Raw genomic sequence first — 55013 nt, 5'->3', positions numbered from 1 at the left:
GGGTCATACACTCGCGTTGAGCGGAACAACCAGGCGGAATAGGCCCGGTCGTTCACAGCGTCCTCGCTGTGTGTGCCCACCCGATCCAAACGGACCCGGCAGGACTTTTAAAGGAACCTCATCCATCGAGATGGACGGGGTGTCAACATATCTGGCGTTGACTTTTGGCACGCTGTTGAGTTCTCAAGGAACGGACGCTTCCTTTGTACTCACCCTCTCGGGCTTTCCTCCGGGCGCTTCCCTTCGTTGTTTCCAACCTTACCAGATCCGTTTTCCGTTCCGTTTCCGGTTCGGATTCCGTTTCCGGCCCCCTGTTGGAGCGGGGTTTTGTTTCGCGCCTTCCGGCGTGATCACTACTTTAGCGGATTTCCCCGGCGACTCCTAATCGAAGTCCCAGGCCATCCCGTTCCGTATTTCGGCATGCCGAAATACATCCCGTTCAGGGGCCGTGCAGTGGTGATGTGCCGCCGGTGCGGCTCGAATGGCTGTCCCGGAAGCCTTGCGGCGCCGTGACAACTCGGAGAACACTACGCATCGGCCAGACCCGTGTCAACTCGCCTCCGGCGGGCTTCCGTAGGGCCGTTCAGTCGAGATCGTTCAGTCGAGGTCGTTCAATCGCCCGCCGGCATCCGGCTGGGCCTCTTCCACACGACGGAGCAGCCTGGTCAGCATCGCTCCGAGCTGTCCGCGCTCCTCACTGGAGAGGTCCTGGAGGAGGTCCTCCTCGAAGACCGTGGCCATGCGCAGCCCCTCCAACCACTTCGCTCGCCCCTCCTCCGTGACGCCGACGATGACGCGCACCCGGTTGTTCTCGTCGCGCTCACGGGTGACGAGGCCCTCGGCGACCATGCGGTCGATGCGGTGGGTCATGGCGGCGGGGGTGAGGCCGAGGCGCTTGGCGAGGTCGCCGGGGCCCAGGCGATAGGGGGCGCCGGCGAGGACGAGGGCCTTGAGGACCTCCCATTCGCCGTTGCTGATGCCGAGCTCGGCGGTCTGGCGCCCGTAGGCGACGTGCATGCGCCGGTTGAGGCGGCTGAGCGCCGAGACCACGCGTTCGACCTGGGGATCCAGGCCCTGGAACTCGCGCTGGTAGGCGGCGATCTGTTCGTCGAGGCTCGGCTCGGCCGGCTCGGGGGTGTCAGCCATGAGCGGCAGTATGACAGAAAAAGATTCGCCCTAAAGCCCTTCGTCATGTACTGTTTAGCTTCGAAGTTTAGGGTTGAAGTCTTCAAGGTTGAGGGGTGAGTGTGACCACCGCGATGGGCGCAGCACTGCGCCGGATCCAGTTGGGCAACGCGTTGAGCGCGTTCGGCAGCGGCTTCACGGTTCCGTTCCTGTTCATCTATGTGTCTCAGGTGCGGGATCTCGGCGCGAGCACGGCGGGGATCGTGCTGGCGACGTTTGCCGTGGCCGCGCTCGTCGTGCTGCCCTTCACCGGCCGGTTCATCGACCGGCGGGGTCCGCTGCCTGTTGCCATCGCCGGTACGGTCTCGGCCGCCGTCGGTTCGATGGGGCTGGGGCTGGCGGACAGCCAGTCGCTCGTCGTGACCGCGGCTGCGGCCATGGGTGCGGGTATAGCGGTCATCCAGCCGTCCCTCGCGACGATGATCGTGTGGTGCTCGACGCCGGCCACCCGGTCGCGCGCGTTCGCGATGCAGTTCTTCCTCAACAACCTCGGGCTGGGTGTCGGCGGTCTGCTCGGCGGCCAGCTGGTGGACACCTCGGACCCGTCCAGCTTCGTGCGGCTCTTCGCGATCGAGTCGGTGATGTTCCTGGTGCTGGGCGCGACGGTGGCGACCGTCCGGCTGCCGCGGGCGCCGAAGGTCGAGGACGCGGTGCCGACGGACCCCGCGGCTGCGCGTGGCTGGCGCACGCTGCTCAGTGACCGGGCCATGGTGCAGCTGTGTGTGCTGGGCTTCGTGATGTTCTTCGCCTGCTACGGACAGTTCGAGTCGGGTCTGGCCGCGTTCGCCGTGGAGGTCACCGGGATTTCGCCCGCGATGCTCGGCATCGCCCTGGCGGCGAACACCGCGGCGATCGTTCTCGCCCAGTTCGTCGTGCTGAAGCTCGTTGAGCGGCGTCGCCGGAGCCGGGTGATTGCGCTGGTCGGCCTCATATGGACGGTCGCGTGGGTCGCTGCCGGGGTGTCCGGTCTTGTGCCGGGGGCGCACGGCGTGGCGACTGCGCTGCTGATCTCCACCTATGCGCTCTTCGGTATCGGTGAGTCGATGCTGTCGCCGACGATGGCCCCGCTGGTGGCGGACCTGGCCCCGGCGCGGCTCGTGGGTCAGTACAACTCGGCCTTCGCCCTGGTGAAGCAGCTGGCGCTGGCCGTGGGCCCGGCGGCGGGCGGCATGATGGCGGGCGCGGGGATGTACGTCGCGTACATCGTCCTGCTGATCGTCTGCTCGCTCGGCATTTCCGCGCTGGCGCTGCGGCTGGGCCGCCGGCTCACCCCGGCGCAGGACAATCCGCTCGTCGCCCACGCGCGCCGTACGGCGGCGGCCCCCAAGGCGGCCACTGTCGCCGAGGACGCCGGCGAGCGCGTGCCCGTAGCGGCCTGAGCCGGGCAGCGAGGGTCTACGGGGACCGGTGGGACGGAGATGACCGGGACGTGGATAAGAGGACGTAGGTAGAGGACGTAGATAAAGGGACGTAGATAAGGGGACGGGCGAGGGCCCGGGCCGGAAGCCGTGCGCTTCCGTGTCCGGGTCCTTTGTCATGTGTGCCCCTATGCATGGCCTGCCGGCAGGGCGAACTCGCACCACACCGCCTTGCCGCCGCCCGGTGTGCGGCGTGAGCCCCAGGAGGAGGCGATGGTGGCGATGATCGAGATGCCGCGGCCGGCCTCGTCGGCGGGTTCGGCGCGGCGGCGGCGCGGAAGGTGGTCGTCCCCGTCGGTGACCTCGATGATCAGGCGCCGGTCGGTGCGGCGCAGGCGCAGGCGCATGGGGGGTGTGCCGTGCTGGAGCGAGTTGGCCACGAGCTCGCTCGTGGCGAGGACGCCCAGGTCACGGAGGTCGGTGGGGAAGCGCCAGCTGGCGAGGACGCCGGAGGCGAAGGCGCGGGCGCGGGGGGCGGCCTCCACTCCGCCGAGGAGCTCCAGCGCGGCGTTGTGGAAGAGCTCGGCGTCGTGTCCGGTGCGGGCGGGGTGCTGGAGGACGAGGAGGGCGACGTCGTCGTCGTGCTCCTGGGTCACGCCGAGGGCGCGGATGAGGCGGTCGCACATGACCTGCGGCGAGCCGGTCGCGCCGGCGAAGGCCCGCTCCAGGGCGGCGACGCCTTCGTCGATGTCCTCGTCGCGCCGCTCGACGAGGCCGTCCGTGTAGAGGACGGCGCTGGAGCCGGGGCCGAGGGGCATGGTGCCGGAGGTGTGCAGCCAGCCGCCCGTGCCGAGCGGGGGGCCGGTGGGCTCGGCGGCGCGGCGGACGGTGCCGTCGGGGTCGCGGACGAGGATCGGCAGGTGGCCGGCCGAGGCGTAGACGAGGCGGCCCTCGTTGGGGTCGTGGACGGCATAGACACAGGTGGCGATCTGGGTGGCGTCGATTTCTGCGGCGAGGCCGTCGAGGAGCTGCAGGACCTCGTGGGGCGGCAGGTCGAGGCGGGCGTAGGCCCGTACGGCCGTCCGCAGCTGGCCCATGACGGCTGCCGCGCGCACGCCGCGGCCCATGACGTCGCCGATGACGAGCGCGGTGCGGCCGGCGCCGAGGGTGATGACGTCGTACCAGTCGCCGCCGACGGCGGTGTCCTTGCCGCCGGGCTGGTAGGTGGCGGCGACGCGGAGGTCGTCGGGTTGTTCGAGCTCTTGGGGGAGCAGGCTGCGCTGGAGGGTCACGGCGGCTTCGCGCTGGCGGCGCTCGCTGGCGCGCAGGCGCTCGGCCGCTTCGACCTGATCGGTGACGTCGGCGGCGAAGACGAGGACGCCGCGCTGGGCGCCCGTTGCTTCCCCTACGTCGATCGGGGAGCAGGTGAAGGTGTAGTAGCCGTGGCGCACGTGGCCCGCGTCGGCTGGGGCGAGGGTGGCGGCCGTGACTGCGGCCGGGGCCGGTGCCGGTGCGGTCGTGGCGGAGCGTTCCGTGGCTGCGGGGACGGTCACGCGTCGGGATTTGACCGTGCGGGGCTTGCCGCTGCGCAGGACCTGGTCCATGAGGGGGAGCAGGCCGAGCGCTTCGAGCTCGGGCAGGGCGGTGCGGGCGGGGGCGCCGGGCGGGCGGGGGCCGAAGAGGGCGGCGTAGGCGTCGTTGACGTACGCGATGCGGTGATCGGGTCCGTAGACGACGGCGGCGAGGGCCGGGACCTTGCCGAGGACGTCGTGGACGGAGAGCCCGTCGAGGCTGGGGACGGGGACCGGCTCGGCGTCAGCGAGCGGGGGGCTCTCGGCGCGCGCGGCGGGCACGGCTCCGGGGCCGATGCCGGAGGCTGTCCCGGAAGGGGTCCCGGAGGCGGCGCCGGCGGCGGCCGCGGTTGCGGGCTGAGGTGGTGGGGGCGTGCTGCGGCCGGCGCGCGCCGCTGCTCGGCGCTGCGTGCCGGGGAGCCGGGCGCTCCAGCGGGTGAAGTTCACTGAGGATTACCTCGCGGAGTCGTTCCGGATCAGCTCGGCGGTGTGGGGTGGCTGAGCGGCGCGCCCGGTGGGGGGACGCGGTTGGCGGTGCGGGGGCCCGCCCCCGAGGGAATGCAGCAAACGTCCGAATCCTCATGATTGTTACTCTTCGCAGATACCGGCCCACTCATGGTCACACGACCAGTGTGGCCGACCGGACTGACATCCGTCAGACGCCGTGTCCGATGCAGGGGTGACGGAGTCCGGTTCACCCCTGCGACCTGCTTCAACTGGCTTCCGGGTGGCGTCCTGTGCCTGCTGCGAGTTCGAATTCGGCCCGCGGGTTCTCCAGCGAGCCGAGGGAGACGATCTCGCGTTTGAACAGGCCGGCAAGCGTCCACTCGGCCAGGACGCGCGCCTTCCGGTTGAAGGTGGGCACCCGGCTCAGGTGGTAGGCGCGGTGCATGAACCAGGCGGGATAGCCCTTGAGCCTCTTGCCGTAGAGGTAGGCGACGCCCTTGTGGAGGCCGAGCGAGGCCACTGAGCCGACGTACTTGTGCCGGTAGTCCTGGAGGCTGCTGCCGCGCAGCGCGGCGAGGACGTTCCCGGCGAGGACCCTGGCCTGGCGCACGGCGTGCTGGGCGTTGGGGGCGCAGAGCGTGCCGGACGCGGCGGCCGTGAGGTCCGGGACGGCGGCGGCGTCCCCGGCCGCCCAGGCGTGTCCGACGCCGTCGACCTGCAGTGCGGCGGTGCACTTGAGCCGGCCGCGTTCGTCGAGGGGCAGGTCGGTGGCGGCGAGGAGGGGATGCGGTTTGACCCCGGCGGTCCATACGAGGGTGCGGGTCGGGAAGCGCGCGCCGTCGCTCAGCACGGCCACGCGGTTTTCGCAGGAGTCGAGGCGCGTTTCGAGACGGACGTCGATATTGCGGCCGCGCAGCTCGCGGATCGCGTACTGCCCCATTTCCTCGCCGACTTCGGGGAGGATGCGCCCGCTCGCCTCCACAAGAATGAATTTCAGATCTTCGGGCTCAATGTTGTGGTAGTAGCGGGAGGCATAGCGCGCCATGTCCTCCAGCTCGCCGAGCGCCTCGACGCCCGCGTAGCCCCCGCCCACGAAGACGAAGGTCAGGGCGGCGTCACGGACTTCGGGATCGCGGGTGGAGGAGGCGATGTCCATCTGTTCGAGGACGTGGTTGCGCAGGCCGATGGCCTCCTCGACCGTCTTGAAGCCGATGCCGTAGTCGGCGAGGCCGGGGACGGGAAGGGTGCGGGAGACCGAGCCGGGGGCGAGCACCAGCTCGTCGTAGTGCACCGCGATGGGGCCGGCGCCCTCCTCCTCGGTGGCCAGGGTCTTGACCATGACGGTGCGCTTGGCATGGTCGATGGAGGCGGCCTCGCCGGTGAGCACCTGGCAGTCCCCCAGGGCGCGGCGCAGCGGCACGACGACATGGCGAGGGGAGATGGAGCCGGCGGCGGCCTCGGGGAGGAACGGCTGGTAGGTCATGTACGGCTCGGGGGAGACGACGAGGACCTCGGCCTCGCCGCGCCTGAGCTTCCGCTGGAGGTGCAGGGCCGTGTACATCCCGACGTAGCCGCCACCGACGATGAGGATGCGCACCGGGGTTTTCGGGGCCGGGGCTGGGGCCGGGGCCTTGGGGGCGGGGGCCGTCTCCTCCTGGGGCGATCGTTCCTCCTGGTGGGGCCGGTCGTGTGGCGGACGGTCCCGGTGCTCTTCCCCCGTTGACCGGGCCTGCTGTGCCCCGGGCGCCTCCTTCTTCACCCGCGCCTCGTGTTCCTCCTGCCCTTCCCGCGGCGGTCGGTTCACCAATGCCCCTTCCTCCTCGCTGTTGTCCGCGCATCGTCCTCGCGTTGTGGCACAGCTCCTTCCCATGACGCATCGCCATCAATGGTTTGTCCACAGGCCGAGCGAAATGTATGACCGGCAACGGAGCTGATCCGTCCGTGCCACGGGCTCCGTTGCAAAGGGAAGGTGTGCAGGTCAGCAGGGATGCGAAGGGGTGGTGCGGTAGTGCAGAATCAGAGGGGATCAGGCCCGTACTCCAATCGAGGGTGGCCTGTGGGGAACTACCCCCTTCTTTCTTGACCTGGGCTCAACTATGTTCGTACTCCGTCGGGGTGTCGTGACGTGCCCCGGCAGTCAGGGCGGGGAGTCTCCGGGGGGAGACGTCATAACCGGGGGAACGTATGCACATTCAGGGCTCTCATTGGTCTGCCGCTGTCGCGACGACGGCCGACGGCACGAGTGGCCGTAATACGCCGTTGCGTGTGGATGCTCAGCGCAATCTCGAACATGTGCTGCGGGCGGCTCGCGAGGTCTTCGGCGAGCTGGGGTACGGGGCGCCGATGGAGGACGTGGCGCGCCGGGCCCGGGTGGGTGTGGGGACGGTCTACCGCCGCTTCCCCAGCAAGGACGTGCTGGTCCGGCGCATAGCCGAGGAAGAGACGGCACGGCTGACCGAGCAGGCGCGGACGGCACTGGGCCAGGAGGACGAGCCGTGGTCGGCGCTGTCCCGGTTCCTGCGCACGTCGGTCGCGTCCGGCGCGGGCCGGCTGCTGCCGCCGCAGGTGCTGCGGGTCGGCGTCGAGGTCGAGCCGGAGGAGCACCGGGTCCAGGCCCAGGTGCCGGACCGGGCGCGGGTGCCGCAGCAGCGGCAGCCCGGGGTCACCGGCGGTCAGCTGCACGAGCTGCGTCTGGTCGAGCAGCGGCCGACGATGGTCGACGACCGGGACGACGCGGGCGCAGCGGCGCTGCTGGAGGTCGTGGGCCGGCTGGTGGACCGGGCCCGTTCGGCGGGTGAGCTGCGCGCGGACGTGACGGTCGCCGATGTGCTGCTGGTGATAGCGACGGCGGCGCCGTCGCTGCCGGACGCGGCGCAGCAGGCGGCCGCCTCCTCGCGGCTGCTGGACATCCTGCTGGAAGGGCTCCGTTCGCGGCCTCTGGCCTAGGGAGTCGCCCGGCAGGGCCTGGGTCCGACGGCCCCGAAGGGGGCGGGCGTTCGGTAAGTCTCATCCTTTCGGGTGACCACTCGTGCTCCGGCTTGCGAACGGAACCCGGACGAGTGGTTGCGGTTCCCGGAACGATCCTGGCGCGTTTCTCTGTGCGACGCTGGCCGGTATTCGAGTGTGCCGGCGTGTACGGGGAGCCTGCGCTATGGGCGTTGACGGGCGCGAAGAACCGCGCGGGAGCGATGGGACGGACGAGCCTCCGCCGTTGCACAAGGTGCCCGGCCAGGGAGGGCCACCCGGCCTTCCCATCGGTCCGGCTGCCGGTGTGCCGGCGGGGCCGCCTGACGGCCCGTCGGCGGATGGCTTCGGTCCTGACCGGGGCGCCGATTCCGGTGCTGAGTCCGGTCTCGGATTCGGCGCCGGGTTCGGTGCCGGACTCGGTACTGGATTCGGCGCTGGACTCGGTGCTGACGTCAGCGCCGGCTCGTCGGCCGACTCCGATCCGCTGGAGCTGTGGAGCGGCGCCTTCGGTACGGGGGTGCCGCAGCAGCGGGACGGCGGCTGGCTGGGAGGCGATCCCGGAACGGATTCGGCGACGGGCACGGGAACGGCCGGGGCTTCCGACGGCTCCGACCCCTGTACCGGCGGCGGTACGTCGACCGATGATGCGGGCGTGCAGGACGACGAGGATGTGCCTCCGTCCGACCTCGAACTGGTCACCCGGCTGCGCGGCGGCGACAGCAGTGACGCCTACGAAGAGCTGTACCGGCGCCATGCCGACGCGGTCCGCCGGTACGCCCGGACGTGCTGCCGTGACGATCACACCGCCGAGGACCTGACCAACGAGGTCTTCACCAGCACACTGCAGGCGGTGCGGCGCGGTGCCGGTCCGGACTCCGCGGTGCGGGCGTATTTCCTGACCACCGTGCGGCGGGTCGCCGCGGCCTGGGGGAAGACCGCCAAGCGGGAGCAGCTGGTCGAGGACTTCGCGGTCTTCGCGACCGCGTCCGCCACCCCGTCCGTGGCGGCGGACGACGACACGCTCGGTCTGGGTGCGGACGTACGGGCCATGCAGGAGGCCGAGGAGTCGCTGGCGGTGCAGGCGTTCCGCAGCCTGCCCGAGCGGTGGCAGACGGTGTTGTGGCACACGACGGTGGAGGAGGAGTCGCCGAGCGAGGTCGCGCCGCTGCTGGGGTTGAGCGCCAATGCCACGGCGGTGCTGGCGCACCGGGCGCGCGAAGGACTGAAGCAGGCGTACCTGCAGGCGCATGTGAGCAGCTCGCTGACGTCCGGTGGTGACTGCGCGCGGTATGCGGACCGGCTGGGCGCGTATGCGCGGGGCAGGCTGCGCACACGGGCCGAGCGCGGGATGCGCAAGCACCTGGAGGAATGTGCGAGGTGTCGTTCGGCGGCGCTGGAGGTCGCCGACGTCAACGAGCGGCTGCGCGTGCTGCTGCCGGTCGCGGTCATCGGCTGGTTCGCCGCGGGCTGGTCGGTCAAGGCCGTGGCAGGACTCGCGGCAGGCGCAGGCACGGCGGCCGGCGCGGGCGCGGCGGTAGGTGGGGGTTCGGGGGGAGGGGGGGTGGGGGCCCCCGGGACCGCTGCCACGTCCGCGGGCTCCGGCAGCAGCGCCACGTCCGGCTCGGCCGGCCTCGGTGGGGAAGGGCTGGGGGTGCCGGCGAAGATCGGGCTGGCGGCGGGGGCGCTGGCCGCCGCGGGGGCTGTCGTCGCCTATGCCCTGGCGGCCGGTGCACCGGCGCCCGCGGAGAGACCCCGGGCGGCCAGGACCGCCGTGACCCCGGTCGTACCGGCACCGCCCGCCAAGCCGAAGCCGAGCCTGACCGCCTCCCCCGCCCCGACCCTGCCGCCGTCCCTCAGGGCCAAAGCGGCAGCCGCCACACCCGCGCCGGAGAAGACGAGCCCGAGCGCATCGCCCCTCTCGCCGTCCCCGACGCCCGAGGCGTCCAGGTCCCCGGCCTCGGCCCCGGGCACCACCGTTCCCCTGCCCGCACCGAGCCCCGCCCCCGTCACCTTCCGGCCCGAGCCCACTCCCCCACCCCGGCCCGCGGCCCGGCCGTCGGCCGTCTTCCCGCTCAACGAGCTGGAGTACGGCGGTGTCGGCGACGGCAAGGAACCGGAGGTGCGCCTCGGCCCGAGCAGCTGGCTGTGGCAGCGCTACGGCATGCGGGTCGGCGGCACGGCGTACCGCCATGGCGTCAGCGTGCACGCCTCGTCGTCGGTGACGATCGACCTGAACCGTTCCTGCACGTCCTACGACGCGCTCGTGGGTGTGGACGACATGACGCTCGGCCTCGGCACCGTCACCTTCTCCGTCTTCGCGGACGGCACCCGGCTGTGGAGCTCCGGCCCGGTGCGGGCCGGGGTTCCGGCGGTCGCCGTGCATGCGCCACTGGCAGGGCACAGGACCTTGCGGCTGGCCGTGGAGCCCGTCTCCCCCGCCGACCGGGTGGCGGTCGCGGACTGGGCGATGGCGCGGATCAGGTGCGACGCCGGCAACAGGCCGCCTGTAGCGGGTCCGTAGGTACTGCCGTTGCGCCGGGTTTCAGGCCCCCGGGCCCTGCAGGCGCGCGCCGGCGCTCTCCCGGGCTCACCGGTTCACAGGCTCGGCCAGGCCGCTGCCACGCCGCCGGCCACGGCCTGCTGACGCGGGGCGGCCGTGCCCGTCCAGCAGGTGCCGCGTCGTGCCAGCAGGCGGCGCAGCCAGATCTCCGTCGCGACGAGCTCGGCGAGCCCGTCCAGGGGCAGGTGTGCGCCTTCGGCGGCCGCCCGCAGCGCGTCCCTGACGATCCCCGCCTCGACGAGGCCGGCTTCGGCGAGGAGCGGCGCGTCGAAGAGGGCCGTCAGTTGGCCCGTGGCCGCCCTGAGTCCGGCCCGGGCCTCGGCGGCGTGCGAGGCGTGGGAGGTGGCGCCCCAGCCGGGCGGGAGGTCGTGGATGCCCGCGCCGGCGAGGACGGCGCGGAGTACGGAGGCACGCGCTCCCGGTTGGACGCGGAGGGTTTCGGGAAGGGCGCGGCAGGCCCGTACGACCTGGTTGTCGAGGAACGGGGCGTGCAGGCGCTGGCCGCGCACCTCCGCCGCCTGTTCGAAGACGCGGTGGTCCGCGGCGTGCCAGCTCAGCGCTCCGGCGGCGCGCCGTTCGCCCGGGCGGCGCAGTGCTCCCGTGGGGCGGACGGCCGCGCCCTGGAGGCGAACCGATACTTCGGCGAGGGCCTCGCCGGTGAGCCAGCGTGCGGCGGGGCCGGGCCGGCACCACGTGAGCGCTGCCAGCGAGGCGTCGACGGCGCCGGCCTCGGCTGCGCCGCGGCCGGGTCCGAGCAGCTTCGCCGCCATGTCCTCCAGGCCCTCCCGGTAGGTCGTACGGGCCAGCCGGCGTGCGGCCCGGTAGACGGTGAAGGGGACGAACAGCGAATGCGCGGAGGGGCCGTCCGCCCGCGCGAGCGCGGAGACGGGCCGCAGGAGGTAGCGGCGCCGACGGTCCATCAGCAGGTCGGCGAGACGGGCGGGATGGGCGTCGAGGACCTGGCGTGCGCCGTGCCCGACGAGGTGGTCGGCGCTGCCGGCGGCGAGGCGGCGGCGGTGCCGGGCGGCGGAGACGATGGCGGGGCCGGGTTCGTCGGTGAGCGGCCCGTTGTCGAGGCCGGCGTAGAGCAGGGCCTCGGTTCCGGCGGCGACGATGACGTGGTGGAGCCGGGGGCCGGCGGCGATGGCCCGGGCCCGTTCGAGTTCGGCGTCGCGGGCGTGGCCGGGGTCGGCGGCGAGGTCGTTGAAGGTGACGGCGAGCAGTCGTTCCCCGGCGCCCGTGCCGAGCCCGTAGGGGGTGCCGGGCAGGCCCGGCAGGCCGGCGGCGAGCAGGGTGAGCGTGCCGGAGGCGCTGCCTCCGGAGAGGTCGGCCCCCACGCCGGGTGCCGGCCCGGCCCACGGACGGGAAGGGGCGCCGCCGGGGACGGGGGGCGCGGCGTGGTGGGCGGATACGTGGCGGGGGGCGGCGAGGCGGGTGCGTACCGCTTCGACCAGGGCATCCCGGACGCCTTCCAGGGCCTGGCGGGCGTCGGCCTGGGGGGCGGCCACGGCGAGGGAGGCCATGGGTTCGTAGCCGGTGATGTCACGGGCGCCGTCGCGCAGCACGAGGGCGTGGCCGGGAGGCACGCGGCGTACGTCCTTGTAGGGGGTGCCGTCGGCGAGCGCTTCGGGGGAGTCGGGGCAGGCGAGCAGGGCGGCGAGGTAGCCGATGTCGAGCTGGGCCTCGACGAGGTCGGCGAGCGGTAGGGCAGCGGTGGCGTAGGCGGTGCCGCCGGACCAGGCGGTGTGGAAGACGGGCCGGGCGCCGGCGAGGTCTCCTGCGATGGTCACGCGGCGGCCGACCTGGGCGACGGCGGTGTAGCTGCCCGGCCATGCGGTGAGGTGGCGCAGTGCTCCGCCGCGTGCCGCGAGGAGGCCGGTGCGCAGGGCGTCGTCGCTCGCTCCGCAGCGGCCGAGGACGGCGAGGCGGGTGGCGGGGTCGGCGTGGACGACGCGTACTTCGTCGGGCCGCCAGTCGCCGACGGCCCACAGGGGGGCGGGTTCGCCCCACAGGAGGCGGGCGCCGACGGGCTGGACGGTGGGGCGCTCGGGGCTTTGCGGGTCGGGTGTGCCCGGTGGGCCCGGAGGGCTGTCCCGTCCGGTCGCTCGGTCGGGCCCGGCGGCGGTGCAGCTCCATCCCACCAACCAGCGCATCGCCGCCTCCACAGGCTGTGGACAACCAACAGGTAGCAGTCATCATGCACAGCGATCCGACCGTTGCGACATCCGGCGGGCAGCACATGATTGCCGCACAGTGCCGGCCAACTCATCGGACAACGACGGATGGTGGCGGTTCGTCACGATACCTGCCGGTGACGGCTTCCGTTGCCGGCGCCTCGGCCGGGTGCGGCCGTCGGCGTACCCTACGGCCGGATCCGGCCAAAATGCGGGCGCCCGCCGATGAGGGAGTCCGGGGGGATCGAAAGGACTGCTTCGACTGAAGAACGCGTCCCACCCGCCCCCGCAATGTCACAGTCCGGGAGGCGCGAGCCACCTCCCGGACCGTTCCGCCGCCCGCGGGGAATGAGGCGGCGGCTTCCCCCAGCCCACTGGATCCAGTACAGCGGGCCAACCCACGCCCCTCCATGGAACCTCCGCCGCGTTGGCGCGGACAGAGCGCACGATGGGCGCACGGCCACACTCAACCGGAGCACGTGCCCCTCAATGCACGCACATACGGACCAGAATCTCGCCATCCGGGACATCGCCTCTTAACGGTCGGGATGCGGCGAACTACGCTGGGTTTACGAATGCCTCGTGCCTATGCCGGGGCGCGCGTCGCGTTGTCGAGGGGTGCGCATGTCCAGGGAGCCACGCGGGCCGAACGAGAAGCTGGGCACTGTCCTCGCCCTCGCAGGGATCAGCAACGCCGGTCTCGCGCGCAGGGTCAACGACCTCGGTGCGCAGCGCGGATTGACCCTTCGCTACGACAAGACGTCGGTCGCGCGGTGGGTGTCCAAGGGCATGGTGCCGCAGGGCGCCGCTCCCCATCTGATCGCCGCCGCCATAGCGGCCAAGCTGGGCCGGCCGGTGCCCTTGCACGAGATCGGGCTGGCGGACGCCGACCCGGCACCGGAGGTGGGGCTCTCCTTTCCGCGCGATGTCGGCCAGGCGGTGCGGTCCGCGACGGAGCTCTACCGGCTGGATCTCGCCGGTAGGCGGGGCGGCGGGGGCATCTGGCAGAGCCTGGCCGGATCCTTTTCCGTCAGCGCTTACTCCACTCCTGCTTCCCGTTGGCTGATAACTCCCGCCGACAGCTCTGTGGCGCGCGATCCGCAGCAGGCGGCGGGCGAGGCCCTCTCCAGGCCCGCCGCGGGCGCCGGGACCGCCGGCGGCCCTGCGGCCGGGGCAGCCGGGGCGGCGGGCGCGGCCAGTGCCAACGGGGCGGGGGCGGAGGGCGGTTTACCGCAGCGCGTCGGCCACAGCGACGTGACGAAGCTGCGGGAGGCCGCGGACGACGCCCGCCGCTGGGACTCCAAGTACGGGGGCGGGGACTGGCGTTCGTCCATGGTGCCCGAGTGCCTGCGCGTCGACGCGGCGCCGCTGCTCCTGGGCTCGTACAGCGACGAGGTGGGCCGCGCGTTGTTCGGTGCCACGGCCGAACTGACGCGGCTGGCCGGGTGGATGGCCTTCGACACGGGCCAGCAGGAGGCCGCGCAGCGCTACTACATCCAGGCGCTGCGGCTGGCCCGGGCAGCGGCGGACGTTCCGCTGGGCGGGTACGTCCTGGCGTCGATGAGCCTGCAGGCGACCTACCGCGGCTGTGCGGACGAGGGCGTGGACCTGGCGCAGGCCGCCCTGGAGCGCAACCGGGGGCTGGCGACGGCCCGCACGATGAGCTTCTTCCGCCTGGTCGAGGCGCGGGCGCTGGCGAAGGCGGGGGACGCTCCCGCCTGCGGGGCGGCGCTGAAGGCCGCCGAGGGCTGGCTGGAGCGTGCGCGGCCGGGGGACGCGGACCCGTCGTGGCTGGATTTCTACTCGCAGGAGCGGTTCGCGGCCGACGCGGCCGAGTGCTACCGCGACCTGCGGATGCCACGGCAGGTACAGCGCTTCACGGAGCAGGCCCTGGCGCGGCCGACGGAGGAGTTCGTACGCTCGCACGGACTGCGGCTGGTGGTGTCCGCGGTGGCCGAGCTGGAGTCGGGGAACCTGGACGCGGCATGCGCGGCGGGCGCCCGGGCGGTGGAGGTCGCGGGCCGGATCTCCTCGGCCCGTACGACCGAGTACGTGCGTGATCTCCTGCACCGGCTGGAGCCGTACGGGAACGAGCCCCGGGTCGTGGAGCTGCGCGAGCGGGCACGTCCGCTGCTGGTCGCCCCGGCGTGAGGGGCCTGCTCGCCTTGGCGTGAGCCTGCCCGCCTGGGCGTGAGGGGCCTGCTCGCCTTGGCGCGAGGGGGCCCTGCCCGCGGGCGTGCCGGTATGCCCGGTCCTCTCGTGTCCGGCCCCGACATCACTGCGTCGCCGCGGAACTCATCGCGCTGATCAGGCGTGATCTCATCAGGCAGCCAGTTGTCAGTGGTTCGGGTCATGATGGGATCCGTGGGTGAGGCGCCGAGGGTGAGCCCGCCGCGGGCGGGGCGCGGCTGCGCGGGCGCGGGGAGGTGACGTGTTGACGACGTACGACTGCGATGTGCTGGTGGTCGGGGGCGGGATCGTGGGCCTGTCGACGGCGTACGCCCTGACGCGTGCCGCCCCGGGCACGCGCGTCGTCGTGTTGGAGAAGGAGAGCGGCCCGGCACACCACCAGACCGGGCGCAACAGCGGAGTGATCCACAGCGGGATCTACTACCGCCCCGGCTCGCTGAAGGCGCGGTTCGCGGTGCGCGGCGCGGCGGAGATGGTCGCCTTCTGCGCCGAGTACGGACTGCCGTACGAGGTGACGGGCAAGCTGATCGTGGCCACCGCTCACGCCGAGCTGCCGCGGCTGCACGCCCTCGTCCAGCGCGGCCGGGCGAACGGCATACCGGTGCGGGAGCTGGGCCGTGCCCAGATGGCGGAGTACGAGCCGGCCGTGCGCGGCATCGGCGCCATCCACGTCGGTACGACGGGCGTGTGCGACTTCGGGGCGGTGGCGGGGCAGCTGGCGCGCCTGGCGGAGGACGCGGGGGCGTCGGTGCGGTACGGGGCGGAGGTGCGGGCCGTCGGACGGCGGGCATCGGCCGTCGCGGTGCGCACGTCCCGGGGCGAGGTGCTGCGGGCGCGGGCGCTGGTCAATTGCGCGGGGCTGCACAGCGACCGTGTGGCGCGGCTGGCGGGCGACACCCCGGGCATGCGGATCGTGCCCTTCCGCGGTGAGTACTTCGAGCTGGCCCCGGACCGGGCGGAGCTGGTGCGCGGGCTGGTCTACCCGGTGCCCGACCCCGCGTTCCCCTTCCTGGGCGTCCACCTCACGCGAGGAATCGACGGCACGGTGCACGTGGGGCCCAATGCGGTGCCGGCGCTCGCCCGGGAGGGGTACGGGTGGGGTGTCGTGCGTCCGGGCGACCTGGCGGGGACGGTCGCGTTCCCGGGAACGTGGCGGATGGCCCGGCGCCACTGGCGTTACGGGGCGGGCGAGGTGCGGCGCTCGCTGTCCAAGGGCTCCTTCACGGAAGCGGTGCGCAGGCTGTTGCCGGAGGTGCGGGCGGACGACCTGATACCGGCGCCCTCCGGGGTGCGGGCGCAGGCGGTGCTGCGGGACGGGACGCTGGTGGACGACTTCCTGTTCGCGGAGTCGCCGCGGATGGTGCACGTGCTGAACGCCCCGTCGCCGGCGGCGACGGCGTCCCTGCCGATCGGCCGGGAGGTGGCGCGGAGGGTGCTCGCGGGGCTGGCGTGAGCGGGGGGCGGGGGCGGGGTGTGGCCTGAGAGCGGGGGCCGCTTGGCGTCTGCCCGCTTGCCCTCCCCCTGTGCGGGCCCGGGTCAGCGCTTGGGGGCGTAGACGCGTACGTAGTCGACCAGCATCCGGGAGGGGAAGGGGGTGGAGGCATCGGGCGGTCCGGGCCAGGTGCCGCCGACCGCCAGGTTGAGGAGGAGGTAGTGGGGGTGGTCGAAGACCCACTTCTGCCCGCGCCGCAGCTGGCTGGAGCAAGCCGTTCCGTACTGCGTGCCGTCCAGGTACCAGACGACCTTGCCGGGCATCCAGTCGACGCGGTACGTGTGGAAGCCGTCGGAGAGCCGTCCGCCCTGGGGCAGGGCCGTGTGCGTCTCGATGCCCTGGGCGACGTAGCCGGGCCCGTGAAGGGTGCCGTGCACCATGCCGGGCTGCCGGCCGAGGGCCTCCATGACGTCGATCTCGCCGTTGGCGGGCCAGGTGACCTTGTCGGAGTTCGCCCCGAGCATCCAGAAGGCGGGCCACAGCCCCTGCCCCCGCGGAATCTTGATGCGCGCCTCGAAGCGCCCGTAGGCCCGGGCGAACTTCCCCTTGGTCTTGATGCGCGCCGAGGTGATGTTGCAGGGGCCGACGGCGCAGTGCATGCCGCGCAGCCTCTCGCGGCGGGCGGTGAGCGCGAGGTTGCCGTGGCCGTCCAGGGAGACGTTGCGGGGGCGGTCGGTGTAGTACTGCCACTCGTGGTTGCCCCACTGGGGTTCCCCGCCCCGGTCGAAGACCCACTTGGCCCGGTCGGGGCGACGGTGGGCGGCGCCCCGGAACTCATCGGCCCAGACCAGCTGCCAGGAGTCGCGGGCGGAGTCGGGAGCGGGCGCAGGGGCTGCAGCGGCGCGCTTCGGCGGGGCGGCGTCGTCGCCGGGGTGAGGACGGACGGGGGCGCAGCCCGCGATCAGTACGGCTGCGGCCGTGGCCATCAGGGCGGCCTTGCTCAGCAGGCGGGCGAGGGAGGGCAGCCGCGAGCGGAGCCGGGCGTCCGGGAGGGTGCCGGGGGCGGAGGTGGAGCGGGGGCTGGGGCGCAGTCGCATGAGAGGTTCCGTCGCACATGGGGGGCGTTGCACGGGAAGGGGGTTCTCCGCCCTGGCGGGCTGGGCCACGAAGATCGTATGAGCGGCTGCGGCTGCTGATCAGGGCCACCACGCCCGGGGTCACACCATCGGCCGAGCGGATTTCCGGCCTGGCGCGGTGCCCGTGGCCGGCGCGGGCGGCCTGGGTAGGTCCGGGTCGGCCCGTCCGCCTGTTCCGCCTGCTCCGCCTGTTCCGGTGCACGTCGCCGCCCGCCGCGCCCCGGACACGCTCCGACGGCTCCTACGCCCGTACTCCCGCCCGTACCGCCCCATCCGCCTCCCTACCTGCCTCCCTGCCTGCCCTTTTTCCCGGCCGTTCGTTTCCGGTGGGCGCCCGTAGACTTGAGGAACTGTGTCCGAGAATCACGCTTCCACCACGCCCGTCACCGGCCCGGCGCCGGTGCCGGCCCCTGCCCGTGCCCGGCGGGAGCCGATGTTCCCCGAGGGCCCCGCGCCGGATCCGGCCGGCTCGCACCACGAGCGCCGCATCCGTTCGTTCCAGCCCCGCCGCAGCCGGGTCACGACCGGCCAGGGCGAGGCCCTGCGCCGCCTGTGGCCCACGTGGGGCCTGGACATCGACGGCCTGAGCCGTCTGGACCTCGGCGAGCTGTTCGGCGACCCGGAGCTGCCCGTCGTCCTGGAGATCGGCTTCGGCATGGGCGAGGCCACGGCCCAGATGGCGGCGGCCGACCCCGGCACCGGCATCCTCGCCTGCGACGTCCACACGCCCGGCCAGGGCAATCTGCTCAACCTCGCCGAGCAGAAGGGCCTGAACAACGTCCGCGTGGCCAACGGCGACGCGATCATCCTGCTCCGCGAGATGCTCGCTCCCGACGCCCTCGCCGGCCTGCGCGTCTACTTCCCGGACCCCTGGCCGAAGAAGCGCCACCACAAGCGCCGCCTGATCCAGCCGGAATTCCTGGCCCTGGCCGCGACACGGCTCGCGCCGGGCGCCGTGCTGCACTGCGCGACGGACTGGGAGCCGTACGCGGAGCAGATGCTGGAGGTGCTCTCGGCCAGCCCGGACTTCGAGAACACCCAGCCCGACGGCGGCTACGCGCCGCGCCCGGACTTCCGCCCGCTGACGCGGTTCGAGGGCCAGGGGCTCGACAAGGGCCACGTGGTGCACGACCTGCTGTTCCGCCGCCGCGCGGCGTAGCCGACGGGGCGGGACCTGCCCGGTCACGAGGTTCCGTGGCCGGGCTTCCGTGCCCTTCGCGGCTTTCATGGCCTTCGTGCGCGGGGTCGCCGCAATCTCCTGGCCGGGTCTCGTGGCCGGGTCTCGTGGCCGGCGGTGCGGTGGGGCCGGAAAACGGTCACGGCCCACTCCGCCGCTTGGTTAGGGTCGTCGCGTGCATGAGCCCCCGCCCTACCAGCAGCCGCACCACCCGTTTCCTCCGACGTTCGGGCATTACAAGCCACGCCGGGCCCTGTGGGACACCATCTGGGACAACAAGGCAGTGCGCGTCGGCGGTCTCTTCCTGCTGCTCGCCCTCTGCGGACTGGTCATCCTGGCGCTGGTCCGGGAGCAGACCGGCACGGAGGGCTTCCTGGTGGGCCTGGGCCTGGCCGTCCTGCCGGTTCCGCTGCTCATCGCCGCGTTCCGCTGGATGGACCGGGTGGAGCCGAAGCCCTGGCGCAACCTGATCTTCGCGTTCGCCTGGGGTTCCTGCGCGGCCACGCTGGTGGCCCTGCTGGCGAACGGTTACGCCACGAAGTGGCTCATGACCACCGTCGACGGGTCGCCGGGGACGGACGCCTCGGCGTGGGGGGCCACGTTCGTGGCCCCGGTGGTCGAGGAGAGCGCCAAGGCCGCGGCGGTCCTGCTGCTCTACCTCTTCCGGCGGCGCGACTTCAACGGCATCGTCGACGGCGTGGTGATAGCCGGCATCACGGCGACGGGCTTCGCGTTCACGGAGAACATCCTCTACCTCGGGAACGCCTTCGCCTCCGACCAGAGCTTCGGCTACGAGGGCCTGCGGTCGACGACCGCGGCCACCTTCTTCGTCCGGGTGCTGATGTCGCCGTTCGCGCACCCGCTCTTCACGTCGATGACGGGCCTGGGCTTCGGCATCGCAGCAACGTTCCCTCCGCGCCGCCGCTTCCTGCGGATCGTGATCCCGGTCGTCGCCCTGCTGACGGCGATGCTGCTGCACGGCGTCTGGAACGGTTCCGCGACCCTGCCGGGCGGCGGCTTCCTGGCGGTGTACGCCCTCTTCATGGTGCCGGTCTTCGGCGTCCTGACCTGGCTGACGATCTGGTCCCGCCAGAACGAGCTCCGCACCATCCGCGCCCACCTCCCCGCCTACCAGGCCGCCGGCTGGCTCACGCCGCCCGAGCCCCTGGCCCTGTCCTCGATGCGGGCCCGCGGCATAGCCCGCGACCTGGCCCGCCGCACCGGCGGCCCGGCGGCGGCCCGCACGGTGGCGGAGTACATATCCTTCGCCACGTCCCTGGCCTTCCTCCGCCACCGCGCCTACCGCGGCACGCCGACCCCCGACTTCACGGCGAGGGAGCAGGAACTGCTCCACCACCTGTGGCAACGCAAGGACACCGCCCAACCGGCCCTGGCCCAGGCAACGGCGGCAGTACCCCAGCCGTTCACACCCCCCATGCAGCCGTGGGGCCAGCCGCCGGTGCCCGGACCCGTATGGCCGCCGGTGCAGCGTCACTGAGCATGTGATCTGGGCAAGCCCTACCGGAGGCCCACCTCACCCGAAGCGACTTCCCGGCCCGCTGTCAGACCCCGCTGGTAAAACGTCATCATCGGTTGGGGAGATGAGGGGGGCACATCATGGGCCGGCATTTCGCAGACCACGCAACGCCTGTACCGGGCTTGTACGAGCGGCTCATCACGTCGCGTCTCGAAGGGCACCTGCAGCAGCTGCACGCCAACGGCTGGGAGGCCGTCGACGGGCGGATCGGAGAGCAGTCCACCCCGCATGTACTCGCCCGCCACATCGCCGAAACCGTCCAGCAGATACTGACCGGCCTGCCCCCAGACGAGCAGGTTCCGGCTGCGAACCACATTCTCGACTCCATGCGCACTCTCGACGGGGCGAAACAGTGGGTCGAGGTGATCGCCGACGGTCCGCGTCATCTGCTGGCCATCGCCGAACGAGAGGCCCCTGGGGCGTACGCGATTCGTCCGGCGACGCCTCTCTCCGATACGGCGCTGCTCACGAACTCCCCAGAGGACCCCAACCTCGGCTTTGAGTTGCGCGCCGAACTGACGACGGCCGACCGCGTCGACCTGCTCTGCGCCTTCGTGAAGTGGCACGGTCTGCGCGTACTGGAGGAATCGCTCAAGGGCGCCGCTGCTCGTGGAGTGCCCATACGGGTGATCACGACCACGTACATCGGGGCTACGGAACGCAGGGCGCTGGACCGGCTGGTCACGGAGTTCAACGCCCAGGTCAAGATCAACTATGAGCTGCGGTCCACCCGGCTCCACGCGAAGGCGTGGCTCTTCCGGAGGAACAGCGGGTACGACACCGCCTACGTCGGCAGCTCCAACCTCTCTAGGGCTGCGCTCCTGGACGGTCTGGAGTGGAACGTCCGACTGTCTTCCGTAGCGACCCCCGCGGTTCTCAGGAAGTTCGAGGCGACCTTCGACTCCTACTGGAGCGAGGCGGCTTTCGAGGCTTACGACCCTCAGAGGGATGCCGCTCGGTTGGACGCCGCTCTCCTGCAGGCAGGTGGAAGGTCGCGCGGCGACACTTCGACCATCAGCCTGTCGGGGCTTGAGGTGCGGCCGTACGCGCACCAGAAAGACATGCTGGAGCAGCTCCAGATCGAGCGTGACGTCCACGATCGGCACCGGAACCTGCTCGTCGCTGCGACCGGTACCGGCAAGACGGTGATGGCCGCCCTCGACTACCGAGCGCTCAAAAGGAAGCACCCCGGTCGTGACCTCAAGCTCCTCTTCGTGGCGCACCGCCAGGAGATCCTGAAGCAATCACTGCGCACCTACCGCGAGGTACTGGACGACGCGAACTTCGGCGAGCTGTCGGTCGGGGGCGAGGTGCCGGAGCACTGGACCCACGTCTTCGCCAGCGTTCAGTCCCTCCATGCCCGGTCCCTCGACAACCTCGCCCCTGACCACTTCGACGTGATTGTCATCGACGAGTTCCATCACGGCGTCTCACCCACGTATCGGCGCATCATCGATCACTTCAAGCCGATCGAGCTCCTTGGCCTTACTGCCACTCCGGAGCGCATGGACGGGCGCAACGTCCAAGATGAGTTCTTCGACGGGCACATCGCGGCCGAGATGCGCCTGTGGGAGGCGTTGCACAACGACCTGCTGAGTCCGTTCCACTACTTCGGCATCGCCGACAACGTGGACCTTCAGGGGCTGGCATGGAAGCGCGGCTCCTATGACGTCGGTGATCTGGACAAGCTCTTCACCGGAAACCAGGCTCGTGCTCGTCTCGTCGTCAAGGCCATCCAGGACAAGATCGCAGAACCGGAGTCCATGCGGGCATTGGGCTTCTGCGTCTCCGTGGCTCACGCCCGGTTCATGGCCGAGTTCTTCCAGCGGGCCGGGTTCCACGCCCGGGCTCTCGACGGGACCACCCCCGCGCCCGAACGAGCACAGGCGCTGACTGATCTGCGGGATGGAAAGCTCCAGGTCCTCTTCTCCGTCGACCTGTTCAATGAGGGGCTCGACATCCCGGAAGTGGACACGCTGCTCCTGCTCCGGCCCACCTCCAGCGCCACCGTCTTCCTCCAGCAACTCGGCCGAGGTCTCCGGCGCACGGCCGACAAGGCGGTCCTCACCGTGCTGGACTTCATCGGTCAGCACCGCAAGGAGTTCCGCTTCGAAGAGCAGTTCCGGGCGCTCACCAACCTCAGTCGCAAGCGTCTGCTCGACAGTGTGGAGCAAGACTTCCCGCTGCTTCCCTCCGGATGTCAGATCGTGCTGGACCGGAAGTCGAAGGAGCGGATCCTCGACAACATCAAGAGCCAGATCAGCGTCAATGTCACACAGCTGACGCGGGAGGTCGCCTCCTACGCGGAGCCGAGGCTGGCCGACTACCTGCGGGAGAGTCATCGTGAGCTCAAGGAGCTCTACCGCTCCCACAACTCCTGGACGCGTCTGCTACGCCGAGCCGGCCTGCTTCCGGCGGACGGGCCGGACGGCGAGGGCCCCCTACTCAAGCGGGTCTCCTCGTTCCTGCACGTCGATGACCCCTCTCGGGTGGAGGCGTACACCCGGATGTTGGAGGACGACGCGCCCGCTTATGAGGCGCTGGGCGAGCAGGCACAGACATACGCCCGGATGTTGTTCTTCAGCTTGTGGCCGCTGGGCGGCGGGTTCGACTCGTACACCCAGGGGTTTCAGAGCTTGGTTGGGCAGACTGCCTTTCGGAGCGAGCTGCGGCAGGTGCTCCGCTACAACCTGGAGCACACAAAGCACCTGCCGGTAGAGCTGGCAGAGCGGTACGCCGGCATTCCCCTCACTGTCCACGCTTCCTACAGCCGGGAGGAGATCCTCCCTGCGCTGGGCCAGGCGGGCGTGGGCGGCTTCCTCCCCGGGCACTTCCGCGAAGGCGTGAAGTGGTGCGAGAGCGCAAAGATCGATGCGCTGCTGATCACCCTGGAGAAAGACGCAAAGGACTTCTCGCCGGAAACCCGCTACAAGGACTACGCGAGAAGCCCTGAGCTCTTCCACTGGGAGTCCCAGAACCAAACGTCCAGCACCTCGCCCACGGGAGTCCGCTACCAGACTCATCAAGCGAACGGCTCCGGCGTCTTCCTGTTCGTACGCCGCTACAAGAAGAACGACATAGGCGGCTCTCAGCCGTGGATGCTGCTCGGCCCGGCCGAGTACGTCTCACACGAGGGGAGTAACCCCATGGGCATCGTCTGGAAGCTCCAGCACGAGATGCCGGCCGACGTGTGGACGTACTCGGCCATGGCTGCTGGCTAGGCCGAGGGGACGCCCTCCACGATCGACAGCACCGTGCCCGTGGGGATCACGCGGGATAGCTGGAGGTCTGCGGCCGCGAAGAGCTGGGTGAAGTCTGCTGCGGTGCGTTCTCGGCCCACCAGGGACGCCATCATCATCAGGTCCAGGGTCTTGCCCTGGTGAGGGGCGTTGTCCGGTGGGATGACCGCGTCGATGACCAGGACGCGGCCTCCCGGGGCCATGGCGCGGCGGCAGTTGCGGAGGAGGGTGAGGGACTGGGCGTCGTCCCAGTCGTGGAGGATGCGCTTGAGGAGGTAGACGTCGCCGGGTGGGGTCGAGGTGAAGAAGTCGCCTTCGGCCAGGGACCAGCGGCCGGTGAGGTCCGGGGTGTCCAGGCGGTGGCCGGCCAGTACGTGGGGCCGGTCGTAGAGGATGCCTTTCAGGGAGGGGTTCGCGCGGAGCGCCGACAGCAGCAGGCCGCCGTGGCCGCCGCCCACGTCGACCACCGTGGCCCGTTCCGGGAAGGGGCAGGCATCCGCGATGGGCTGGTTCTCGGCGTCGGACATCGAGGCCATGCCCTTGTGGAAGATCTCGGCCGTCCGGGCGTCCTGGGCGAAGTACTCGAAGAACGGCATGCCGAAGATCGGGCCGAACGCCGACGCCCCGTCCTCCAGGCAGCGGGTCATCTCGCCCGCCGGCAGCCACATCGTGCGGTCCGTGATCATCAGGACCGCCGAGCGCACCGACACCGGCGCGTCCGTCCGCAGCGCGTCACCGGCCTCCGTCAGGCGGAAGCGCCCCTCCGCGTCCTCCTCGAACAGGCCACGCGTCGCCAGGAGGCGCAGGACCCGGTGCAGGCTCGCCGCGTCCGTGCCCGTCGTCTTCGCCAGCTCCCCCGGCGTGCGGGGGCCGTCGGTCAAGTGGTCCGCCACCCCCACAGCCGCCGCCGCACGCAGAGCGGCCGGATAGAGGAAGCCCAGGGCCTCCTCGACGATCAGGGCTGCGCTCCGTCGTCCTTCCGTCTCGCAGTCGTTCATCCAGCCACCTCCGCTTGTCCACACGCACCACACGCACCGCACACACCGCGCGCTCCGCACGCACGGTCGCCGGGATTCGCCCGGTCTCCTGGCGATTCATGCCCAGGGCGCCCGCCGGTTCCCCGTGCCGCGGCGTTAGCTTTAGGACGAGCTCGTCGTCTCGTGATGTCTCGTGATGTGGAGGGTGCGGCCATGGCAGCAATGACTGGAGTCCCGGCGTCCCTGGTGACCGCCGGCGGCCTCGTCGGTGGGTACGGGGTCGCCCGATGGACGAAGAAGCGGCCGCTCGGGGGCCTGGTGCTGGGTGCTGCCGGTGTCGTGGCCGGCAAGCAGTGGCACGAGAAGGCCGGGGCCGGCGCCGCCGCTGCGCTGGGCGGGCTCTACGTCGCCGCGTTCGCCGGGTCGCACCCCCTCGCCAAGAAGGTCGGGGCCTGGCCGTCCGTTCTCGGTGTCGCCGGGGCCGTCGCGCTCGCCTCCTGGGCCGTGGAGCGGCGGGCCTAGCCACCCCGCCCGGCCGCCCCATCCCGTGCCCCACGCCTACGCCGACGCCTCCGTCAGCCTCGCCACCTCCGCCTCCGTCAGCTTCAGGTCCGCCACTGCCAGCAGGGACGGGAGCTGGTCCACCGTGCGGGCGCTGGCCAGGGGGGTGGCCACGGTGGGCTGGGCCGCCAGCCAGGACAGGGCCACGGTGGCGACCTCGGCGTCGTGGGCCGCCGCCACCTCGTCCAGGGCGGCCAGGACCTTGCGGCCCCGCTCCGAGTCCACGTACTTCGCCGCGCCCGCCGACCGCGCGCTCTCCACCGTCGCGCCCGGTCGATACTTGCCGGTCAGGAAGCCCGACGCCAGGGCGAAGTACGGGACCGCGGCCAGGCCGTACTCGGCGGTCACCGCCGCGAGGTCGCCCTCGTAGGTGTCGCGCGAGACCAGGTTGTAGTGGGGCTGGACCGCCACGTACCGCGCCAGGCCGGAACGGGCGGAGAAGTCCAGGGAGGCCCGCAGGCGCTCCGGCGTGATGTTGGAGGCGGCGATCTCGCGGACCTTGCCCTCCTTCACCAGCGCGTCCAGCGTCGTGATGATGTCCTCCACCGGCACCGACGTGTCGTCGACGTGCGTGTAGTAGAGGTCGATGTAATCCGTGCGCAGGCGGCGCAGGGATGCCTCGACGTCCTTCTTGATGGTGTCCGGGGCCAGCCCGCGGCGCTCCGGGTGGCCGTTGCCGACCTTGGTGGCGACCACGACGTCGGCACGGTTGCCGCGGGCGGCGAGCCAATTGCCGATGATGGTCTCGGATTCGCCGCCCTCGTTGCCGGGCGCCCACGCGGAATAGACGTCCGCGGTGTCGAGGAAATTGCCGCCCGCCTCCGCATAGGCGTCGAGGACCGCGAAGGACTGCTTCTCGTCCGCCGTCCAGCCGAAGACATTGCCACCGAGGGCCAGGGGGTGAACGGAGAGACTGCCGATCGTGCGGTGCATGTTGTCAGCCATGCGGTACGTCAACTCCCCTGCCGCGACTGTTATTCCGCGGGCGCCGGGGCCGGCAGGGGCTCGGGAGGGTGGACGGAGAGCGGGGGCGCGATGTCCTCAAGGGAGCGGCCTTCCGCCCGTACGGCCAGGAACGCGGCCACCACTCCGCCCATGCACATCAGCGCCGCGCCGATGTCGAAGGCCAGCACCGTGTCACTGACCACCCCGCTCTGCGTCAGCGCCGAGAAGAGCAGCGGGCCACTGATGCCGCCCGCCGCCGTGCCCACCGCGTAGAAGAAGGCGATGGCCATGGCCCGGGTCTCCATCGGGAAGATCTCAGAAACCGTCAGATAGGCGCTGCTCGCACCCGCCGAGGCGAAGAAGAGGACCACCGCCCAGCAGGCCGTGAGCGTCACGGCGTTCAGATGACCCGCCCCGAAGAGCCAGGCCGTGCCGAACAGCAGCAACCCGGCCAGCAGGTACGTCGAGGAGATCATGATGCGCCGGCCGAGCGTGTCGAAGAGCTTCCCCAGGAAGAGCGGGCCGAGGAAGTTGCCGACCGCTATGACGGCGAAGAAATAGCCGGTGTGGGAGGTGGAGACGCCGAAGAACCGGGTGAGAATGGCGCCGAAGCCGAAGGTGATGGCGTTGTAGAGGAACGCCTGGCCGATGAAGAGGGCGAGCCCCAGGACGGCCCTCCTGCGGTAGTCGGAGAACACCGTGCGGGCGATGTCGCGGAAACCGAAGCTCTCCCGCTGGCGGAAGTAGATCCGGCCCTTGGCGGGCGGCAGCGGGACGCCCTTCTCCGCTTCGATCCGCTTCTCGATCGACGTCACCAGGCGTTCGGCTTCCTCGCCCCGGCCATGGATGAACAGCCAGCGCGGACTTTCCGGTACCTGGCGGCGTACGAGCAGGATCACCAGGCCCAGGACGACCCCGAGCCCGAACGTCAGCCGCCAGCCGACGTGCTTGGCGAAGATGTCCGTGTCGAGCATCAGTATCGACAGCAGCGACCCGGCGATCGCCCCGAGCCAGAAACTGCCGTTGATGATCAGATCGACCCGGCCCCGGTAGGCGCACGGGATCAGCTCGTCGATCGCGGAGTTGATGGCCGCGTACTCACCGCCGATGCCGAAGCCCGTGATGAAGCGGAAGGCGAAGAACCACCAGGACGAGAACGACAACGCCGTCATGGCGGTCGCGCCCAGATAGACGGCCAGCGTGACCATGAACAGCCTTTTGCGGCCGAAGAGGTCCGTCAGGCGGCCGAAGAAGAGCGCGCCGGAACAGGCGCCCGCCACATAGAGAGCGGCCGCCAGGCCCGTCACCCCGCCGGACGTGATCGACAGGCCGCTCCCCTGCTCGGAGAGACGGCCCGCGATGTTGCCGACGACCGTCACTTCCAGGCCGTCGAGGATCCAGACCGTGCCCAGACCGATCACCACGGTCCAGTGCCACCGGGACCAGGGAAGCCGGTCCAGGCGTGCAGGCACTGACGTGCTGATCGTGGGCGCGGTCGTCGTCACACGCTCTGATTTCCCCTTCGCGCGCAGAACATTCCCGACAATTCGGATCCGTGACGGCTATAACCCGGGTGCCTCGCTGCGGTTGCGGTGCCGTGGCCGTTCCGCTGCGGCCCCGGCCGTCCCGTCAGGGCTGCAGGCCCCTCGCGCGGAGCCACGACAGCGGGGCCACCGGCGACCCGCCTCCCGGCCGCACCTCCAGGTGCAGGTGCGGGCCCGTGACGTTGCCGGTCGCGCCGACCCGCGCGATGACGGTGCCCGCGCCGACCTTGCCGGAGGTGACCACCATCGACGACAGGTGGCAGTACCAGATCTCGGTGCCGTCCCCCAGCGTCAGCACGATCCGGTAGCCGTACGCGCCCGCCCAGCCGGCCTGCGTGACCGTACCGCCGCTCACCGCCCTGACCGGAGTGCCCGTCGGCGCGGCGAAGTCCTCGCCGGTGTGGTTCGCGGACCACATGTTCCCGGCCTGCCCGAAGCCGGCGGTGAGGGTGTACGAGGTCAGGGGGAGCGTGAACGAGCCGGCGGCCGGGGCTGCGGGCCGGGCGGCGGGGGGTGCCGTGCGCTCGGACCGGGAGGCCCGCTCGGCACCTTCGGGGCGTTCGGCCCGGGAGGCTCGCTCGGACCGCTCGGCGCCTTCGGACCGTTCGGCACCTTCGGAGCCGTCCCCCGCCTCCTCGGGCTGCACCTGTTCGCCCTGCGCCGCCTGGGCCTCCTGGGACGCCTGGGCTGCCTCCGCGTGGGCCGCCCGGGCCGCCGACGCCGCTTCCGCCGCGTGGGCCGCCGTCTTCTCCGCCGCCGCCCGCGCCTCGGCTTCGCGCGCCGCCTCGTCGGCCGCGCCCTGCTGGCGCTCGGCCTGCTGCAGGATCCGGGCCCGCAGCGCCTCGCCGGCGTCGGCCGCGCTGTGCATGGCCTCCACCACCGAGCCCGGAGCCGCCGGGGCGTCCGCGGCCCCGGCCGCCTCGTCGTCGGACGCGTCGCCGGCCATGAGGGGGCCGACCCCCGGGATCTTCTGGGCCAGGTCCGGCACGGATATCGCCGCCGGACGGTCCTGCGCGCTCGCCATTCCGCCGGCGCCGACCGCCGCTATGACGCCCACGCCCAGCACTGCGCCGCTGCGGGCCATCGTGCCGCCACGCTGCTTGACGACGCGGTGTCTGCCGCGGGCCGGCTGATCGGCCGCGAGGTCCTCGGAGGGGTCGTACGACGGGTCGTGGGAACTGTCGTCGAGAGCAGACCTGTTGGACGCCACGGAGGCGCACTCCCCCCAAAATCGATGGTTCCCGGTTTCGCCCACGGGATCCGGCGAAGGCGCACGGTGCCGCCCCTTGCGGCGGCTGCACAACCGCGCTGCGTTATCGAACGTTAATAGACATGATGACTGGATTCCAAGCCGAACGCCTGAATCCACACCGGGGCTTGGGAGCATTCGGGGCCCCCGCCGATCTGACCGTTCGTCATTTGTTATCCGACCGAACGCGGACGGTACAGGCGGTGAGTGCGGTGCGGAGGGGGCGCTCATGAAGGCAGGGGCGCTCATGAAGGCAGGGGCGCTCATGAAAGTGGGGGCGCTCATGAAAGTGGGGGCGCTCATGAAAGTGGGGGCGCTCATGAAAGTGGGGCGGGGCCCGATGGCCACCGCCCCACTCTCCTCAGGGTCTGCTCAGACCCTGCTCACTGCTGCTCGCTGCTCAGGCTGTCGTCGAGCGGCGGGGGCCGCCTCCGCCGTTGCGGCGCGGGCGGCCTGCGGCGTTGCCCGAGCGGGCGGCGCCGGCCGGGCGGCCGGTGGCACCCGCACGGTTGCCTGCGGCTGCGCCCGAGCGGTTGCCTGCGGCTGCGCCCGAACGGTTGCCCGCCGTGCGGCGGCCGGACTCGGTGGGGGTCTTGCCGGACGTCGTGGCGCCGTCCGTACGGCCGCGGCCGCGGCCACCGCGGCTGCCGCGGGAGCGGGAGGACGCCGGGGCCTGGGCCTGCACCGGCGGGGCGATGACCACGGGGACGCCGCTGGGCTCGCGCGCACCCGTGATGCGGGCGAGCTCCGCGTCCGCCGGGTGGACGTCGGCCACCAGCGGCTTGATCTTCGCCGTCACCATCATCCGGTTCATCTCGCGCCGCTCGGCCGGCAGCACCAGCGTGACGACCGTGCCCGACTCGCCCGCGCGGGCCGTGCGGCCGCCGCGGTGGAGGTAGTCCTTGTGGTCGACCGGCGGGTCGATGTTGACGACCAGGTCGAGGCCGTCGATGTGGATGCCGCGCGCCGCGACGTTGGTCGCGATGAGGGCGGTGACCTGGTCGGTCCGGAACTGCTCCAGCACGCGGTTGCGCTGCGGCTGGCTCTTGCCGCCGTGCAGCGCGGCGGCGCGCACGCCCTCCGACAGCAGCCGCTTGACCAGCCGGTCGGCACCGCGTTTGGTGTCCACGAACATGATCACGCGGCCCTCGCGGGCGGCGATGCGCGTGACGGTGTTCTTCTTGACCGTGTCGTCCGCGACGTTGAGCAGGTGGTGCTCCATCGTGGCGACGGCGCCCACGGACGCGTCGACGGAGTGCGTCACCGGGTCGGAGAGGAAGCGGCGGACGAGGCGGTCCACGTTGCGGTCCAGCGTGGCGCTGAAGAGCATCCGCTGGCCGTCCGGCCGGACCTGGTCGAGCAGGCGCGTGACCTGGGGCAGGAAGCCCATGTCGGCCATCTGGTCGGCCTCGTCCAGGACCGTGATCGCCACGTCGCCGAGGGCGCAGTCGCCGCGCTGGATGAGGTCGGCGAGCCGGCCCGGCGTCGCGACCAGCACCTCCGCGCCGCGCGCGAGGGACTGGGCCTGGCGGCCGATGGACATGCCGCCGACGACCGTGGTCATCCGCAGGTTGACGGCGGTCGCGTACGGGCTGAGCGAGTCGGTGACCTGCTGCGCCAGCTCCCGGGTGGGGACGAGGACGAGCGCGAGCGGGCGCTTGGTTTCGGCGCGCCGGCCGGCCGTGCGGGCCAGCAGCGCGAGGCCGAAGGCGAGGGTCTTGCCGGAGCCCGTGCGGCCGCGGCCGAGGACGTCGCGGCCGGCCAGCGAGTTGGGCAGGGTCGCGGCCTGGATCGGGAAGGGCTCGGTGACGCCCTCGCGGCTCAGCGTGGACAGGAGGCCCGCGGGCATGTCCAGCGCGGCGAAGGTGTCGACGGCCGGCAGCGCAGGCGTCGTGTTCTCCGGCATCGCGAAGTCGCCCTGGGGCGCGGCGGCGGGCCGGCGGCGGGTGGCCGCCTGCGACTCCTCGGAGCGGCGCGGGCGGGGGGCGCGGGCCGGGCGGGGGGAACGTGCGGGGCGTGCGGACCGGTCGGCACGGTCAGAGCGTGCGGCGGAACGAGTCATACGGGGACCTTCCCTCGATGGGGAGCGCAGCCCCCTGTGTGGGCCCTGTGAGGTCGGGCCTGACCATGTCGGACGTGCCGATGGGGCCCGCACCCAGTGGTGCGGGCCCCATCGTGAGGTTCAGCGATCGTCAGATGGTGACGATGTTCTCCGCCTGCAGGCCCTTCTGGCCCTGCGTGACGTCGAACGAAACCTTCTGGCCCTCGAGGAGCTCACGGAAGCCCGAGGAGGCGATGTTCGAGTAGTGGGCGAAGACGTCGGGGCCGCCGCCGTCCTGCTCGATGAAGCCGAAGCCCTTTTCCGAGTTGAACCACTTCACGGTACCGGTAGCCATGTTTGTCTCCTTAACGATGGGATGGGCCCCCAAGTCCGGAAACAGACCGGCGAAAACAAAAATGCGCCTTCGGCTACATAACCGTCAGGCGCACACGAGTTCATGGGTACCACAACTGCAACTCGAATGAGTGTAGCACGGGACCACGCCGGGGCAAGACCCCGTGCGTGGCCCCGTGCGTGACCCCGTGCGTGCGGCCCCTATAACTCCACCCCTTGGGCACGGGCGCGCCGGTCGGCCGCCACCTCCGCCTCCGCCTCGTCGAGATACACCTCACAGACGAGCCGGCCGTCCGTGGTCATGTTGTGTTCGAGCTCCCAGAGGCTGACCTCGCCCCCGCCCTCCAGCAGGAAGGCGTGCTCGTAGAACCGGCACCAGGTGGCGTCCCGGCCCGCGCTGCGTCGCCTGGGCTTGGTGATCAGCGCGATGTGGTGGCCGAGCGCGCCCTGGAGCAGCTCGCGCACCACCTCCCCCGGCCCGTCCGCGTTCTCCGCGCGCCGCAGCAGGCGGCGGGCGTGGTCGGGCGACGCCTCGGAGACGTACTCCCGGCGGGGCCGCGTGGGGCCCATCGCGAGCAGCAGCTCCTCCGCCAGCCAGGCGGGCAGTTCCTCGGCCTCGCTGCCCGGGCCGATGCCACCGCCGCCGATCCGGTCGTGCACCCGCCGCTCGGCGGCGTCGAGCGCACGGTCGTCGGCGTAGAGCTCGTAGAGGAACTGCTCCTGCGCCCCGGTGTCGTGCTCCAGCTCGTACAGCAGCAGGCTGCTGCCGTCCGCGAGCAGGAAGATGTGCCGGTAGGTGTTGCAGCGCAGCGGCCGGGGCTCGTCGTTGCGCTGGCGGTACGAGCGCAGCTCGGTCTGGTGCATCAGCGCGGTGCGCAACCGGTCGAGGACCGGCTCACCGATCTCGAACCCGTTCTGGGCCCGTTTCAGCAGCTCCTCCACCTGCTCAGCGGGCGTCGGCTCGCAGCCGGCGGGGCCGCCCGGCTCGCCGCAGCCCCTGCTCTCGCCCTCGCCCCCGCCCGCTCGCGTCTTCGCCATGCCAGTCGACCTCCCGACCTCGCCACACCCGCACCCACCCCGCGCCACTTACCGTAGCGGCGCGAACACGGCACGGGGGCGGGGTTTTCACCAACTGGCAGCCGGGTGCGGGCTGCTTCGCGCCGGTGCCGCGCGGGCCCGGCCGCCGGGCGCACGGCCGCGTCCGCGCCCGGCGTGCCGGCGGATGCCCACCACGTCGTCCGGAACACCTCCACCCGACGCACATGCGTACGACCCCTGGGGTGCCGTCCGCCGGGCACGCGCGCGTGCCCGGCGTCTAGGCCGCGTCCATTACGCCGCGTCCGTCATGCCGCGTCCGTCATGACGAGCGGGCCCTCGCCCGCGCGCCGGCCGACCCACCAGCCCAGCAGGGCCAGCGCCGACAGCAGCGCCCCCGCCCCCACGAACGCCTCCGCCGGGGCCGCGTCCACGGCGAACGGCAGCAGGAGCATGCCCACCGTGCCGGCCGCTCGGACCGCGGTCTGGTCGACGGTGAGCAGCCGCAGCCGGGCGGCCGGGCCGAAGCGGGACAGGTGCGTGCGCAGCGTCACCGCGCAGACGGGGAAGAGCAGCCCGGACAGCACGCACAGCCCGATCACGGCCGCCATGGAGTCCGCGACCCCCAGCCCGGCCAGCGACAGCCCGGCCCCCGTCCAGGCGACGCAGTACGTGGTGAGCCAGGGCCAGCGGTGCGGCAGGTGCCCGGTCAGCAGGTTCCCCGCCAGTCCGCCGGCGGCCGTGGCGGCGAGGGCCAGGCCGTATCCGGCGGCTCCCTGACCGAAGCGGGAGACGAGCAGCGGGGGCAGGCCGACGGTGGAGACCGCGGCGGCGAACAGGGCCACGCCGTGCACGGCGATGGCGACGCCGACCCGCCGGTGCGCGCGCAGCACGATCCTCGCCCGTACGACCTGCAGACCGTCGGTGGACGCCCACTCGTCCCGGGGCCGGCCGTCAGGGGCCCGGCCGTCACGCGCCTCGCCCTCCCGACCCCGGCCCTTCCCGTCCCGGGCATCGCCGGGCCGCCGCCCGTCCCGGACATCGCCGGGCCGCGCCCCACCAGGCCGGCCCCCGTCCTGCGCCCCGCCCTTCCGTACCCCGCCGTCCCACGGGTCCACTTCCCGCGGGCTCCGGGTCCGGCCGGCGTCCGGAGCGTGCTTGCCGAGCCTCGTGCGGCGGCCGAGCCAGCCGAGTGCGAGGGCCGAGACCACGAACGTGAAGCCGTCGATGGCGAAGAGCTGGATCTCGGAGACGAGCTGCAGCAGCACTCCGACGCAGCCCTGGCCGATCACGGCCGCGACACGCGCGGTCAGGTCGAACAGACAGCTGACCTGGGCGACCTCGTCCGGCTCCACCAGCTGGGGGATCAGCGCGCCGAGGTTGGGCTCGAAGACGGCACTCAGCCCGCCGAGCAGCAGCACGAGCACCAGCATGGCCACGAAGCCCGGCAGATCCGGTGACCACAGCAGCGGCACGCCCGCCGCCGCGGCCGCACGGCCGGCGTCGATCCAGGCCAGGCGGCGCCAGCGGGAAAACCGCGCCATCACCGTCGCCGACCCGCCGAGGACGATGTACGGCAGCGACTCGACGGCGGCCACCAGCCCCATCAGCGAGGACGAGCCCGTCGCCGCGTACACGACCCACATCGCGGCGAGCCCGTACAGCCGGTCGCCCAGTACGGACAGCGTCATCGACAGCCACAGCACGCGGACCGGTCTGCTGCGCAGCAGCCGAATATGCCTCACGACGCCATACCTCCGGCACATGTGATTCCGGGGCCCCGCACCCTAGGGCCGGCCCGGCCGCACATCCCCGGCGAACCCTCATGAACCAGGACCAACGCCCGCCGCCCGCCACCCGCACGGGTTGCGGTGTTCGCCTGCGGTCTCAGCACGTGGACCGGCCGAGCGCCCTATCGGATTCCCCACGCCCACGCGAGCCGCGTTCGCCTGGACGGGTGGCATGGTGCGCGCTTCACCCGCACGAACTTGACTGCCAGGAGTACCTGTTGCCGGATACGCCTCCGCCCCGGCCGGGAATCCCCGGCCGGGGCGGAAAGACGCAGGTCACCACTGCGCGGTGGCTGCCTTGCGGTAGGCCGTGTGGGACTCGAACCCACAACCAATGGATTAAAAGTCCCGAGGAGATCGTCCAGGAGGACGAGCCGTAATCCAGCTCAGCGACTCCGGCGCAGGTCAGCAGGGGTGCGACGTCCAACTGACGCAGGCTCATCCGGGCCCGTCCAAGGGCGTCCGTGCACGCACCGCTCACGCATTGCTCACGCACTTTGTGAGTGCTGACCTGCGCCTTTATGCCAGTCGGGCCCGCCCATCACTCCTTTGAGGGCCAATCTTCGCAGCCCAGGTCTCGTGCGGCCCGCCGCTCCCGCGATCCGGTCTCGTTCCAGCGGGCGAGGTATGACGTTTCCTGTTCGGGACCTGTTCGGGCTGCTATTCCGTAGTGCCGCGGCAGAGGCCCTCGACGCGGAACCACAGGCCCGGGGCGTAGACCGCATGGATGACGGCTTCCTCTCCCCTTGTGACTCGCAGGATTCTCAGGATGCCGCCGGGAAGTACGTCGTATTGGTAAGTGATCTCGGCGTTACCTTCGGCGGTGTCGTCGTAGGAGATATCCGCCGTACGATCGTTCGCGTATTCCTTCGGTGGACGGTTTTCCACCAGTTTGATGAAGACGCTCATGGGCCAACGGTACGGTCCTCTCGTGTGCTTCGCCCTCCGGGTTGAGGAGGTCGCGGAGCCCACCGTGTGGGGGCCCTGCTCGTGTGCAGGGCAGCCTGGCCGGGGGCGGAGCTTCCTCCACGCGGAGTTGACGCTGATCAGATCGAGACGGCAATTCACTGATGCCCTCAGGTCGCTGACCTGGGGGCTTGCTTGTACAGGGGCATGCACGGACTGTCAGACTTCGTCGTCCTGCGAGTGGTCGGCCGCCGTGTTCCGGCTGGTCGCCAGCCAGGATCGCGCGGGCTCGGCGGGACGCGTGGTGTCGACGGTGAGGTGGAGCCGGGTACCGCCTTCGTGGCCGGCCGGGTAGCTGCGTTGCTCGGTGGAGTCGAAGCAGCGCCGGAGGACTTCCGCGACGCGGCGGGCGGTCTCGGGGGACGCAGCGGTGATGCGAATGTCGGCGCGCCCTGCCGGCGGCACCGGCTCCGCTGGTATGGGGGTGGTGCGTGCGGACGTCATGGTCACTTCCTCCGGCCGGAGAACAGGCGGAGTCGCCTGCGGTCCCCGTGCGGTTGCTCGTGGCGGTTTCGGGTGAGGCGAAGTCCGGCGGGGTCGATGGCCGACCGTGGGCGGTTCCGGCTCCTGCTGTCGCGCCACGGCAGGACACCGCTGTAGCGGAAGCCCGCGATTCTTTCGTCGTGCTGGGCGTTGACCCGGTGGATCAGGAAGGCTCCCACAGCGATCATGATGATCACGGCGAGGGTGACGGCTGTCTGCACGGTTCTCATAGCCCTTGGGCGGAGCGCGGAGGCCCGGTCGGGTTCCCGGCCGGTGGTGGCGCGGTCCCACCCTCGGTCTCCCACTCCTCTTCGCGGTCCCGTGACTGCGTCGCGTCGTCGGCCGCTCGTTCGTCCTCCATCAGCCGGCTCGCGGTGAGGAGGCTTCCGGGGGTGGTCGCGGCGGACATCAGCCGGGCAGCTGCGGCCGGGTCGGTCTCCGGCGGGATGATCAGCAGGTCCAGGCGGTCCGCGGCGTAGGAGAACAGCAGGAGCTTGTGCGGGTCCTGCTCATTGGTGAACCAGCCCACGTGCACCGTGTGTCCGCCGACGGGAACCTTGCGCGGGATCACGGGCCAGAAGGCCGGATTCACCGTGACGCGGGTGACCCGCCCCCAGGAGTGGTCCAGCCTCTCCGCCAGTGCGGGGAGCTCACGGGAGAGGTCGCGAGAGCGGGGCCACCAGGCACCGTCCAGCAGGCCTGACGCCGTCCCTGGCGTCAGGGACAGGCGGGCAGGCGGCGAAGGGGCGTGCTCGTCGGTCGTCCTACGGTCGGTGGTGACAGCCATGATGCGAACCTGCCCCCGGGCTTGTCGTCGACTGCCCGGCGTTGTGACTCACCGGGAACGACACCCGCATGGAGGCTGGTGTACGAAGTGTTCCCGGTTTCCCCACCCTACTCCGGCAAGCGGTCCGCAGACCTTGCGCGACCAGGCGACTTTTCGGGAGCGGGCGTGCGACGGCCCTGTGGGCGAGCCCGCCGCCGGCCTGCGGAGTACGGTGGGATTGCTGCGAGCGGCTCGCCCGGTGACTGCGACGCACCCCGGACGCCGAACGAGCACGCTGAATCCTCGGAGACAGGCGAGTACGCCATGGCCGATTCCGACACCCCACGCCTCCCCGGACTTCTGCCGGACGCGATCCACCACGCCGTGAAACCCGGGACGGCCCTCCTGCGGCTGGAGACGACACGGGAGCGCGGGGGAGTCCTGGACGGCGCGTGGTGGCCGCGCTCCCGTGACATCGGCGCCGAGCTTCCCGGCCTGATCACCGCCCTGACCGAGCACCTCGGCCCCATCACGCGCGTCGGCCTGGACGCGAGCGCCTGGGAAGAGCTCCCGACCCGGCTGATCATCGAGGACCGGGTCGTACGCATCGATTCCTTCCCGGTCGGTGACGACACGGTCCTCATCACCCGGGGCGAGAACGATCACTTCGCCCTGCTGGTGGTCCCGCCCGACGCCACGCCCGACGCGGCACGTGCCGCGATGGCCAGGGCCGTACGGGCCGACAACATCACCCGGGCCGAACAGATCCTCATCGACACCGGCACCCCGCAGGCCTGAACGTCGGGGCGACGGCTCGGGTCAGCCGAGGAAGGACAGCCGGACCTGGCGGTCGGGGCCGCCCCGGTCGGTGGTCACCAGAACGACGGACTGCGAGGTCCCCAACTCCAGCTCACCACCCATCACGGGCAGCGTGGCGTGCGGCGGCACCAGAGCCGGGAGCATGTGATCACGGCCGGGGCCCGCACCGCCGTGACGGTCCCGCCAACGGTCGTCTGCGGGAAGAACCTCACGGAGGGCCGCCAGCAGGTCGTTGTCGCTACCCGCGCCGGTCTCGATGACCGCCAGGCCGGACGTCGCGTGCGGGGTGAAGACGTTCAGCAGCCCATCTCGCCCGTGAGCGACCTCCCGGAGGAACGCGGTGCACGCATTCGTCAGGTCGTGCATGGTCTCGGCGGAGCCGGTTGTCACGTCGACAGTGCGGGTGGTGAAGGTGCCGGTCATGGTTCACCAGTACCCGCTGTTCGGGAGCAGCGTTGACGGCTGGACGGGTTGTTCCGCGGGGACTCCGGTCGCCAGAACAGCCCCACCGCCCGACAAACCTCAAGAGCAGCCAGATCAGCCCTGTGCGTGACGTGGGGCGGGACCGGGCTGCGTGGGGAGGCCCATCCCCCGCAGGTACACCGCGCCGCCAGCTGACGGCGCGTAGCTCTCCAGCTTCTGCGCCTGCCACGGCCCGGAGCGGGCCGCCACAGTTCTGGAGAAGGGTCCTGGGGCGGCCGTGCCCCCTACCGTTGGACGCCCGACGAGTGGTGGGCCGATCCCCGGCGGTCGCTCGATGTACTCGCCGGAGTCCCCGGCGGGCGGACGACGGCCCGCGACCGCTGGGCGGCGGCTGCCTCAGCCCAATGCCCGGAACTGCTGGCTGCTAGGAGGGATGATGTCCAGGCTCGGGGTTGACGCGGCCACCAGCAGGCACGCGGCAGCCGGGGAGAGGCCGGGCCGGATGAGCTCCACCAGCTCGGGGGGCATCAGATCGATCAGTTCGCCGCCGTGCAGCGGTGACGAGGCGAACGTGGTCAGCCCGGCGGCGCGGGCCTGGACGAGCGGGCCCCAGCCGCCGAGGGACTGGCGGATCGGGCGGTCCATGATCAGGCTGACCGTCCAGGACGGCAACGCCCCCTCCACCGCGTACATGGGAACCCTCTCCGCCGACGGGCAGTGCCTGACCTTCTCCGACGTCGACCTGGCCATCCCCACTGGTGGCGCGCACCCGGCCAGGTGTGTCTGCGTGAGCACCGGCGATGACACCCCCTGGGCCCCACCAGCGGGGAGTTCTCCGTCGGCGGCCAGACCTCGCCGTCCACGACCATCGAGGTCATCTGAAGAACGAGCGGCCTCGCGTCTCCTGGTGACCGGGGACGCGAGCCCGGTGAAGGACCGCAACAGGTGGCTGCGCGCCCACGTGCGGGAATGTCGTTCAGCTCGTCAGTGCGTACCCGAGTCCCTGGTAGACCCATCCGGCGTCGGTCCAGCGGCGGGCGTCGAGGGTGCCGCGTGCGTCCACCAGTCGGTACTGGGCTGGCTTGGCGATGAGGAGTTCGGGGTCGGCGTCGGCGTACTGCGGCCAGTGGGTCAGGTGCAGCAGAACGTCAGCGCCGTCCAGAACCCGCTCGAAGTCGTCGACGCATTCCAGCTCGGGGGCTTGGCGGCGGACTGTGGGCAGGGCCTTGGGGTCGTGGATGGCGACCGAGGCCCCAGCGGCGTGAAGGTCAGCGGCCACGGCGAGGGCGGGCGAGTCGCGGACGTCGTCGGTGCCGGGCTTGAAGGCGGCTCCCCACAGGGCGACCCGGCGACCGGCGAGGCTGCCGTCGCACGCCTGACGGGCGAGGGCGACGACACGGCGCCGGCGCCGGATGTTGATGGCGTCGATCTGGTGCAGGAAGCCGACTTCGGGCACCCCGAGTTGCCTGCCACGCGCGATGAGGGCCCGGATGTCCTTGGGGATGCAGGAGCCGCCGAACCCGAGGCCGGAGTCGAGCATCGCGCCGCCGATGCGGGGGTCGTGGGCGAGGGACTCGGCGAGGGTGTGGATGTCAGCGCCGGATGCCTCGCACAGGGCCGCCATCGCGTTGATGAAGGAGACCTTCGTGGCGAGGAAGGCGTTCGCAGCCGACTTGGCCAGTTCCGCAGTAGCCAGGTCCGCGACGACCAGGGGCACCCCGGCCTCGGTCCACGGTGCCCAGACCCTCCGAAGCGTCGCTTCTGCCTGCCCCGCGCACGTGGGGAGGCCGACGATAATCCGGGTGGGGCGGGCGGCGTCTTCGAGCGAGGTGGACTCGCGCAGGAAGTCCGGCGACCACGCCACCGTCACCTGGGCGCCGTCGGGGGCGTGGTCGGCGGCGAGCCGACCCATGCGGGCTGCGGTGCCGACGGGGACGGAGGACTTGCCGACGATCAGGCAGCGGCCCGAGGCGCGGGAGGCGAGGGAGGTGATGGCGGACTCGATCGCCGAGAGGTCTGCGCCGAGCCCGCCGTCCTGCTGCGGGGTAGGCACGCACACGAAGTGCACGTCCGCGAACGCGGCGGCCTCCTCGTACGAGCCGGTGAACCTGAGCCGGCCCGAGGCGTGATGCTCGGCGACCGCTTCCCCGAGCCCTCGTTCGTCGAACGGCGCGAGGCCCTGGCTCAGGCGTCCGAGAACTGCGGGTGAGACTTCGACGCCGAGCACCTCGTGCCCGATGGCCGCGAGGGAGCAGGCGTAGGGGGCGCCGAGGCGCCCACAGCCGATCACAGTGACTTTCACGGGCTTGACCTCCGTCTTTGTGTGGCTGTGCTCGTTGGTGGTTGTGTGGCGGGCCACGACATCGCCGAGAGAAAGGCGCTTGCAGTGCGGATGACCGTCATTGGGTGCGGGCACCTGGGAGCCACGCACGCCGCCGCTATGGCCGAGATCGGACACGACGTCATCGGGGTCGATATCGACCCGGACAAGATCGAGACCCTCAACTCGGGCCGGGCCTGGTTCCGTGAACCCGAACTCGATGACCTGCTCGCCCGGCACGTCGGCGGGCGACTGCGGTTCACCACCGACATCCGGGCTGCGGCCGAGCACGGTGAGGTGCACTTCATCGGTGTCGGGACGCCGGACCTTCCCGACGGCAGCGGCTACGACCTCTCGCAGGTCTTCGCCGCCGTCGAAGCCCTCGCCCCACACCTGACCGGCCGGTGCCTGATCGTCGGCAAATCCACCGTGTCGGTTGGCACCACGGCGGCCGTCCGGAAGCTGATGCACCGTCTGGCTCCGGCCGGTGAGGCCGTCGAAGTCGCTTGGTCGCCGGAGTTCTTGCGCGAGGGTCACGCGGTCGCCGACACGCTCCGGCCGGACCGGATCGTGGCCGGTGTCTCCTCCCCGTGGGCCGAGAAGACCGTCCGGGAAGCGTTCGCCCCGATCGTGGACGCTGGTTCCCCCCTGATCGTCACGGACCCGGAGACGTGCGAACTCGTCAAGGGGGCCGCCAACGCCTTCCTCGCCACCCGCATCTCGTTCATCAACGCGATGGCGAACCTGTGCGAGGCCACCGGGGCGGATGCGGCCGTGGTCGCCCAGGCCATCGGCTACGACACCCGCATCGGACACCGGGCCATGAGCCCCGGTCTCGGATACGGGGGCGGCTGCCTGCCGAAGGACGTGCGGGCCTTCACCGCCCGCGCCGAAGAACTCGGCGTGGGCGACTCGTTCGCGTTCCTGCGGGGCGTGGACGCCATCAACCGCGACCGCCGGTCGCGCACCGTCGAACGGGTACGGGCGGTGGTCGGCGGGGAGCTGACGGGCAAGAGGGTCACCGTGTGGGGAGCGGCGTTCAAGCCGGGAACCGACGACATCCGCGACTCCCCGGCCCTCGATGTCGCCGACCGCTTGCACGATGCCGGAGCGGTCGTGACGGTCTTCGACCCGATGGCCAACGCCAACGCCCGTGCCGGACACCCCGACCTGGCGTATGCGGGGAGCGCCATCGAGGCCGCCCGGGACGCGGCCGTGGTGCTGCTGGCCACCGAGTGGCCACAGTTCGCCGACGCCGACCCCGTAGCCGTCGGCCAGGCCGTGGCCGACCGCGTCCTGATCGACGCGCGCAGCACCATCGACACCGACCGGTGGGCGATGGCCGGCTGGACCGTTCACCGCCTGGGCAAGGGCTGACCGGTGCCGGATGTCCCGCGCCTCGTGGGCACGGGACACCCCTGCTTCAGCCACGGCGGCCGGTGATCAGCGCGGCTGTCGCCGTGTACTCGAACCGGCCAGACGGCTCGGCCACGATCAGCACTTCGCGTAACGCGTCCTCGAAGGCGCGCCGCTGGTCGCCGAGCACTACCGGGGAGGAGTAGGCGTAGGTCAGCTGGGCGCCGATCAGTTCCTCGGTGCTGTACGACACCAGGTGCTCGGCCCGTGTGACGGTGATCTGGTGGAAGGCCGAGCGCCTCAGCACGCTCTCGTGGTCTCCCTCGGGTACCCGGTAGGACTCACGTGGGCCGGCTGCCGGGGCGGTGCCGACGAACCGGGCTCGCACCTGGCCGATGAGCTCGTGCCACCACGGCCGTGGGGCACCGGCGGCGTGCGAGCACAGCAGGGCGACGAACCCGCCCGGTGCCGTCACCTCGTCCAGTTGCCGCAGGACCTGTTCGCGGTCCATCCAGTGGAAGGCATCGGCGGCCACCGCCCCGGAGACCCCACGTACTCCGGGGAGGCAGGCCACGTTCTCCGCGGTGGCCTGGCGCCAGTCGGTGCCGGACAGCCCGCGTTCCTTCTCCTCTGCGCGGGCGGCGTCCAGCATCTCCGGGCTCGGGTCGAGGGCGATGACGTCGACGCCGCGTACGGCCAGGTCCAAGGAGACGGGGCCGGGGCCGCACCCCAGGTCGAGCATCCGGGGGGCCGCCGTGTGCTCGTGGGCCATGGACGCGATCAGGTCCAGCAGGACCGGCGGGTGCGGGCGCCGGTAGCGGACGTACCAGGACGCCGTGGTGGAGAAGATCTCCGAGGGCTTTCGGTACGGGGTGGGGTGGTCGGTCGTTTCGGTCATGGGAAGTGCACCTCCGATGGTCGGTGGTGTGCTGAGCGGCAAGGGCGCCGACAGCGTGGCCGTCGGCGGGCCGCGGTGGTCACTCCTGCGTGAGGTCCGGGAGCGAGATCCCGGAAGGCAGATGCGGGGCCTTGCCGACGTGCTCTTGGCAGGCCATCAGGCCCAGGCACGCGACGGTGGCGGCGATGCCGAGGCCGTAGACCCAGGCCGCGATGGTCCCGACGAGATCGACGGGCTTGCGGAGCCGTCGACGGGGGTGGTGCTGTGCGTGGTGGCTCACAGGCGCGAGTCCTTCCAGGCATGCGTGATCGGCCCGACACTGAGCGTGTGGCCTAGGCCGTAAGGATGCTCGGCCTAGGCCACTCAATGCAAGACCAAGGAGTGACCTAGTACACTCAACTGACCTAGGCCACACCACACTTGGGAGCCGCCGCCGTGAACAACGTTCCGGAATCCGCAAACCCGACCGAGGCCCAGCACCCCTACATGCGCCTCGCGGCCGAGTTCCGCCGCCGCATCCTCGACGGCGAACTCCCCGAGGGCACCAAGCTCCCCAACCACCGCACCCTCGCCGCCGAACACGGCGTCGCCGTCGCCACCCTGCAAAAGGCCCTCGGACAGCTCCAGGTCGAGGGCTACATCCGCACCAGCCAGCGCGGCACCTACATCGCCAACGCGCCGAAGGCCGGGTCCTCCGGCTACGACCGCATCACCCGCGTCCTGCGGACCGGCAGCGTCCTGGGCGACGGCGAAAGCGTCATCGTCACCGAAGCCCACCTCGTCGCCCCGCCCCTGTACGTCGCCGACATCTTCGACCTCGACGAAGGCGACCAAGTCGTACGCCGCCAGTGGCACACCGGCCGGGGTCAGCAGCGGCTCATGCTCGCGGTCACCTGGTACCCGGCCGAGTTCGCCGTCTCCGTGCCCGACCTGCTTTCCACCGCCGCAGGCAAGGCCCCGGGCCTGCTGCCGCGCATCATCGAAGCCACCGGCCGGCGCCCCGTCGAAGGGCGCGACGACATGCACGCCCGGGACGCCGAGCCCCGCGAAGCCGACTTCCTCGGGCTGAAGACCGGCACGCCGATACTCGCCGGAGCCCACCGCCTGTGGGACGACCAAGGAATCATCGAGTACGGCGAATGGTGCCTGCCGTACCGCCACGTCATCGGCTACGAGTACCGGTTCGACGCCGCCCCCGACCAGAGGTGAGCGATGGTCCGAGCGCCGGTGATGTGTTGAAGCCGATGCACGGATGAAGGCGCATACCGCGAGGCAGCAGCACGAACAGCATGTGGGTTCGCTCACACCACACGGGTGACGAAGTTGGCCCAGGCCGACGGGTGGCGGGCCGAAAACTGTCGCATATAGGAAAACTGTCAGACGGACCTTTATTTTGCCGTTTGGGAGGGCAGCCCACCGGTTCTGCGGCACTGATTCGGACCCAACAATGTCAGTGGTCCGTGCTATTCGCGCGCGTGCGCGCGCAGTCGCGACCGGTCGCGAAGCGATGCGCTGGCTGGGGGGGGGACGTGGGGGGACGCTGCTCTTCCATGTCTCCTCTCCCTTTCTTTCCCCACCTTTTTCAGAACAGAGAAGACAGGGGGATAGAGCGTCCCCGCGTACCCCTCCAACGGAGCCGAGCGGGCCAGAGCCTCCACATTCCCTGCTCCCCCGCCTTCTGGGGCGTGTCGTGCCAGCGGGTGACTGTCCCCTGAGCGTCCCCCTCTTGACCGTGATCGTCCCCCGGGTACACCTGCGCCCCGGGAGCCGTTCGCTTCCCGGGGCGGGGGTCGACCGCTACGCCGCCTACGTCTCAGCGGTGATCGTGTACTTCCTGCCGTTCTTGTTGCTCTTGGAGCGTGTGATGTAGATGCCGCGCTGTCGCAGCGACGGCGCCGCGGTGTTGAGGCACGCGCTCAGCGATGCTGCTGTGCGCGGGAAGGGTTCTCCTGGGCGCACACGCCCGGAGAGGAAACCGTGCAAGTCGGTCATGGTTCCGGACCAGCCTTCGCGCGGAAACGACGGTCCGAGGGCCCAGGTACACAGCGCGACGATGGCCGGATCGCCGTCGAGGACCGCGTCCACGAGGTCCCTTTGGGCTCCGTCGTACGTGCTGGTGCCCGACCAGCCGGTCACCCTGTCGAGTGCGTACAAGATCTCGTAGAAGTCGGCCATGCGGGGGCGGTGGGTGAGATCGGCAGCGGCCTGGGGCAGCTCGGCCCAGACGAGGGCGGCCAGGTCCAGCATCGCCCCGAGGATCTCGGGGTGCGCCCGCTCGTACCCGCCCCACAGGTCCGTGATGGTCCGCCGCTTGGTGATGGGCCTGAGTTCGAGCGGCATCATGCGCTCGGAGAGGTCCGATTTCAGTGCGCCCACGTCGATGCCGGTGAGCAGGATGGGGCGCTCGAAGGCCAGCACGCTGACGTCGTTGTCGCTGTAGAGCGCGCGGCTGACGTCCGCGCTGCCGGTGACCACCCGGCTCAGGAATTCGGAGAGCTTGAGCGGGATGCTCAAAAGGTTGTCGAACGGCAGGGTCCAGCCGGCCGTTGCCGTGACGCTGAGGTCCCTGTCGTTCGTCGGTGCCTGGCGCAGCGGGGTGCGGGGGCCGTCGAGCAGACCGACGAGCATGCGGCCGGAAGTGGTCTTGCCAGTGCCTTGCTCGCCCGTGAGGTAGGCGATCGGCCGGGGAATGCTCGGCCGCAGGGCGGCGAGCAGCCAAGCGACGGCCAGGGGCAGGGTCTTCTCGGTGAACGGCAGCAGTTCGGCGAAAGCCTCCATACCCGCTCGCCATCCGCCCGTAGGGCTTACTGGGAGAGGCAGCCGGCCCACGAGCTTGGTGCGTCGCCACACAGGACCGGTCGAGGGGTCGGGGTAGGTGAGGGTCCACTCGCCGGGGGCAATGCGGACCGACTGACCGTCGGCCCGGCCGAGGTCGAGCCAGGTCACGTTGGGATCGTCGGGGTCGGGCGCGACGCGCAGCCAGAGCTGGGATTCGGGTGCGTCACAGGCCAGCGCGTCGAGTGCGGCGATGGCGTCAGCCAGGGCGCTCTGCGACGGAGGGTGGTTGTAGGTGGTGAGGTAATCACGGATCAGGTGCTGGCGCAGGCTGCCGGAGGCGCTGTGGGCCTTGGCACGCAGCGGGACGGCGATGGCGGGACCGTTCTCCGGGACGGCGTAGGGTTCGCCGTCGCTTTCGTTGCGGAAGTAGCGGAATCCGTTCTCGCCGATGAGGCGGAGCAGTTCGGCCTGCGGCGGCTTCCTATGCCGACCCTGCGGCGCCCGGCTTTCCGCCTCGGCGTACGCGTCTCGTCCGCCGGGGATGGCAACGAGAGCCCGCGCTATGGCTGCCGCGTCGTACGGCTGGGACATCGTCATGCGGCGGCCCCCAGTGTGCGCGGCTGGCGGGCCCCGGCGGAGGGGCCGGAGCGGATGGCCGCCTGGGCTTCCTTCTCGGGCAGGCCCGCATGGTGGGCAGCGTCGAGCAGCGCATCGGTGACCTGGGCTCGGTCGAGGCCGGCCGGGGTGATCAGGGTGCCCAGGCTGAACGCGGCCCGGTTCAGGGTGTCGTTGCGCGTGCCGGAGGCCGCCTCTGCGACTGCGCGCAGCTCGTCACGTACGGCAGCAGCCACATAGCCGCTGCCCACGCTGCAGCGCGTACGCCAGGGCAGCACGACGCGCGGCCGCTCCGGGCGCACACGGTGTCCGGTGCGGTCGAGGTCTCGGGCGAGCCACACGGGCAGTTCGGCGACCGTCCGGCAGTCGCCTTGCAGCGTGTACCGGCCCGCTCGGGTGGCGGTGCCCGGTGCCACGGCGTACGACGAGCCGGCACGGACGTCGAGCTGCCAGCCGAGCGCGCCGACGAGCGGGCGCCACGTCGTGCCAGCGGGGGCGCGGAACCAGAGGTGCACGCCTCCCGAGGGGGTCCGCACCGTGAAGGTGGGTGTTCCCTCGGGATAGCGGGCGCGGCGCGCTTCGCAGAGCAGGGCGAGGACGTCGCGGCCGTCGTGGATGCTGCCGGGGGCGAGGTCGTCGGGCAGGTCGACTCCGGGGAGCAGTTCGGCGGGATTCTCGGGCGGCTGTCCGTCGTGGCAGTCGATGTCGAGGATGACCAGGCCGGAGGGTCCAGCCGCGATACCGACTCCGGCGGCAGGCATGCGGGCCCACCAGGCGGTGATGCGTTCGGGGTCGGCTGTGGCGGCCAGGACGCCATGGCAGGGGCGGCCGACCTCGATGCATTCGCATCCGTGGCCGTCGTGCTGGACGTAGCGCGGGTTGGGGCGCTCCTTGGTTCCCGAGGAGCATCGGGCGCAGCCGCGCATCGGCACCTTCGTGCCCGGCGAGAGAGGGATCACATGCCAGCCCTGTGCCGCTGCCCACAGGGCGACGCGGCGCGGGTCGGGGGCGGTCGTCGTGCTCAAGCGGCTGCCTCCCCGTCGGCGGGCGACTGCCCGGGGAAGCAGGCGATGGTGGGCGTACCGGAGCGGTGGGTACGCTCGGTCACAGAGGTCTCCTTACCGGCGGCACGGGGCGGGCTTGGTCGTTCGCACCCCGTGCCGCCGCGTTGTTCATGCAGCAGCGGGGACGGAGGCTTCGAGGGCCCCAGCGGATGCGCCAACATCCGCGCGGGGCCCGCCCTCGTCTTCGGGGGCGACGCCGAGGACTTCCAGCAGTTCGGCGGTCACGACGCGCAGAGCCCGCCCCAGGCGCAGAGTGCGCACCGGCAGTTCATCGCGCTTGGCCAGGGCGTACGTGGTTCTGCGTCTCAGGCCGAGGGCACGGCCGGCCGTCTCAAGATCAATAGCCGCGGGCAGTGCCAGCAGCTCAGCACGGGTCAGTCCGGGGCTCGTCATGCAGCCGGCTCCCTGCTGTCCCGATACGCGAGGGCGCGAAGGACCCGCGCGTACCGAAGGGCTGCTTCTCCGCGTGGGGCTCGCTTGCCCTGCTCCCAGCGCCACACGGTCGAGGGGTCGACCTCGCAGAGTTCGGCGATCTCGGAAAGGGTCAGGCGGGCTTCGGTGCGGGCCTGGCGCGCCGAGCCGGACATGGCGGCGTCGCGGACCCACACGAGTTGAAGGACATCGGTTCGGACCATGGTCAGACTGTAGTCGAAAGCTTGCCGGATGGCGATGTTTCACGCTTGATAGGCAATGTTTAGGACCACCTCCCCGAGGGCTCACTCACCCCTTAGCAAACGGTTGGCCCTGACCTTTCACGCTTGATATTCCATACCTTTCACGCTTGATACCTCCACCGCGATCACCGACACCTCCACACTCGCTTGCAGTCGCGACGCATTTCACGACCCGCCACTCCGCGCCGTAACCTTGCCGCTTCTTTGCCGATGAGGCAGGATGTAGCCATGCATCCATACGACACCCCCGAGGGGTGGGACTATCTAGCCGTGCCGGGCTGGCCGTACGACCGGTTCCAGGGCAATCCACCGATCGTGGACATCGGTGACAACTTCAAGGTGCCCAGCCACTTCACGGGGATCGCGACCGAGAAGCGCAGCGGCATGACCATCGCTCTGTGCTTTCATGCGGCCCCCGGACGGGGCATGAACCTGGTCGCTGTCATGGGCGCGGATGAGCTCACGTTCCCGCTGGAACTCGCCGTGAAGACCGGGTCGGTCCTCAAGTGGAAGTACGTCGCGGCCATGCAACTGGTCGACGATGAGGCTGCGGTCGATGCCGCCGGGGGATGGAAGCGGTCCGAGGAGCAGCAGGCCCTGACGACGGCACAACGCAAGGAACGGGCACGGGAGCTGCTGGCGCCGTTGCTGGACCAGATGCCCGGGCCGCCCCCGGCGCAGGGTCCGGGAGGACGGCGCAATCTGACTCCGGAGCATCTGGCGACGGTGGCCGAGGTCTACCGCACGGCACATGAACAGGGCCAGCCGCCCACGAAGACCGTCGCCGACCACTTCGACATCTCGCACTCCACGGCCGCCAAGTGGGTCGGCGCAGCGCGCAAGCAGGGGCTACTGGGGCAGGTCCGGAAGGGCTCCAGAGGATCGAACGAGAGGGATGAAGGGTGAAGGGTTCGACGTACCGGCGGTGCCACTGCCGCGACCCGGAGACGGGGAAGTCGCTCGGTGCCTCTTGCCCGAAGCTGAAGCAGAAGCGACACGGTACGTACTCCCTCCGGCAGGAACTGCCGGCGCGGCCGGACGGCAAGAGACGCTCGTTCGCCCGGGGCGGCTACGGCACCAAGACCGAGGCCCAGGCCGACCTCGACAAGGTGCGCGCCCTCCTCGCCCTCCCCGACACCGACGACGCCGAGGGGCAGCACCGAATAGCCGAGCTGCTGGAGAAGGTAGCGGCTGACAAGGCCCCGCTGCCCGACCTCGAAGAGACCCGGCGCAAGTTCCGCACCGGGCAGTCCCTCACCGCGCACATCACCGTCGGCGAGTGGCTCGACGAGTGGATGGCCTCGAAGAAGGTCCGGAAGACCACGGCCAACGGGTACACGTCGCACATCCGTGTGCACCTCAAGCCGCGCATCGGGCATCTCCGGCTGGACCGGCTGAACGTCGGGCACCTGGTGGAGATGTTCGACGGGATCGCCGACGACAACGAGGTGATCGCGGCCGAGAACCAGGCGAGGCGCGAGCAGGTCGCGCGCTGCAAGCACGGCCGGCCGGGTGCCCCGAAGGCCGCAGACCGCGCGAGGTTGGCCGAGGAGCGCGCCAAGCTGGCCGAGATGAAGCCGTTCCGGAAGCTGACAGGAGCGGCCACCCGGCAGCGCATCCGGTCAACGCTGCGGGCCGCCCTGAACGCTGCTATCGCGCAGCAACTCATCACCTTCAACCCGGCCGAGCATGTCGAACTGGAGTCCGGCAAGCGGCCCAAGGCGCTGCTGTGGACCGAGGAGCGGGTGCAGCGGTGGCTTGAGACCGGCGAGAAGCCGAGCCCCGTCATGGTGTGGACACCGGCGCAGGTCGGCGCCTTCCTGGACGAAGCCGAGAAGGACCGGCTGTACGCCTTCTTCCACCTGGTCGCTCATCGCGGTCTGCGGCGCGGCGAAGGGGTGGGGCAGGACTGGGAGAACGTGGACCTGGACGGCGCCAGCCTGACGGTGGCCAAGGAGCTCGTACAGGACGGCTGGACGCCCTACGAGTCCGATCCGAAGACGGACGGCAGCGCGGGCACGATCGCCCTCTCCAGCGGCGTTGTGGCCGTTCTGAGGGCCCATCGGGTGCGGCAGGCGAAAGAACGTCTCAAGTGGGGCGCGGCATGGGTCGACACGGGCAAGGTCTTCACGGAGGAGGACGGTTCCTGGCTGCACCCCGAGAAGGTGTCCGAGGCGTTCCGGCGCATCTCCAAGGCGGCCGGACTGCCACCGATCAACCTTCGTGATCTGCGCCACGTAGCCGCGACCCTGATCCATGGAGGTGGCGGAGACATCCACACCATCAAGGAGACCCTGCGGCAGTCCTCGATCAAGCTCACCTCGGACACGTACACGAGCCTGCTCCCCGAGGTCGACCGCGAGGTGGCCGAGGCTGCCGAGCGGCTGGTCCCCAGGGCGCGCTCAGCAGCCGCTGAAGGCACCGCCGCTCACGCATCGCTCACGCAGAAGGCGGAAAATACGCCTTCGCCCCGACTGGAGAAACCCAGCCGGGGCGAAAAGATGCAGGTCACAGGTGGTGCTGTGACCTCATCGGACGGTAGGCCGTGTGGGACTCGAACCCACAACCAATGGATTAAAAGTCCACTGCTCTGCCAATTGAGCTAACGGCCCGCACACCGCAGCATAGCCCGGACTGCCGCCGGAGCCCGAGTCGTTAAGGCCGACTCGTGGTGCCGGGGGCGAATGCACGAGGGCCCGTGCGGCACGGATGTGCCGTACGGGCCCTCAGTTCAGCTCTGCCGATCAGCCGTTGCGCTTCCAGCGGGGCTTGTCGTTGCGGCGGTCGAAGGAGGAACCGGCGCCGCGGTGGTCGTCACGACGGCCGTAGGGGCGGTCGCTGCTGCCGGAGCGGTAGCCGCCGGAGGGGCGGTCGTCGCGGCGGTCGCGGTTGAACGGACGGTCGCCGCCGCCGGAGCGGTAGCCGCCGGTGGCCGGACGGTCGTCACGGCGGAAACCACCGGAGGGACGGTCGTCACGGCGGAAGCCGCCCGACGGACGGTCGTCGCGACGGAAGCCGCCGGAGGGACGGTCGTCGCGGCGGAAGCCACCACGGTCGCCACCACGGTCATCGCGACGGTCGTCACGGCGGAAGCCGCCACGGTCGTCACGACGGTCGCCACCACGCTCGTCACGACGGTCGTCGCGACGGAAGCCGCCGGAGGGACGGTCGTCGCGGCGGAAGCCACCACGGTCGCCACCGCGCTCGTCACGACGGTCGTCACGGCGGAAGCCGCCGGAGGGACGGTCGTCGCGGCGGAAGCCACCACGGTCGCCACCACGGTCATCGCGACGGTCGTCACGGCGGAAGCCGCCACGGTCGTCACGACGGTCGCCACCGCGCTCGTCACGACGGAAGCCGCTGCTGCGACGCTCGAAGTTGCCCCGCTCGTCGCGGTAGGCCGGCGCGGCCTGGGCCGGGACGGACGCGGCGGGCGCCTCCTCCACCTGGGCGGCGGCCTCGGCCTGGGCCTCCTCCGCGGCGGCGGCCACGGCGGCCTCCGGGTCCTCGCCGCGCTCGCGGGCGGCGCGCGCCAGCAGGCGGTCGGCCTCCTCGCGCAGCTCGGTGGCGCGGCGCTGGACGCGCTCCAGCTGACGGTTCAGGTCGGCCAGCTCGCGCTCGGCCTGCTTGGCGGCGTTGGCCGCGGAGTCGGCCTGGACCTCGGTGAGGGAACGCGCGCCGGTGATCTTGGCGACGTCCTCGTCGAAGGCGCCGGCACCGCCGACGATGTGGCGCGAGGCGTCGACGCCCGCGTCCTCCATCAGGCGGAAGATCTGCTTGCGCTGGTGCGGCAGGGCCAGGGAGACGACCGTGCCGGACTGGCCGGCGCGGGCCGTACGGCCGGAGCGGTGCAGGTAGTCCTTGTGGTCACCGGCGGGGTCGACGTTGAGGACCAGGTCGATGCCGTCGACGTGGATGCCGCGGGCGGCGACGTCGGTGGCGACCAGGCAGTTCACGTAGCCGGCCTTGAAGTCCTCCAGGACGCGGGTACGGGCGCCCTGGGTCATGCCGCCGTGCAGGGCGTCCGCGCGGACACCGGAGTCGAGCAGCTGCTCGGCGACGCGGTCGGCGCCCATCTGGGTGCGGACGAAGATGATCGTGCGGCCCTTGCGGGCGGCGATGGCGGCGGTGACCGGCGCCTTGTCCTTCGGCTTCACGACGAGGACGTGGTGGGTCATCGTCGAGACGGCGCCGGCGGAGGGGTCGACCTCGTGCGTGACCGGGTTGACCAGGTAGCGCTTGACGAGGGTGTCGATCTCGTTCTCCAGCGTGGCGGAGAACAGCAGGCGCTGGCCGCCGGCCGGCACCAGGTCGAGGATCTCGGTGACCTCGGGCAGGAAGCCCATGTCGGCCATCTGGTCGGCCTCGTCGAGGACGGCGACCTGGACCTTGTCGAGGGAGGCGGCACCGCGGTTGATGATGTCGCGCAGACGGCCCGGGGTGGCGACGAGGATGTCGACGCCGCGCTCCAGGGCGTAGATCTGGTTGCCCATGGACGTACCGCCGCAGACGACCTTCATCTTCAGGCCGAGGACGTCGCCGTAGGGCTGGAGGGCGTCGGCGACCTGCATCGCCAGCTCGCGGGTCGGGGTGAGGATCAGGCCGCGGGGGCGCTTCTTCTCGGTGTGACCGCCGGCCAGCGTGGAGAGCAGCGGCAGACCGAAGGAGAGGGTCTTGCCGGAGCCCGTGCGGCCACGGCCGAGGATGTCCTTGCCGGCCAGGGCGTCCGGGATGGTCGCGGCCTGGATCGGGAAGGGCGTGGTCACGCCGTTCTGGGCGAGCTTGCGGACGATCGCGTCGTCCAGGCCCAGGTCACCGAAGGTGATCTGCGGCTCGGCCGGCTCGGCGGCGGCCTCGGTCGTCTCGACGGCGGCCTCGACGGCCTCGACGATCATCTCGTCGGCCTCGGGCATGGTGGTGGTGTCAGTGGAAATGGACATGCGAAATGCGAAACCTTCCGGAGTTTCGGCACGCGCCCAAGCTCCGTGTCGGCTTCACAAATGACCGCCTCGATGCGGTCAGCCACGGCAAGGTAAGGAACGCGCCACACGGCGCGCTTCTGTCAGGCGCCGGGCAAATGGGATCAAACGATCTACCACCATACGCACCCACTCCCCCGCAGCGCAACTCGGCACCCCAATGGCCTACGCCACACCCCGCCCGGCCCGCGCGAGCCGACCCCCTACGACCTGCGGCGATGCCACTGTCGCGGCCCCGCAGCGCTCCGCTGCGACCCGTATACGACCCCCGAGGACCCGGCCCACGGCCACGGAGCGTCCGTTCCCGGCTCACGGCCACGAGCGTCCCACCCGCGGCCTACGAGGGCCCCGGCTGCGGTGCCGACGGCGCGGTGGGCCCCGGCGGCTGGGGCGGGGACGACGGCGGCGCCTGGGTGGGCGGGGCCTGCGTGGGCGGCTGCGAGGGCGCCGGCGGCTTGCCCGGCACCGGGGAGGTGCCCGGGCCGGCACCCGGCGGCTTCGGCTGCGCGCCCGGCTTGCCCGGCCGGCCGGCGGGCGGTGAGGCCCCCGGGGCGGCGGAGGGCGTGGCCGAGGCCGACCCGGACCGGCCGCCCTTGGCCGCCGGGCTGCCGCTCGCGCCGCCCTTGACCGACTTGGCGTCCGTCCGGCCCGGGCGACTGCCCGGGAGCTGCAGCCCGCCGTCCGGCTGCGTACCGGTCTCACGCTGCTTGCCCGTCCCCGCGGGCGCCGGGCGCCCCGCGTCGCTCACGCTCATGCACCCGCCCAGGGCCAGGGTCGCCACGGCCGCTGCCGCGATACGGGTGAATGTTGACGCGTGCGCTGACGTTGCGCGCATGGGACGGACCGCCTTCGGGTACGGGGGGACAGGCCCCCTGCCCAACTGGCCCCGCCCCGCCCAGGACACGCGGGGCGCCCGGGCGTCAGCCATCGATCACCCGTAGCCCAGTGCGTGCAGCCGTTCGTCGTCGATGCCGAAGTGGTGGGCGACCTCGTGAACGACCGTCACCTCCACCTCCTCCACGACCTCTTCCCGCGTCGCGCACATGCGCAGGGTCGGCCCGCGGTAGATCGTGATGCGGTCCGGCAGCACGCCGGCGTACCACTCGCCGCGCTCGGTCAGCGGCGTGCCCTCGTAGAGCCCGAGCAGCTCCGGCTCCTCCGCCGCGGGCTCGTCCTCCACGAACACGGCGACGTTGTCCATCAGCCGTGTCAGCTCCGGCGGGATCCGGTCCAGACCCTCGGCGACCAGTTCCTCGAACTCCTCGCGCGTCATCTCCAGCACCCCGCCATTGTCCGGCACGAGGGGCCGTCCGGGCGGCCCGGCGGAGGCCCGCGGCAAACCGTTTTGGCGATCGGTCCCCTCATCCCATATGCTTCTCACGTCCCCGAGGCGCTGCGAAGCGCCCAGGTGGGCCATCAGCCCTCATCGTCTAGTGGCCCAGGACGCCGCCCTTTCAAGGCGGTAGCACGGGTTCGAATCCCGTTGGGGGCACGCTGGAACGTGTGCGAGACTAGTTCTCGCACATGAGCAAGGTCCTGTGGAGCAGTTTGGAGTGCTCGCCACCCTGTCAAGGTGGAGGCCGCGGGTTCAAATCCCGTCAGGACCGCTGTGATCATCTCGGTGATCACGTGGCTGGGTAGCTCAGTTGGTACGAGCGTCCGCCTGAAAAGCGGAAGGTCGCCGGTTCGACCCCGGCCCCAGCCACCGCCCGAAAGCCCCGATCCCCGGATCGGGGCTTTCGCCGTTTCCCGGGCACACCGATCCCCGTGGGGGCCTTCGCCGTTTCCCGGCTCTCCGCGCGTCGCCGCCGCGGCGCCGGCCCGGGCCCCCTAAATAGGTTCGCTGCTTCGCGGCGCGTGGTGCGATCCTGGACTTCGTATGTCTACGCAGCCTGCCGCCCCCGCCGCCTTCGCCGACCTCGCCGCCCGCCTGCCCGAGCTGATGCTGCGCGACGCGCAGCGGCTGGGCCGTCGGCTCGACGGGGCGCGCCGCATCCGCAAGCCCGAGGCCCGTGCGGCCGTCCTGGCCGAGATCGCGGCGGACGCCGACGCGGCCGAGCTGCGCGTCGCGGTCCGCCGGGAGGCCGTGCCGGCCGTCAGCTACCCCGAGCAGCTGCCGGTCAGCCAGAAGAAGGACGAGATCCTGGCGGCGATCCGCGACCACCAGGTCGTGATCGTCGCCGGTGAGACCGGCTCCGGCAAGACCACCCAGATCCCCAAGATCTGCCTGGAGCTCGGCCGCGGCATCAAGGGCCTGATCGGCCACACCCAGCCGCGCCGGATCGCCGCCCGCACGGTGGCGGAGCGGGTCGCCGAGGAGCTGCGGACGCCGCTGGGCGAGGCGGTCGGCTGGAAGGTCCGCTTCACCGACCAGGTCGGCGGCGAGACCATGGTCAAGCTGATGACGGACGGCATCCTGCTCGCCGAGATCCAGACGGACCGCGAGCTGCGCCAGTACGACACGATCATCATCGACGAGGCGCACGAGCGCAGCCTCAACATCGACTTCCTGCTGGGCTACCTCGCCCAGCTGCTCCCCCGGCGCCCCGACCTCAAGATCGTGATCACGTCGGCGACGATCGACCCGGAGCGCTTCTCCCGTCACTTCGGCGACGCGCCGATCGTCGAGGTCTCCGGCCGGACGTATCCGGTGGAGGTCCGCTACCGGCCGCTGCTGGAGGAAGAGTCCACCGACGCCGACCGTGACCAGGTCACCGCGATCTGTGACGCCGTCGACGAGCTGCAGAAGGAGGGGCCGGGCGACATCCTGGTCTTCCTCTCCGGCGAGCGGGAGATCCGCGACACGGCGGACGCGCTGGAGAAGAAGTTCACCCGGACCGGGGGCGCGCTCGGGCAGAGCACCGAGATCCTGCCGCTGTACGCGCGCCTCTCCCACGCCGAGCAGCACCGCGTCTTCCAGCGCCACTCCGGCCGCCGCGTCGTCCTCGCCACGAACGTCGCCGAGACGTCGCTGACCGTGCCCGGCATCAAGTACGTCATCGACCCCGGCTTCGCCCGGATCTCCCGCTACAGCCACCGCACCAAGGTCCAGCGGCTGCCGATCGAGCCGGTCTCGCAGGCCAGCGCCAACCAGCGCAAGGGCCGCTGCGGCCGGACGAGCGACGGCATCTGCATCCGGCTGTACTCGGAGGACGACTTCCTCGCGCGGCCGGAATTCACGGACGCGGAGATCCTGCGGACGAACCTCGCCTCCGTCATCCTGCAGATGACCGCGGCCGGCCTCGGGGACATCGAGAGGTTCCCGTTCATCGACCCGCCGGACCGGCGCAACATCAAGGACGGCGTCGACCTGCTGCAGGAGCTCGGGGCGATAGACCCCCAGCAGAAGGATCCGAAGAAGCGGCTGACGCAGCTGGGCCGCAAGCTCTCGCAGCTGCCCGTC

Annotated in this window: 44 protein-coding genes, 4 tRNA genes and 2 pseudogenes (1 of these 50 running past the window's edge); 19 read left to right on the top strand and 31 right to left on the bottom strand. The window is 71.4% G+C overall.

The features are described 5' to 3' along the window. Nucleotides 1-597: 597 nt before the first annotated feature. Complete coding sequence (locus tag IE182_RS04890) at nucleotides 598-1146, bottom strand: MarR family winged helix-turn-helix transcriptional regulator (RefSeq protein WP_190108353.1); 549 nt, start codon at nucleotides 1144-1146, stop codon at nucleotides 598-600. A gap of 101 nt (nucleotides 1147-1247) precedes the next feature. Between IE182_RS04890 and IE182_RS04885 the strand changes: the two genes are divergently transcribed. Further along, a complete protein-coding gene (locus IE182_RS04885; RefSeq protein WP_190108352.1) occupies nucleotides 1248-2564 on the top strand; it encodes an MFS transporter in 1317 nt (438 codons plus the stop codon). 167 nt (nucleotides 2565-2731) lie between these two features. Here IE182_RS04885 and IE182_RS04880 read toward each other — a convergent pair whose 3' ends face one another. Both IE182_RS04880 and IE182_RS04875 read right to left on the bottom strand, forming a co-directional pair. Further along, entirely contained in the window at nucleotides 2732-4561 is a 1830-nt protein-coding gene (locus IE182_RS04880; RefSeq protein ID WP_190108351.1) for an ATP-binding SpoIIE family protein phosphatase, read from the bottom strand. Between the two features lie 265 nt (nucleotides 4562-4826). After that, nucleotides 4827-6158 (bottom strand): NAD(P)/FAD-dependent oxidoreductase, encoded by a 1332-nt coding sequence (locus tag IE182_RS04875; RefSeq protein WP_190108391.1) that lies wholly within the window; start codon nucleotides 6156-6158, stop codon nucleotides 4827-4829. Between the two features lie 587 nt (nucleotides 6159-6745). Here IE182_RS04875 and IE182_RS04870 point away from each other — a divergent pair. After that, nucleotides 6746-7507: a TetR/AcrR family transcriptional regulator gene (locus IE182_RS04870; protein ID WP_190108350.1), complete on the top strand. Its 762-nt coding sequence runs from the start codon at nucleotides 6746-6748 to the stop codon at nucleotides 7505-7507. A gap of 673 nt (nucleotides 7508-8180) precedes the next feature. Continuing rightward, entirely contained in the window at nucleotides 8181-10049 is a 1869-nt protein-coding gene (locus IE182_RS04865) for a sigma-70 family RNA polymerase sigma factor (RefSeq protein WP_229844562.1), read from the top strand. Between the two features lie 74 nt (nucleotides 10050-10123). On the opposite strand, the gene IE182_RS04860 is transcribed toward IE182_RS04865, so the two are convergent. Next, nucleotides 10124-12241 (bottom strand): asparagine synthase-related protein, encoded by a 2118-nt coding sequence (locus IE182_RS04860; RefSeq protein WP_190108348.1) that lies wholly within the window; start codon nucleotides 12239-12241, stop codon nucleotides 10124-10126. Between the two features lie 645 nt (nucleotides 12242-12886). On the opposite strand from IE182_RS04860, the gene IE182_RS04855 reads away from it, so the two are divergent. After that, nucleotides 12887-14413: an NsdA family TPR-like regulatory protein gene (locus tag IE182_RS04855; protein WP_190108347.1), complete on the top strand. Its 1527-nt coding sequence runs from the start codon at nucleotides 12887-12889 to the stop codon at nucleotides 14411-14413. A gap of 283 nt (nucleotides 14414-14696) precedes the next feature. Further along, nucleotides 14697-15905: an L-2-hydroxyglutarate dehydrogenase gene (gene lhgD / locus IE182_RS04850; RefSeq protein WP_190108390.1), complete on the top strand. Its 1209-nt coding sequence runs from the start codon at nucleotides 14697-14699 to the stop codon at nucleotides 15903-15905. An 83-nt stretch (nucleotides 15906-15988) separates the two neighbouring features. Here the strand turns inward: lhgD and IE182_RS04845 are convergent, their stop codons facing one another. Next, nucleotides 15989-16981, bottom strand: coding sequence for a glycoside hydrolase family 16 protein (locus tag IE182_RS04845; RefSeq protein ID WP_190108346.1), 993 nt, complete (start codon nucleotides 16979-16981; stop codon nucleotides 15989-15991). A gap of 391 nt (nucleotides 16982-17372) precedes the next feature. On the opposite strand from IE182_RS04845, the gene trmB reads away from it, so the two are divergent. The 3 genes from trmB to IE182_RS04830 all read left to right on the top strand — a co-directional run bounded on the left by trmB (nucleotide 17373) and on the right by IE182_RS04830 (nucleotide 22955). Further along, on the top strand, nucleotides 17373-18179 hold the full coding sequence (gene trmB, locus IE182_RS04840) for a tRNA (guanosine(46)-N7)-methyltransferase TrmB (RefSeq protein ID WP_190108345.1): 807 nt from the start codon (nucleotides 17373-17375) through the stop codon (nucleotides 18177-18179). Between the two features lie 193 nt (nucleotides 18180-18372). Next, on the top strand, nucleotides 18373-19695 hold the full coding sequence (locus tag IE182_RS04835; RefSeq protein ID WP_190108344.1) for a PrsW family intramembrane metalloprotease: 1323 nt from the start codon (nucleotides 18373-18375) through the stop codon (nucleotides 19693-19695). A gap of 119 nt (nucleotides 19696-19814) precedes the next feature. Next, complete coding sequence (locus IE182_RS04830; protein WP_190108343.1) at nucleotides 19815-22955, top strand: DEAD/DEAH box helicase; 3141 nt, start codon at nucleotides 19815-19817, stop codon at nucleotides 22953-22955. Here IE182_RS04830 and IE182_RS04825 read toward each other — a convergent pair. Next, on the bottom strand, nucleotides 22952-23971 hold the full coding sequence (locus IE182_RS04825; RefSeq protein ID WP_190108342.1) for a methyltransferase: 1020 nt from the start codon (nucleotides 23969-23971) through the stop codon (nucleotides 22952-22954). The genes IE182_RS04830 and IE182_RS04825 overlap by 4 nt on opposite strands. 201 nt (nucleotides 23972-24172) lie before the next feature. Here IE182_RS04825 and IE182_RS04820 point away from each other — a divergent pair, with 201 nt between their 5' ends. Further along, nucleotides 24173-24472 (top strand): hypothetical protein, encoded by a 300-nt coding sequence (locus IE182_RS04820; protein ID WP_190108389.1) that lies wholly within the window; start codon nucleotides 24173-24175, stop codon nucleotides 24470-24472. Nucleotides 24473-24508: 36 nt separating this feature from the next. On the opposite strand, the gene IE182_RS04815 is transcribed toward IE182_RS04820, so the two are convergent. The 11 genes from IE182_RS04815 to IE182_RS04765 form a co-directional block, all read right to left on the bottom strand. Then, nucleotides 24509-25456, bottom strand: coding sequence for an aldo/keto reductase (locus tag IE182_RS04815; protein ID WP_190108341.1), 948 nt, complete (start codon nucleotides 25454-25456; stop codon nucleotides 24509-24511). Nucleotides 25457-25485: 29 nt separating this feature from the next. Continuing rightward, nucleotides 25486-26928 (bottom strand): MFS transporter, encoded by a 1443-nt coding sequence (locus tag IE182_RS04810; protein ID WP_229844561.1) that lies wholly within the window; start codon nucleotides 26926-26928, stop codon nucleotides 25486-25488. A 157-nt stretch (nucleotides 26929-27085) separates the two neighbouring features. Beyond that, nucleotides 27086-28210, bottom strand: coding sequence for a M23 family metallopeptidase (locus tag IE182_RS04805; RefSeq protein ID WP_229844560.1), 1125 nt, complete (start codon nucleotides 28208-28210; stop codon nucleotides 27086-27088). A gap of 439 nt (nucleotides 28211-28649) precedes the next feature. Then, complete coding sequence (locus IE182_RS04800) at nucleotides 28650-30311, bottom strand: DEAD/DEAH box helicase (protein ID WP_190108338.1); 1662 nt, start codon at nucleotides 30309-30311, stop codon at nucleotides 28650-28652. Between the two features lie 130 nt (nucleotides 30312-30441). Next, nucleotides 30442-30645, bottom strand: coding sequence for a cold-shock protein (locus IE182_RS04795; protein WP_109282060.1), 204 nt, complete (start codon nucleotides 30643-30645; stop codon nucleotides 30442-30444). Between the two features lie 200 nt (nucleotides 30646-30845). After that, complete coding sequence (locus IE182_RS04790; protein WP_190108337.1) at nucleotides 30846-31682, bottom strand: DUF6227 family protein; 837 nt, start codon at nucleotides 31680-31682, stop codon at nucleotides 30846-30848. Nucleotides 31683-31987: 305 nt separating this feature from the next. Further along, a complete protein-coding gene (locus IE182_RS04785) occupies nucleotides 31988-33424 on the bottom strand; it encodes an MFS transporter (protein WP_190108336.1) in 1437 nt (478 codons plus the stop codon). A 705-nt stretch (nucleotides 33425-34129) separates the two neighbouring features. Next, nucleotides 34130-34378: a hypothetical protein gene (locus IE182_RS04780; RefSeq protein WP_190108335.1), complete on the bottom strand. Its 249-nt coding sequence runs from the start codon at nucleotides 34376-34378 to the stop codon at nucleotides 34130-34132. Nucleotides 34379-34594: 216 nt separating this feature from the next. Then, nucleotides 34595-34879: a hypothetical protein gene (locus IE182_RS04775; protein WP_190108334.1), complete on the bottom strand. Its 285-nt coding sequence runs from the start codon at nucleotides 34877-34879 to the stop codon at nucleotides 34595-34597. 2 nt (nucleotides 34880-34881) lie between these two features. Continuing rightward, nucleotides 34882-35139, bottom strand: coding sequence for a hypothetical protein (locus tag IE182_RS04770; RefSeq protein WP_190108333.1), 258 nt, complete (start codon nucleotides 35137-35139; stop codon nucleotides 34882-34884). A gap of 5 nt (nucleotides 35140-35144) precedes the next feature. Further along, entirely contained in the window at nucleotides 35145-35705 is a 561-nt protein-coding gene (locus IE182_RS04765; RefSeq protein ID WP_190108332.1) for a DUF5994 family protein, read from the bottom strand. Between the two features lie 303 nt (nucleotides 35706-36008). Here IE182_RS04765 and IE182_RS04760 point away from each other — a divergent pair, with 303 nt between their 5' ends. Further along, nucleotides 36009-36482 (top strand): DUF5994 family protein, encoded by a 474-nt coding sequence (locus tag IE182_RS04760; protein ID WP_190108331.1) that lies wholly within the window; start codon nucleotides 36009-36011, stop codon nucleotides 36480-36482. Nucleotides 36483-36503: 21 nt separating this feature from the next. On the opposite strand, the gene IE182_RS04755 is transcribed toward IE182_RS04760, so the two are convergent. The 3 genes from IE182_RS04755 to IE182_RS04745 form a co-directional block, all read right to left on the bottom strand. Further along, a complete protein-coding gene (locus IE182_RS04755; protein ID WP_189455800.1) occupies nucleotides 36504-36926 on the bottom strand; it encodes a YjbQ family protein in 423 nt (140 codons plus the stop codon). A gap of 396 nt (nucleotides 36927-37322) precedes the next feature. Continuing rightward, nucleotides 37323-37619: an aldo-keto reductase family protein gene (locus IE182_RS04750; RefSeq protein ID WP_190108330.1), complete on the bottom strand. Its 297-nt coding sequence runs from the start codon at nucleotides 37617-37619 to the stop codon at nucleotides 37323-37325. Nucleotides 37620-37902: 283 nt separating this feature from the next. Further along, entirely contained in the window at nucleotides 37903-39228 is a 1326-nt protein-coding gene (locus tag IE182_RS04745) for a UDP-glucose dehydrogenase family protein (protein WP_190108329.1), read from the bottom strand. A gap of 84 nt (nucleotides 39229-39312) precedes the next feature. Here IE182_RS04745 and IE182_RS04740 point away from each other — a divergent pair, with 84 nt between their 5' ends. Next, complete coding sequence (locus IE182_RS04740; RefSeq protein ID WP_190108328.1) at nucleotides 39313-40623, top strand: UDP-glucose dehydrogenase family protein; 1311 nt, start codon at nucleotides 39313-39315, stop codon at nucleotides 40621-40623. 46 nt (nucleotides 40624-40669) lie between these two features. Here the strand turns inward: IE182_RS04740 and IE182_RS04735 are convergent, their stop codons facing one another. Together IE182_RS04735 and IE182_RS04730 are read right to left on the bottom strand one after the other, a co-directional pair. After that, the gene (locus IE182_RS04735) at nucleotides 40670-41500 is read right to left on the bottom strand and encodes a class I SAM-dependent methyltransferase (RefSeq protein ID WP_190108327.1); all 831 of its coding nucleotides are present in this window, start codon (nucleotides 41498-41500) and stop codon (nucleotides 40670-40672) included. Between the two features lie 79 nt (nucleotides 41501-41579). Then, entirely contained in the window at nucleotides 41580-41780 is a 201-nt protein-coding gene (locus IE182_RS04730) for a hypothetical protein (RefSeq protein WP_190108326.1), read from the bottom strand. Nucleotides 41781-41986: 206 nt separating this feature from the next. Between IE182_RS04730 and IE182_RS04725 the strand changes: the two genes are divergently transcribed. Continuing rightward, a complete protein-coding gene (locus IE182_RS04725; protein ID WP_190108388.1) occupies nucleotides 41987-42709 on the top strand; it encodes a GntR family transcriptional regulator in 723 nt (240 codons plus the stop codon). A 597-nt stretch (nucleotides 42710-43306) separates the two neighbouring features. On the opposite strand, the gene IE182_RS04720 is transcribed toward IE182_RS04725, so the two are convergent. The 4 genes from IE182_RS04720 to IE182_RS04705 form a co-directional block, all read right to left on the bottom strand. After that, nucleotides 43307-44875, bottom strand: coding sequence for an AICE element replication initiation protein (locus IE182_RS04720; protein ID WP_190108325.1), 1569 nt, complete (start codon nucleotides 44873-44875; stop codon nucleotides 43307-43309). Then, complete coding sequence (locus IE182_RS04715; RefSeq protein WP_190108324.1) at nucleotides 44872-45918, bottom strand: bifunctional DNA primase/polymerase; 1047 nt, start codon at nucleotides 45916-45918, stop codon at nucleotides 44872-44874. Before IE182_RS04715 ends, IE182_RS04720 begins: the two co-directional genes overlap by 4 nt. A gap of 147 nt (nucleotides 45919-46065) precedes the next feature. Then, nucleotides 46066-46350, bottom strand: a complete 285-nt coding sequence (locus IE182_RS04710) for an integrase (protein ID WP_190108323.1) — start codon at nucleotides 46348-46350, stop codon at nucleotides 46066-46068. After that, nucleotides 46347-46592, bottom strand: a complete 246-nt coding sequence (locus IE182_RS04705; protein ID WP_190108322.1) for a helix-turn-helix domain-containing protein — start codon at nucleotides 46590-46592, stop codon at nucleotides 46347-46349. Before IE182_RS04705 ends, IE182_RS04710 begins: the two co-directional genes overlap by 4 nt. Nucleotides 46593-46901: 309 nt before the next feature. On the opposite strand from IE182_RS04705, the gene IE182_RS04700 reads away from it, so the two are divergent. Then, nucleotides 46902-47537, top strand: coding sequence for a hypothetical protein (locus IE182_RS04700; RefSeq protein WP_190108321.1), 636 nt, complete (start codon nucleotides 46902-46904; stop codon nucleotides 47535-47537). Continuing rightward, nucleotides 47534-48031: pseudogene (locus IE182_RS32690) on the top strand (tyrosine-type recombinase/integrase); the annotation flags it as partial. The gene IE182_RS04700 and the pseudogene IE182_RS32690, both read left to right, overlap by 4 nt. Before the next feature lie 222 nt (nucleotides 48032-48253). Here IE182_RS32690 and IE182_RS04690 read toward each other — a convergent pair. Next, nucleotides 48254-48505 (bottom strand): hypothetical protein, encoded by a 252-nt coding sequence (locus IE182_RS04690; protein ID WP_190108320.1) that lies wholly within the window; start codon nucleotides 48503-48505, stop codon nucleotides 48254-48256. Here IE182_RS04690 and IE182_RS32685 point away from each other — a divergent pair. Then, a pseudogene (locus IE182_RS32685) lies at nucleotides 48419-48913 on the top strand (site-specific integrase); the annotation flags it as partial. The gene IE182_RS04690 and the pseudogene IE182_RS32685 sit on opposite strands and share 87 nt — an antisense overlap. Nucleotides 48914-49170: 257 nt before the next feature. On the opposite strand, the gene IE182_RS04685 reads toward IE182_RS32685, so the two are convergent. The 4 genes from IE182_RS04685 to IE182_RS04670 form a co-directional block, all read right to left on the bottom strand. Continuing rightward, nucleotides 49171-49243, bottom strand: a tRNA-Lys gene (locus IE182_RS04685). A 132-nt stretch (nucleotides 49244-49375) separates the two neighbouring features. After that, on the bottom strand, nucleotides 49376-51571 hold the full coding sequence (locus IE182_RS04680) for a DEAD/DEAH box helicase (protein WP_190108319.1): 2196 nt from the start codon (nucleotides 51569-51571) through the stop codon (nucleotides 49376-49378). Between the two features lie 376 nt (nucleotides 51572-51947). Further along, a complete protein-coding gene (locus tag IE182_RS04675; RefSeq protein WP_190108318.1) occupies nucleotides 51948-52445 on the bottom strand; it encodes a hypothetical protein in 498 nt (165 codons plus the stop codon). A 96-nt stretch (nucleotides 52446-52541) separates the two neighbouring features. After that, nucleotides 52542-52892 carry a metallopeptidase family protein gene (locus IE182_RS04670; protein ID WP_190108317.1) on the bottom strand — a complete coding sequence of 117 codons (351 nt, stop codon included), beginning with the start codon at nucleotides 52890-52892 and terminating at the stop codon, nucleotides 52542-52544. A 137-nt stretch (nucleotides 52893-53029) separates the two neighbouring features. On the opposite strand from IE182_RS04670, the gene IE182_RS04665 reads away from it, so the two are divergent. From IE182_RS04665 to hrpA, 4 genes are all read left to right on the top strand, one after another. Then, nucleotides 53030-53102: transfer RNA gene (locus tag IE182_RS04665), tRNA-Glu, on the top strand. Between the two features lie 40 nt (nucleotides 53103-53142). Then, nucleotides 53143-53217: transfer RNA gene (locus IE182_RS04660), tRNA-Asp, on the top strand. A gap of 24 nt (nucleotides 53218-53241) precedes the next feature. After that, nucleotides 53242-53315 (top strand) — tRNA-Phe (locus IE182_RS04655). Nucleotides 53316-53489: 174 nt separating this feature from the next. Beyond that, nucleotides 53490-55013, top strand: the beginning of a protein-coding gene (gene hrpA, locus IE182_RS04650; RefSeq protein WP_190108316.1) for an ATP-dependent RNA helicase HrpA. It continues 2442 nt past the right edge of the window; the window shows 1524 of its 3966 coding nt (coding positions 1-1524); the start codon lies at nucleotides 53490-53492; the stop codon falls past the right edge of the window.

It is taken from the genome of Streptomyces cinnamoneus (genome assembly GCF_014650495.1).
Taxonomy (GTDB): Bacteria; Actinomycetota; Actinomycetes; order Streptomycetales; family Streptomycetaceae; genus Streptomyces; species Streptomyces cinnamoneus.
The sequence above is the reverse complement of the archived record's forward strand: the minus strand, read 5'-3'. Positions and strand labels throughout refer to the sequence as shown.

Bases quoted from the DNA above. Each gene is read 5' to 3' on its own strand.
- IE182_RS04890 (WP_190108353.1), bottom strand. From the start codon at position 1,146: ATGGCTGACACCCCCGAGCCGGCCGAGCCGAGCCTCGACGAACAGATC.
- IE182_RS04870 (WP_190108350.1), top strand. From the start codon at position 6,746: ATGCACATTCAGGGCTCTCATTGGTCTGCCGCTGTCGCGACGACGGCC.
- IE182_RS04860 (WP_190108348.1), bottom strand. From the start codon at position 12,241: ATGCGCTGGTTGGTGGGATGGAGCTGCACCGCCGCCGGGCCCGACCGA.
- IE182_RS04855 (WP_190108347.1), top strand. From the start codon at position 12,887: ATGTCCAGGGAGCCACGCGGGCCGAACGAGAAGCTGGGCACTGTCCTC.
- IE182_RS04845 (WP_190108346.1), bottom strand. From the start codon at position 16,981: ATGCGACTGCGCCCCAGCCCCCGCTCCACCTCCGCCCCCGGCACCCTC.
- IE182_RS04830 (WP_190108343.1), top strand. From the start codon at position 19,815: ATGGGCCGGCATTTCGCAGACCACGCAACGCCTGTACCGGGCTTGTAC.
- IE182_RS04825 (WP_190108342.1), bottom strand. From the start codon at position 23,971: ATGAACGACTGCGAGACGGAAGGACGACGGAGCGCAGCCCTGATCGTC.
- IE182_RS04820 (WP_190108389.1), top strand. From the start codon at position 24,173: ATGACTGGAGTCCCGGCGTCCCTGGTGACCGCCGGCGGCCTCGTCGGT.
- IE182_RS04815 (WP_190108341.1), bottom strand. From the start codon at position 25,456: ATGGCTGACAACATGCACCGCACGATCGGCAGTCTCTCCGTTCACCCC.
- IE182_RS04800 (WP_190108338.1), bottom strand. From the start codon at position 30,311: ATGACTCGTTCCGCCGCACGCTCTGACCGTGCCGACCGGTCCGCACGC.
- IE182_RS04795 (WP_109282060.1), bottom strand. From the start codon at position 30,645: ATGGCTACCGGTACCGTGAAGTGGTTCAACTCGGAAAAGGGCTTCGGC.
- IE182_RS04790 (WP_190108337.1), bottom strand. From the start codon at position 31,682: ATGGCGAAGACGCGAGCGGGCGGGGGCGAGGGCGAGAGCAGGGGCTGC.
- IE182_RS04780 (WP_190108335.1), bottom strand. From the start codon at position 34,378: ATGAGCGTCTTCATCAAACTGGTGGAAAACCGTCCACCGAAGGAATAC.
- IE182_RS04775 (WP_190108334.1), bottom strand. From the start codon at position 34,879: ATGACGTCCGCACGCACCACCCCCATACCAGCGGAGCCGGTGCCGCCG.
- IE182_RS04765 (WP_190108332.1), bottom strand. From the start codon at position 35,705: ATGGCTGTCACCACCGACCGTAGGACGACCGACGAGCACGCCCCTTCG.
- IE182_RS04760 (WP_190108331.1), top strand. From the start codon at position 36,009: ATGGCCGATTCCGACACCCCACGCCTCCCCGGACTTCTGCCGGACGCG.
- IE182_RS04755 (WP_189455800.1), bottom strand. From the start codon at position 36,926: ATGACCGGCACCTTCACCACCCGCACTGTCGACGTGACAACCGGCTCC.
- IE182_RS04750 (WP_190108330.1), bottom strand. From the start codon at position 37,619: ATGTACGCGGTGGAGGGGGCGTTGCCGTCCTGGACGGTCAGCCTGATC.
- IE182_RS04735 (WP_190108327.1), bottom strand. From the start codon at position 41,500: ATGACCGAAACGACCGACCACCCCACCCCGTACCGAAAGCCCTCGGAG.
- IE182_RS04725 (WP_190108388.1), top strand. From the start codon at position 41,987: ATGCGCCTCGCGGCCGAGTTCCGCCGCCGCATCCTCGACGGCGAACTC.
- IE182_RS04720 (WP_190108325.1), bottom strand. From the start codon at position 44,875: ATGACGATGTCCCAGCCGTACGACGCGGCAGCCATAGCGCGGGCTCTC.
- IE182_RS04710 (WP_190108323.1), bottom strand. From the start codon at position 46,350: ATGACGAGCCCCGGACTGACCCGTGCTGAGCTGCTGGCACTGCCCGCG.
- IE182_RS04705 (WP_190108322.1), bottom strand. From the start codon at position 46,592: ATGGTCCGAACCGATGTCCTTCAACTCGTGTGGGTCCGCGACGCCGCC.
- IE182_RS04690 (WP_190108320.1), bottom strand. From the start codon at position 48,505: ATGAGCGACCAGGTGGAAGAAGGCGTACAGCCGGTCCTTCTCGGCTTC.
- IE182_RS04680 (WP_190108319.1), bottom strand. From the start codon at position 51,571: ATGTCCATTTCCACTGACACCACCACCATGCCCGAGGCCGACGAGATG.
- IE182_RS04675 (WP_190108318.1), bottom strand. From the start codon at position 52,445: ATGCGCGCAACGTCAGCGCACGCGTCAACATTCACCCGTATCGCGGCA.